This is a genomic window from Burkholderia cenocepacia, assembly GCF_900446215.1.
GTDB classification, from domain to species: domain Bacteria; phylum Pseudomonadota; class Gammaproteobacteria; order Burkholderiales; family Burkholderiaceae; genus Burkholderia; species Burkholderia cenocepacia.
The window spans coordinates 1-57,671 of the sequence record NZ_UAQZ01000018.1 but is presented as its reverse complement, the minus strand read 5'-3'; the positions used below and the strand labels follow the sequence as shown (position 1 = coordinate 57,671).

Here is a 57,671-nt window from a genome sequence, read left to right as displayed (position 1 = left end):
TATGCGCATAATCGAACCGCTTTTTTGCAGGGGCTCAGCAGGAGGGCGGCCGTCCGCGGCGCGCCCGTTCCAGGGCGGCCGGCGCCGAGGCGGTGGGGGTGCCGGTCCGGATCAAGCGGCTCACATAGCAAAACGCCACCATGAATCAGCCAAAAATCAAAAGAGATCCTGAAGGTACGCGCCGCCGCATCCTGATGGCGGCAGCCGAAGAGTTCGCGAATGGAGGGCTGTTCGGCGCGCGCGTCGATCAGATCGCGCGCCGGGCCGAAACCAACGAGCGCATGCTCTATTACTACTTCGGCAGCAAGGAGCAGCTCTTCACGGCGGTGCTCGAACACGCGTTTTCCGCGCTGACCGAGGCCGAGCGCGTGCTCGATCTCGATGGCGTCGCGCCGGTCGAAGCCGTCACGCGGCTCGCGCATTTCGTTTGGGACTACTACCGCGACCATCCGGAACTGCTCCGGCTCATCAACAACGAGAACCTGCACGAAGCCCGCTATCTGCACAAGTCGACGCGGATCCGCGAGATGATGTCGCCGATCGTCGCGAAGCTCGGCAACGTGCTGATGCGCGGCCAGAAGGCCGGGCTGTTTCGCAACGACGTCGATCCGCTGCGCTTCTACGTGACGCTGTCGGGGCTCGGCTACTACATCGTCTCGAACCGCTTCACGCTCGCCGCGACGCTCGGCCGCGACTTCACCGACACCGACGAACGCGCGGAGATGGTCCGGATGAACACCGAGGTGCTGCTCGCGTATCTGCTGCGGCGCTGACGCAACGAACGGACGAGCCGGCGAGCCGCCCGCTCGTCGTCGCCGCATGAAAAAACGCCGCCGTGCGCAAGTGAACTGAACCCACGAAGTTGGACGGTTACCGGCTAGGCCGGATGAGGCTGAGTCCTGTATTGCACAGGACTCAGCCCTTTCAGTTTGAGCTTGATGCGCTCGTGATTGTAGTACCGGATGTAGCGCTTCAAGCCGATGCGTAGCTGTTCAATGCTGCTGAAGTGGTTCAAGTAGAAGAACTCGGATTTCAGCGTGCCGAAGAAGCTTTCCATGGCAGCGTTGTCCAAGCAATTGCCTTTACGCGACATGCTTTGCGCCAACGAGCGTTGCTCGAGCATGAGCCGCCAGCCGGGCATTTGATAATGCCAGCCTTGATCAGAGTGCAACATGGGTCTTTCGTCGGGTTGCAGGCGACGCAAAGCCTTGCGCAACATGTCAGTAACCATCTGGAAGGCTGGCCGAGTATGCGTCTGGTACGCGATGATCTCCCCGTTGTACAGATCCAGCACTGGTGACAGATACAGCTTTTGGCCACCTACGCTGAACTCGGTGATGTCGGTAACCCACTTCTCGTTCGGACGGGCGGCATGGAACTGGCGCTGGAGCAGATGCGGGGCCGTCTTGCACGTGTTGCCCCTATACGCACGGTACTTCTTGACCCGCACGCAGGACTTCAACTGCATCTTGCGCATCAGGCGTGCAACCGTCTTGTGGTTAATCATCTGCCCCAGACGGCGCAGCGCCAGCGTGATGCGTCGATAGCCATAGCGCCCCTTGTGCTGCTCGAACAGTGCTCGAATTTTCGCTTTCACACTCGCATGTCGATCGGGAGCGGCCAGCGCCTTGCACTGGTAATAAAACGTGCTGCGAGCCAGTCCGGCCACCCGGAGCAAGCCAGCCAGCGGGAATTGTTGCCTTAGCTCAAGCACTATTTGCGCTTTTTGCGCGGTACAGCCTGCGCCTGAACCAAGGCCCTCAGCTTTTTTAGATACGCGTTCTCCATGCGCAGGTAGTTCAGTTCCTGAAGCAGGTCCTCGCGGGTACGGGTATCCGTGCCATCGGTAGGGTTCAGAGGCTGAGCAGGCGGTGTTTTTGGCATTGCGGTTGGGCGGCGGCCTTTGGGCCTCGGCGCGAGGGCAGTCAAACCACCATCATCATAGCGGCGAGCCCATTCGAGCACCGCGCTCGGATTGCGAATATTGAACCGCGCCGCCGCTTCCTTGCTCGACACGCCATGCTCGCGCATGTGCTGAACAACTTTGAGCCTGAACGCCACATCGTATGAGTTGTACTTCCTACGCACGCCGTCCTTACCATGAGCCTGGTATGTGGCGTACCACTGGGAAACCGTCGAGTGACTCAAGCCATGCGTTCGCGCCACCGCGCGTATGGCTTCCCCCCCGATGCACCGCTTCACTACCGATAGCTTGAACTGCTCGGTATATCTCGCCATGAAAAAAACCCAAAAGTTGGCGTCCAACTTTTGGGGTTCAGTTCAAAGCAACGGCGGCGTTTTTGCGTCGGAGGGCGGCGTGTCAGGCGGCCTTGCGGGCACGCACGGGTTTTGCGCGCGGGCTGCTTGCCGCGCGTTTCGCGGCGGGCGCGGCCTTTGCGGCGGGTGTCCTCGCGGGCGCGACCGTCACGGCCGGCGCCTTCGCGCGCGTACGCTTCGCGGCGGTGGCGCGCGCCGTCGTCTCCGGCTCCGGTTTGGCGGCCGGCACGACGCCGATCGCGGTCGCATCCTGCGCATCGGCGGGCAACTTCGTCGCGCCGTTCTTCGGCTCCGGCGCATGCTCGCGGATGAAGTCGCGCAGTTGCGGATAGATGATCGTGCGCCAGCGGCGGCCCGAGAAGATCCCGTAGTGACCGCACTTCTCGGCGGTCAGGCTGCGGCGATCGTCTTGCGGAATGCCCGTGCACAGCTCGTGCGCGACGTGGGTCTGGCCGCTGCCCGAGATGTCGTCGAGTTCGCCTTCGATCGTCATCAGCGCGGTGTGCTTGATGTCCTGCGGCCGCACGCGCTCGCCTTCGACGTCCCACGTGCCTTCCGCCAGCCGGAATTCCTGGAACACGACGCGAATGGTTTCGAGGTAATACTCGGCGGCCATGTCGAGCACCGCGTTGTACTCGTCGTAGAAGCGGCGGTGCGCTTCGGCATCGTCCTCGTCGCCGCGCAGCAGGCTCTGGTAGAAATCCCAGTGCGATTGCGCGTGCCGCTCCGGGTTCATCGCGACGAAGCCCGTGTGCTGCAGGAAGCCCGGATACACCTGGCGGCCTTCGCCCGGATAGTTCGCGGGCACCGTGTGGATCACGTTGTTCTCGAACCACGCGGTCGAGTGCTGCGTCGCGAGCGAATTCACGGAAGTCGGGCTGCGGCGCGCATCGATCGGGCCGCCCATCATCGTCATCGTGAGCGGGGTGTCCTCGCCGCGGCTCGCCATCAGCGAAATCGCCGCGAGCACCGGCACCGTCGGCTGGCATACCGAGATCACGTGCAGGTTGCGCGCGCCGATGTGGCGGATGAATTCCTGGATGTACGCGATGTAGTCGTGCAGGTGGAACGGGCCGACCTCGACGGGCACCATGCGCGCGTCGATCCAGTCGGTGATGTAGACCTTGTGATCCTGCAGCAGCGTGCGCACGGTGTCGCGCAGCAGCGTCGAATGGTGGCCCGACAGCGGCGCGCAGACCAGCACGACCGGCTCGTCCTTCAGTTGCGTGACGGCGTCGGCGTCGTCCGAATAGCGCTTGAAGCGCAGCAGCCGGCAGAACGGCTTCTCGATGATCGTCTGCTCGACGATCGGAATGTTGTGGCCGTCCTTGACGATCTGATGAATGTTGAATTCCGGCTTTTCGTAATCCTTGCCGAGCCGATACATCAGCTCATAGGCGGCTGCCATCCGCGGGGCGCCGGGCATCAGCGAGAACGGACTGGACGGATTCGCGAACGACTTCGAGGCGGCCTGGGCCCAGGCCGTGAGGGGGCTCAGCATGGCCCGCTGGAATTCGTGCAGTTGGTAAAGCATGCAGGCTACTCCCGCGTGGGGGACGGTGCGCAAGGGCGGCGTGAGGCGTCGCGGCGTGCCGTGTGGGTCAGCGACCGGCCATGTTGCATTGCAGCCGGACAATCGCGTCGATCATATCGGACAACGATCGGTGGTGCAATGCAACATTTCCCCGGGTTTTCATCAAAGTGTTGCGATTTGACGATCTCTGACCAAGGCCGCGGCGGCAGCGTTCAGCGGCCGGTGGCCACGGCCGGCGCGGGCTGGCCGGCCGCGCGCGCCATCGCGTCTTCGTGGTGCATCAGGTTCATCGCGGTGTGCACGAGCGCCACGTGCGAGAACGCCTGCGGGAAGTTGCCGACGAGCCGCCCGGCGACCGGGTCGTATTCCTCGGCGAGCAGCCCGAGGTCGTTCGACAGCGCGAGCAGGCGGCTGAAGAGCCGATGCGCGTCGTCGATCCGGCCGAGCAGCGCGTAGCTGTCGACCAGCCAGAAGCTGCATGCGAGAAACGTGCCTTCGCCCGGCGGCAGGCCGTCGTCGTATTCGGTCGTGCGGTAGCGCATCACGAGCCCGTCGTGCAGCAATTCCCGTTCGATCGCGTCGACCGTGCCGACGATGCGCGGGTCTTCCGGCGGCAGGAAGCCGAGCTGCGGCAGCAGCAGCACGCTCGCGTCGAGTTCGTCGCTGCCGTAGCTTTGCGCGAACGCCTGCTTGCCTTCGTGCCACGCATTGGCGCAGACGTCCGCATGGATCCGCTCGCGCAGCGCGCGCCAGCGGTCGAGCGAGCCGGGCAGCCGGAACATTTCCGCCGACTTGATCGCGCGGTCGAACGCGACCCACGCCATCACCTTCGAGAACGTGAAATGGCGCCGGCCGCCGCGCGTTTCCCAGATCCCTTCGTCCGGCTCCTGCCAGATCTTTTCCAGATGGTCGAGCAGCGCGCACTGCACGGACCAGACCGTGTCGTCGGCCTGCAGGCCGCCCACGCGCGCGAGGTGCAGCGCGGCCATCACCTCGCCGAACACGTCGAGCTGGAGCTGGTTCGCGGCGCCGTTGCCGACGCGTACCGGCAGCGAGTCCTGGTAGCCGGGCAGCCAGTCGAGCTCCATCTCCGGCAGCCGGCGCTCGCCGGCGATCCCGTACATGATCTGGATCTGCTCCGGCGAGCCGGCCATCACGCGGCCGAGCCACGTGCGCCAGGCCCGCGCCTCGTCGTAGTAGCCGCCGCGCATCAGCGCGAGCAGCGTGATCGTCGCGTCGCGCAGCCAGCAGTAGCGGTAATCCCAGTTGCGGTTGCCGCCGATCTTCTCGGGCAGCGACGTGGTCGGCGCGGCGACGATGCCGCCGGTCGGCTCGTACGCGAGCGCCTTCAGCGTGATCAGCGAGCGGCGCACGGCGGCCGCGTAGCGGCCCTGCACCTGGCAGCGGCCCGCCCATTCGAGCCAGTAGTTCTCGGTGCGCGCGAGCATCGACAGCGGATCGCGCGCGGGCGGCAGCCGCATGTGCGACGCCGCGTAGCCGAGCGAGAACGGCACGCGCTCGTCGGCGCCGACCGTGAATTCCGCGAGCGTATGGAGGTTCTTGCCGGTGAGCGGCACCGGCGTGCGCAGTACGACGGTGTCGGGCCCGGCGATGGCCTTCATGCCGTCCTCGCGGGTCAGTTGCGTGACCCACGGAATCGAGAAACCGTAGTCGAAGCGCAACACGAGCTCCATGCGCATCTTCATCGTGCCGTGGCGGCCGACGACGATCCGCACCAGCTCGGACCAGCCGTTGCCGGGCGGCATGAAGTCGATCACGGTGACGGCGCCGTCCGCGCTTTCGTAATCGGTTTCGAGAATCAGCGTGTCGCCGCGATAGCGGCGGGTCGTGTGCGTGATCGCGGCGTCGGCGGCCGGAGCAAGCAGCCAGCGGCCGTGCTCGGGCGTGCCGAGCAGCGCCGCGAAGCAGGCGCCCGAATCGAAGCGGGGCCAGCACAGCCAGTCGACGGAGCCGTCTTTTGCGATCAGCGCGGCCGTATGGCCATCGCCGACGAGGGCGTAGTCTTCGATCAGGGCGGGCATGGGCAGGCGATCCTTGGGTATTCGAGTTCACAATGCGGACGTCGGCGGCCCGGACTTCACGCCCGGGCGCCGCGCCCCGTATACTCGGCCGGGCGGCGGAGCGCATGAACGGCCGGCGTTTCGTCCTATCTCAACACTTGAAGCGACTCGATGCAAGGAGGATTCAATGCCCAACCGTTTACGCGAGCATGACGCACGCGCTTCGACACGAGGGTTCCCGCTTAGGCTCGCTCACTGGATGAAAGGTTTCGCGATCGTGCTTTCCCTGTCCGCGACCCACGCGTTTGCACAGCAATCGTCCGCCCCGGCCGACGGCGTCTACAACCTGCTCGTCGGCACCTATACGGGCGGCGGCAGCGACGGGATCTACGTTTACCGCTTCGATACCAAGACCGGCGGCGTCGCGCCGGTATCGTCGGCGAAGACCGAAAATCCGTCGTATCTGTTGCCGAGCCGCGACGGTCGCACCGTCTACGCGGTCAACGAACTGCCCGGCGACAACGGCCCGGCGACGCAGCGCGGCGGCGTGAGCGCATTCCGCTTCGACGCGAAGACGGGCGCGCTGAGCTTCATCGACCGCGTATCGTCCGAAGGGAACGATCCTTGCTATCTCGCGCTGTCGCCGGACGGCAAGTACCTCGTGACGGCCAACTACTCGGTCGCGGCCGATCCGGGCGGCAGCTTCGCGGTGTTCCCGCTGCGCGACGACGGCGCGGTCGGCCAGGCCGTGCTGACGGTTCACCACGAAGGCACCGGGCCCGTGAAGGGCCGCCAGGACGGCGCGCACGTGCATTCGACGGTGTTTTCGCCGGACGGCCGCTACCTGTTCGTGCAGGATCTCGGCGCGGACAAGATCTACGGCTACCGCTACACGGTGGACGGCAGCCGCGGGCTGATCAGCCCGACCGAGGCGCGCTACACGCCGGTGAAGGCCGGCTCGGGCCCGCGCCACATGGTGTTCAGCGCCGACGGCCGGTTCGCGTACGTGACGAGCGAGCTGAACGCATCGGTCGAGGTATTCGGCTACCACGACGGCAAGCTGACGCCGATCGAGACGCTGCCGATGACGGCGCCGGGCTTCAAGGGCAAGGTCGGCGGCGGCGCGATCCACCTGTCGCCGGACGGCCGCTTCCTGTACGCGAGCAACCGCGGCGACGCGAACGACCTCGTGATCTACGCGGTGAACAAGGCCGACGGCCGGTTGAAACACGTTGGTCGCCAGTCGAGCCTCGGCAAGACGCCGCGCGAATTCCTGATCGATCCGACCGGCAAGTGGCTGATCGTCGGCAACCAGGACAGCGACACGTTCTACGTGTTCAGCCGCGATGTCGAAACCGGGCAACTCGGCGCGAATCCGCAGAAGGTCGCGGTCGGCAAGCCGGTCGACTTCAAGCTGGTGCCGGTGCAGTAAATGCAAAAGGCGCTGCCGAGGCAGCGCCTTTTTTTGCGGGGCGATCGGTTGTGTGGCACGCCCGGATCGATGATTCGCGGCCGCCGGCCTGCCGGCTTCAGTCGGCCGTGGCCGGCACGAGTACCTCGCGGCTGCCGTTGATGCCCATCGCCGACACGAGGCCGGCCGCTTCCATCTGCTCGACGAGGCGCGCCGCGCGGTTGTAGCCGATGCGCAACTGCCGTTGCACCGACGAGATCGACGCGCGCCGCGTGCGCACGACGAATGCGACCGCTTCGTCGTACAGCGGATCGGCTTCCGCGTCCGGCGCGTCGCCGAACAGGTCCTGCGTCGCGCCGTCGGCGGCCGGGCCGTCGAGGATGCCTTCCTCGTACTGCGGCTCGCCGAACTGCTTCAGGTACTCGACGATCCGGTGCACTTCCTCGTCGGCGACGAACGCGCCGTGCACGCGCTGCGGATAGCCGGTGCCGGGCGGCAGGAACAGCATGTCGCCCATCCCGAGCAGCGACTCCGCACCCATCTGGTCGAGGATCGTGCGCGAGTCGATCTTCGACGATACCTGGAACGCGACGCGCGTCGGGATGTTCGCCTTGATGAGGCCCGTGATCACGTCGACGGACGGCCGCTGGGTCGCGAGGATCAGGTGGATGCCGGCCGCGCGCGCCTTCTGCGCGAGGCGGGCGATCAGCTCCTCGATCTTCTTGCCGGCCACCATCATCAGGTCGGCCAGCTCGTCGATCACGACGACGATCAGCGGCAGCTTCGACAGCGGCTCCGGATCGTCGGGCGTCAGCGAGAACGGGTTGCCGATCTTCTTTTCCTTCGCTTCCGCGTCGCGGATCTTCTGGTTGAAGCCCGCGAGGTTGCGCACGCCGACGGCCGACATCAGCCGGTAGCGCTTCTCCATTTCGCCGACGCACCAGTTCAGCGCGTTGGCCGCGAGCTTCATGTCGGTGACGACCGGCGCGAGCAGGTGCGGGATGCCTTCGTAGACCGACAACTCCAGCATCTTCGGGTCGATCATGATGAGCCGCACGTCTTCCGGCGTCGCCTTGTACAGCAGCGACAGGATCATCGCGTTGATCGCGACCGACTTGCCCGAACCGGTTGTACCGGCAACGAGCATGTGCGGCGCCTTCGCGAGGTCGGTGACGACCGGATGGCCGGTGATGTCCTTGCCCATCGCGATCGTCAGTTGCGACGGCGAATGCTGATATTCGCGTGCGGCAAGAATTTCCGACAGGCGGATCATCTGACGCTTCGCGTTCGGCAGTTCGAGGCCCATGCAGGTCTTGCCGGGAATCGTCTCGACGACGCGGATCGACGTGAGGCCGAGGCCGCGAGACAGATCCTTCATCAGGCCGACGATCTGGCTGCCGCGCACGCCGAGCGCGGGTTCGATCTCGAAGCGCGTGATCACGGGGCCGGCCGATGCACCGACCACCGTCACCGGCACCTTGAATTCCTGCAGCCGCTGCTCGATCACCTGCGCGGTTTGCGCGAGGTGTTCCTCGGTGATCGTTTCGATGTCGTCGGATGCCGGTTCGAGCAGGTCGAGCGTCGGCAGTTCGACGCTGAACGACGCGGGTGCGTGGAATTCGAACGCGTTCGGGCGCGGCTGACGGACGGGGGTGTCGGCCGGGGGCGGTTCGGTTGCGTCGGTGGCCTCGGTTGCATGGGCCGCGGGTGCGCCGATTGGCGGGATCACGGTCGGCGGCGCCGAACTGACGGCTGCCGGCGTGGCCGGGAGGTTCGTGCCGGGGACGATTGCTGCCGGCGGCGCCGCGGTCGGCGTCGCGGTCACGTCATGCGACATGGTCCAGCCTGCCGACGAAGCGGCAGGGGCGGGCGGTGTCGTGAACGTCTGGGTTGCGGCTGCGGTTGTGGTTGCGGCAGGTACGGGCGCGATCGACATCGGCGATCCGGCTGCGGCTGAAGGCGCACCCGCGGGCGGGTGGGCCGGAGTGGCGGCGGCCGTGGTGGCCGGAGCGAGCGCGCTGAAGGACGCCGACGTCGTGGTGGACGTGGTGGGCGACACCGGCAAGCTGATTGGCGGCTGCGGGGTGACTGCGCCGGATGAGCCGGATGTAGCGAAGGTCGTGGTCGTTGTACCGGTCGACGTGGTCGCCGTGCTGGCGGGAAGCGTCGATGCCGGCGCGGAAGACGGTGCAGCGTTCGGCGCGGACGTGAAAGTCGCGGGCGTCGCGATGGCGGGCGCCGATGTGTCCGGCGTCGGCGCGATCGAACCGAACGTCGAACCCGACGCACCGGTCGTCGATGCCGTCACGACGGGCGCAGCGGTCGATGCGGGCGTCGAAGCGCCGGAAAGCGAACCGTAAGTCATGCCCGTAACACCGGCCGGCGATGCCGGCGCGGCGGAAGTAACGGGCGGTGCCGATGCGGCCGGTTGCGTCAGCGAAGCGGACGCGGTGCCGGTTATGCCAACGGGTGAGATGGCGGCGGTAGCGGGGGCGACGCTCGATGCGGGTGTGGATGCTTGTGCAGTCGCGCCATGAGCCGTGCCGGCCAGTGGCGATGCGGCGATGGCCGAAGCCGTCGAAGCTGCGGCGAACGGTTGAGCCGCGGGCGATTTCGGCACTTCCGAAGCGACGGTCGCCGGTGCCGCAGCGGACGGCATCGTCGGGGCTGTCCACTGTGTGGCGGCGGGCGTCGCGCGTTGAGCGCCGGCCGACAGCGGTGCCGCTGGGTCCGCCTCCATTGCCTTGCCAGCTTCCGGTGCAGGCTGTGATCGGGCCGGTGCGGACGTTGCTGCTGTAGTCGACGCGGTCCCGGAAAGCGTGCGGGCAGACGTCTGCGCGATCGACGAAGAGGGCAGCACAGCGAACGGAACGATGCTTTCGGCGGGTTTTACACCGGCGTGCGCATCGGCAGCGCCTTGCGGCACGTGGACCGGTGCGGCGCGGTCGATGGCAGCCGCCGGTTGCGCGTCGTCCTTGTCGTCGATATCGACGGACCCGGCCGGCGTGCTGGTGCCGAGGTCGCGAACCGCTGCATCGCCTGTTTGCGTGGAGGCTGAATGAGCGGATTCCGATCCTGCGGTGTTCGCCAGCGATTCGGCGCTCGGGTTTTCGGTCGACACGTCGAGGGCGGAAACCGGCGCGCTGACAACGTCGTCCCACGGCGCGAGATCGATGGGCGCGTCGAACGACGGCGCGGCTGCGATCCCGAATGCCGGCGCGGCGGGCACATCGTCGACATGACGGATCTCGTCGTCGGCGTGATGCGAAACCACGCGATCGTCGGTGCCGGTTTTCGGCAGCGCGTGCGATGTAGCGTCATCGAGCGCAGGGCCACGCAACTCGCCAGCCGGCGCCTGCGTGATCCGCGATTCTGCCGGCATGAAGGCGTCGAGCACGATCGGCGCGCGATCGTCGTACGCGGGCACGGCATCGTGTTCTTTGTGTGCTGCCGGAACGTTGGTGTCCTGGGCTGCAATGTCATGTGCCGCGGAGGCGAACGCGTTCGACGCGACCGCCGATGCCGCCGTTACCGGCGCGGCCACGCTGTCTGCTGCCGCGGCGACGCCGGCCACGGCGGCGGCCGCGGCCGCCGCGTGCGTTGCATCGGCCGACTGTGCGCCGCCCAGCGACGCCCATTGCGCGGTGCTGGCCTCGATCGAACGCAGCGTGTCGTGAACGCTCGGCGCCGGCGTAATCGGCGCGGCCGGTTTCTCGTTCCACGCATAGAGCGGCGCGCGCGCCGGGGCGGGCGGCGCCGGGCGGCGACGTGCCGCGTCCGGCGACTGGCCGGTGGCCGCCGTGCCCGCGACCGGGCGCACCGGCGGACGTTGCGCTTGCGTGCCGGCCGGTCGCGGCGCGACGGTCGCGCGCGGCGCGGTCTGCGTCAGCGCAGCGGTGGCCGGCCGCGCGGCGGTCGGACGCGGCCGGACGGGTTCGAATCCGACCGGAAGCGGGGCGGGCGCGGGGCGCGGCACTTGCGCGTTCGCGGCGGCGCGCGCGAGGCTGGCGGTGCTGCCGGTGGTCGGCGGCGGCATCGCGCTGGCCGGGATGGGGGCGGGCGGCACCGGCGTGCGCGGGGAGGCGGTCGGCTTCAGCCAGCCCGACGGCGCGACGGGTTCCGCAAGGGGGCGCGGGGGCGTCTTGCTGCGCGGCTTCGGTCGTGCCTGCGGATCGGGTTTCCACAATGTCGGGCGCGAATACCGGCCGTTCTGGCGCGGCGCCATCGAGTTGACGGTGTGCGCGGTGGTCGGTTGCACGACGTCGTCGTCGCGATGCAGCGCGCTGCGCGGCAGGTCGGCGATTCCGCGCGCGTCGTCGTCGCCGCCGTCGCGCGACAGCTTGACGCCGAACGACGTGTCGACCCATGCGGCGAACTGCCGCCAGCCGATGCCGGTCAGCCACGGCAGGCCGGCGAAGAACAGCACGACCATCGCGACCGGCGTGCCGACCGGGCCGAGCACGTGGGCGAAGCCGGCCGAGAACGCATGACCGAGCGCGTTCGTGTCGGGGCCCGACAGCGGGCTCGTCAGCGTGCAGCTTGCGACGAATACCGCGGCGAAGCCGAGCCACAGGCGAATCGAGCCGCGACCGGCGAGCCCGCCGCCGCCGGGCAGCATCGCCTGCACGAGACGCCAGAAGAGAAGGAGGAACCAGACGGCGGAGATGCCGAACCAGCCGAAGACAACCGTGTGCATGCTTTGAAACAGGAGTGGGGCGGGGCGCGCGGGGCGCGACCCGCCGAGTTTAACCGGCCGGCGAACAAGACTCTAACGCGGCGTGATTCCGATTCACGCCGCGCGACGCACGCGGCTGGCGCGTGCGCGTGGCGCGCCACGCGAAGGCGGTCGGTCGGCCTTCGCGCGCGCCGTACATCAGGGGCTCCGGTGCGTGAACGTCAGCGTTGCGCCGGCCTGGGTCACGATCTGCAATTGCTGGGGCGCACGCATCTGCACGCCGGTCTTCTCGACGTGGGCGAGCGCATCGAGGTAGGCGGCTTCGAGCTGGCCGCCGAGCGTGTTCGGGCAGGCCATCCGCGTGCCGGCGAGCGGGCCGAAGCTCAGCACGCCGTTCTTGATCGCGTAGGTGCCCATGTAGCGGTTGCAGCCGGAGAACCCGCTCGCGCGCCGGATGCCCGAATCGGTCGACAGCGCGAGCTTGATCGGTTCGCCGTTGTCGCCGTGCGGGATCGCGCGTGGCGTGCCGTCGGCGTTCACCCAGCTGGTGAGCTCCCAACTGGTGTCGTCGAGCAGCTGGACGGCGGCCGGGTTGTACGGGTCGGGCGCGGGGGCGGCGGAATCGGGATGGGTCGGCATCGCGCAGGCGGCGAGAAGCGTGGCAAGCGTCAGCGCGCAAAGCGGCGCGCGCAACGGGCGAAGCAGGCCGGTGCGTGCGCGTGCGGCCGCGGACAGGTGGGACATGAGCCTCGTTCCTCTTCGGATTCTGATCAAGGCGTAAGAGTAACGCACCCGCCCCGCGGCAGGCGAGCCGACACTTCGCGCGTGAAAACGTTCGCAGCCCGCCCACGGGATCGCGCGGCGCGGCGTGGGCGCGACCAAACCGCCCAAACCGGCCCGGATGCCCGTGTTAACATCGAAGCCGTTTTCGTCCTCCAACAGAACCAGCGGGAAATCACATGCAGATCGGTCAGCGGCTCGGTACGCCGCTTTCACCCTCGGCCACGCGCGTCATGCTGCTCGGCGCCGGCGAACTCGGCAAGGAAGTCATCATCGCGTTGCAGCGCCTCGGCGTCGAAGTCGTCGCGGTCGATCGTTATCAGGATGCGCCAGGCCACCAGGTCGCCCATCGCGCGCACGTGATCGACATGACGGACCCGGCCGCGCTGCGGGCGATCGTCGAGGCCGAGCGCCCGCATTTGATCGTGCCCGAGATCGAGGCGATCGCCACCGACGCGCTCGCGGCGATCGAGGCGGCCGGCCTCGCCGAGGTGATCCCGACCGCGCGCGCGACGCAGCTCACGATGAATCGCGAAGGAATCCGCCGGCTCGCGGCCGAGGAGCTCGGCCTGCCGACGTCGCCGTATGCGTTCGCCGATTCGTTCGAAGCCTTCAGCGCGGCCGTCGCGAAGATCGGCATGCCGTGCGTCGTGAAGCCCGTGATGTCGTCGTCGGGCAAGGGGCAGTCGGTCGTGAAGACCGACGCCGACGTGGAACCCGCGTGGGACCATGCGATGGCGGGCGGGCGCGTGAACCACGGCCGCGTGATCGTCGAGGGCTTCGTCGATTTCGACTACGAGATCACGCAGCTGACCGTGCGCGCGATCGACCCCGCGACGCTCGACACGCGTACCTACTTCTGCGAGCCGGTCGGCCACGTGCAGGTGGCGGGCGACTATGTCGAATCGTGGCAGCCGCAGCCGATGCGCGCGGCAGCGCTCGCGAAGTCGCGCGAGATCGCGCACAAGGTGACCGAGGCGCTCGGCGGGCGCGGGATGTTCGGCGTCGAGCTGTTCGTGCGCGGCGACGACGTCTGGTTCTCCGAGGTGAGCCCGCGGCCGCACGATACGGGCCTCGTCACGCTCGCCTCGCAGCGCCAGTCGGAATTCGAGCTGCACGCGCGGGCGATTCTCGGGCTGCCGGTGGATCCGGCGCTCGGCACGCCGGCTGCGTCGGCGGTGATCTACGGCGGGCTCGACGAGCGCGGGATCGCGTTCGAAGGCGTGCGCGACGCGCTCGCGGTGCCGGGCGCGGACCTGCGCCTGTTCGGCAAGCCGGAAAGTTTTGCGAAGCGACGCATGGGCGTCGCGCTGGCGACCGGCGCGACCGTCGACGAAGCCCGCGAACGCGCGAAGCGCGCGGCCGCGGCCGTCCGGCCCGTGTCGGCGCGCTGACGGAACGAGGAGAGGACGATGGCGTCGAGATGGTTGCGTATCGGAAAGCTGGGCGTCGCGCTGGCGCTCGTCGCGAGTCTCGCGGGCTGCGGCCTCGCGGCCGCGCCGTGCCGGGTGGCGTCGGCCGGGCTCAAGATCGTGCCGCTCGTCGGCCATGTCGCCGCCGCGCCGACCGATGCGTGCGCGGACGTGATCGATCCCTGATTCCGGCAACCGGCGTGCTAACCCGCCACCCCGATAAACAATAACCGCGCGCCCCGCGAGGGCGCGTTTCCACCCGTCTCGTGAGAGGACCTGCATGATTCGCCAAACCTTCGCTGCGCTTGCGCTCGCCGGCACCGCCGTTTCCGTCGCGCATGCCGCGCAACTGACCGTCGAAGAGATCGACGCCGACGCGCGCCAGCAAACCGTCTACCAGTGCGCGAACCACAAGCAGCCGATGCGCGTGTCGTACTGGCTCGCGGGCAACGGCCAGAGCTTCGCGCTCGTGCCGGTCGACGGCAAGCAGATGCTGTTCGTCGATACGGTGTCGGCGTCCGGCGCGCGCTATCAGGCAGGCCGCTATACGTGGTGGACGAAGGGCAAGGAAGCGACGCTGCGCGACGAGATCGCCGACCCGAAGTCGCCGCCGCTGCTGGGCGACTGCGTGCAGGTCGAGAAGAAAAAGAAGAAGGGCTGACCGGCGGGCACGATCGCGGAGCGTATTCGCCACCCGCGTTGACCGGCTGTCGGGCTGACGGCGGACCTGTCGATACGACGCTTAGAGATCGAACCCCTAATATCGTGTGCCGGCCGAGTCGGATAACCCGATCGGCCAGCCGTTCGCCCGCGCGGGCCTTGGGCGGGCCTTGGCGGCCCCGCCGCGCGAACCGCCGCCACGGCCGTTCGCGGCGTTGTCACGGACAGATGCCCGCACGGTGCTACAATACGGCCCTTTCCGCCGGCATTCGCGCCGAACGGAGTCCGCACGGCCTGGCGTCCAGCGTTCGCATTGAACCGGTCCCAAGCGCCAGAGCGGCGCCGCGCGGCGCGCCGCGGCTCCGTCTATTTCCGAATTGTGATGAGCGCAGGCCCGGCTGGCCTGACGCACGATGTCCCCGCCGCGCCTTTTGAGCGAAACGCCACCATGTCCGATTCTGTCGCCAAGCCCGTCGACGCAACCTTCGATCAATTCGGCCTTGCCGCCGATATCCTGAAAGCCATTGCGGAGCAGGGCTATACGACGCCGACGCCGATCCAGGCGCAGGCCATTCCGGTCGTGCTCGCCGGCCGCGACGTCATGGGCGCCGCGCAAACGGGCACCGGCAAGACCGCGAGCTTCTCGCTGCCGATCATCCAGCGTCTGCTGCCGCAGGCCAACACGAGCGCGTCACCGGCGCGCCACCCGGTGCGTGCGCTGATCCTCACGCCGACCCGCGAACTCGCCGACCAGGTCGCCGCGAACGTGCACGCGTATGCGAAGCACACGCCGCTGCGCAGCGCGGTGGTGTTCGGCGGCGTCGACATGAACCCGCAATCGGCCGAACTGCGCCGCGGCGTCGAGATCCTGATCGCGACGCCGGGCCGCCTGCTCGACCACGTGCAGCAGAAGACGGCGAACCTCGGCCAGGTGCAGATCCTCGTGCTCGACGAAGCCGACCGGATGCTCGACATGGGCTTCCTGCCCGATCTGCAGCGCATCCTGAACCTGCTGCCGAAGGAGCGTCAGACGCTGTTGTTCTCGGCCACCTTCTCGGGCGAAATCAAGAAGCTCGCGTCGACCTACCTGCGCAACCCGCAGACGATCGAGGTCGCGCGCAGCAACTCGACGAACGCGAACGTCACGCAGATCGTCTACGACGTCGCCGAAGGCGACAAGCAGGCGGCCGTCGTGCAGTTGCTGCGCGATCGCGGCCTCAAGCAGGTGATCGTGTTCTGCAACAGCAAGATCGGTGCGAGCCGCCTCGCGCGCAATCTCGAGCGCGACGGCGTGGTCGCATCGGCGATCCACGGCGACAAGACGCAGATCGAGCGGATGCAGGCGCTCGACGCGTTCAAGCGCGGCGAGATCGAGGCGCTGGTCGCGACCGACGTGGCCGCGCGCGGTCTCGACATCGCCGAGCTGCCGGCCGTGATCAACTTCGACCTGCCGTTCAGCGCGGAAGACTACGTGCACCGGATCGGCCGTACCGGCCGCGCGGGTGCGACGGGCGACGCGCTGTCGCTGTGCAGCCCGAACGAGCGCAAGCAGCTCGCCGATATCGAGAAGCTGATCAAGCGTCCGCTCGAAATGCAGACGCTCAAGCTCGACAAGCCGGCGCGCCATCGTCACGACGAGCGCGGCGGGGAGCGTGGCGGTGAGCGCGGTGGCGAACGGGGCGGCCGGCGCGATCGCGACGAGCATCGCGGGGCATCGGGCCGTCGGTCGTCGGGCAGCGCCGAGCGCGGTGGCCATCATCGCCGCCACGAAGCGCCGGTCGACGATTTCTTCCTGAAGCCGTACGAGCCGTCGGCGTCGGCGAAGCAGCCGGACGACGCGCAGCCCGCGCAGCAGCCCGAGAAGAAAGGGCCGAAGCGCCAGGTCGCCGCGCTGCTCGGCGGCTTCGGGATGCCGCGCAAGCCGTCGGCATAAGGCGGGCCGAGTGGTTGGGGCGGCGCGTGAGCGCTGCCGGACAAGCGGGTACATGTGACGAGCATGTGCCCGTTTTTCATTGGGCGAGGCGATCGGGGCGGGGCGTGTGCGAGCTATTGCTTGCCGCGTGCGGGAGGAGCTTTCGATGCCGAGTCGTCGGCGGACGTGGCTTTCGCCTTGCTTTCATGCGGCTGGATTCGGTGCTGACCGAGACAGGCGCGTCGTCGGCGTGGGCCGGCGTCGTGCAAGCGATTCAACCGGCACGCGGCCCGAAGCGACGCGCCCATGCATCGGTCGCGGCCGCGTAGAACGCGTCGATCGTATGGACCGGCCGATCGCCATCGGCCGCCAGACCGAGATGCGCGGCCGCGGCCCGCAGCGCCGGCAGCGGATCGTCGCGTTCGAGTGCCGTCGCGCCCGTCTGCTTGCTGAGCTTTTCGCCGTTGGCATCGACGACGACCGGCACGTGCAGGTACGCGGGAGTCGGCACGCCGAGGCAGCGCTGCAGGTAGATCTGGCGCGCGGTCGAATCGAGCAGGTCGGCGCCGCGCACGACGTGCGTGATGCCGGCATCGGCATCGTCGACGACGACCGCGAGCTGATACGCCCATTGGCCGTCCGCGCGTTTCAGCACGAAATCGCCGACTTCGGTCGCGAGGTTCTGCGATTGCGCGTGCTGCCAGCGATCGTCGAACGTGACGACCGCATCGTTGCCGTCCGGCACGCGCAGCCGCCATGCGCGCGCGGGCTTGCCGTGCAGGCCGGTGCGGCAGGTGCCCGGGTACGCGAGCGTCGTATGGCGTTCATGGGCGGCGCGCAGCGAATCGGCGATTTCCTTGCGCGTGCAGCCGCACGGATAGACGAGCCCCGCCGCGACGAGCCGCTCGAGCGCGGCCGTGTAGGCCGCATCGCGCGTACTCTGCCAGATGGGCGGTTCGTCGGGCGTCATGCCGAAATGCGCGAGGGTCGCGAGGATGTCGTCGGCCGCGCCGGGGACCGTGCGCGGGCCGTCGAGATCCTCGATGCGGACGAGCCATGTGCCGCCGTGCGCGCGGGCGTCGAGCCAGCTTGCGAGCGCGCCGACCAGCGAGCCGAAGTGCAGCGGGCCGGTGGGCGACGGCGCGAAGCGGCCGCGATAGCCGGGATTCATCGGCGGGGCGCGGTGCGACGCGCCGTTACGCGGCGCTGGCTGCCTGCGCGCAGGCCGGGCACGACTTGCCGGCCACGTAGCTCGGCGATCGTTGCGCTTCCGGCGTGACGACCGCGCGGCACGCGAAGCACGTGACGTTCTCGGTCGGCTGGAGCTGCGGGTTCAGCGCGGTGCGGTAGTCGAACACGAAGCAGTCGCCGTGATAATGCGCGCCGCCGACTTCCTCGAAGTATTTCAGGATCCCGCCTTCGAGCTGGTACACGTTGTCGATGCCGATTTCCTTCATGTGGATCGCGGCCTTCTCGCAGCGGATGCCGCCGGTGCAGAACGACACGACCGTCTTGCCTTCGAGGTCGGCGCGGTTCGCGTCGATCACTTCCGGGAATTCGCTGAACTTGTCGATCCGGTAGTCGAGCGCGTTGTCGAACGTGCCGACGTCGACCTCGAACGCGTTGCGCGTGTCGAGCATCACGACCGGGCGGCCGGTATCGTCGTGGCCGCGATCGAGCCACGACTTCAGCGTGCGCGCGTCGACGAACGGCGCGCGGCCGAGTTCCGGCTTGATCGCGGGCTTCTTCATCGTGATGATCTCGCGCTTCAGGCGCACGAGCATGCGGCGGAACGGCTGCGAGTCGGACAGGCTTTCCTTGAACTGCAGCGTCGCGAACTTGCCTTCGAACAGCGGATCGTGGCGGATGTACGCGATGAATGCGTCGGTGGCTTCGCGCGTGCCGGCGATGAACAGGTTGATGCCTTCCGGCGCGAGCAGGATCGTGCCGCGCAGGCCGAGTTCGTTGCAGCGGGCGGTGACGAGCGGGCGCCATTGCTCGTTCGCGTCGAGCGATACGAAGTGGTAGGCGGCGAGGTTGACGATGGTCATGATGGTCCGACGGGAAAACGGCTGCCCGGCGGCCCGCAAAAAAGGGTGCGAAGCCGGGGCGCTGATTCGAAAAACCGTATTATCCCGCAAACGGCGCGGGCGTCGGTACCTGGCCGATCGGCCAACCGCGCGACGCGTCGCCGCGTGCATCGGCCGAACGGCCAAAGCGGGCATTTTTTGGGCAGCCTGCGCGGCGGGGCGGCTACAATAGCGCCCATGTCAGATCCTCGCTTCGTCCATCTTCGCGTTCACTCCGAATTCTCGATTGCCGACGGCATCGTGCGCATTGACGACATCGTCAAGGCGGCGGCCGCGGACGGTCAGGGCGCGCTCGCGCTCACCGATCTCGGCAACGCATTCGGCCTCGTCCGTTTCTACCAGGAAGCCCGCGGCAAGGGCATCAAGCCGATCGCCGGCTGCGACGTCTGGATTGCCAATCCGGACGACCGCGACAAGCCGTCGCGGCTGCTGCTGCTGGTCAAGGACAAGGTCGGTTACCTGAATCTCTGCGAGCTGCTGTCGAAGGCGTGGCTCACGAACCAGTACCGCGGCCGCGCGGAACTCGACGCGAGCTGGCTCGACGGCGAGCTCGCGCAGGGGCTGCTCGCGCTGTCGGGCGCGCAACAGGGCGATATCGGGCTCGCGCTGGCCGCGGGCAACGAAGAAGCCGCGCGCCGTCACGCCGAGCGCTGGGCGAGGGTGTTCCCGGGCGGCTTCTACATCGAGCTGCAGCGTTACGGCCAGCCGGGCGCCGAGGCGTACATCCAGCAGGCGGCGACGCTCGCCGCGTCGCTGAAGCTGCCGGTCGTCGCGACGCACCCGACGCAGTTCATGACCGACGACGATTTCACCGCGCACGAGGCGCGCGTGTGCATCTCGGAAGGCGACATCCTCGCGAACCCGCGGCGCCAGAAGCGTTTCACGACCGACCAGTATTTCCGCACGCAGGACGACATGGCCGCGCTGTTCGCCGACCTGCCGTCGGCGATTGCCAATACGGTCGAGATCGCGAAGCGCTGCAACCTGAAGCTCGAGCTCGGCAAGCCGAAACTGCCGCTGTTCCCGACGCCGGACGGCATGTCGCTCGACGACTACCTGGTCCAGCTGTCGAAGGAGGGGCTCGAAACCCGCCTCGCGCAGTTGTATCCGGTCGAAGCCGAGCGCGACGCGCAGCGCGACACGTACTACAAGCGCCTCGAATTCGAGTGCGGGACCATCACGAAGATGGGCTTCCCCGGCTACTTCCTGATCGTCGCGGACTTCATCAACTGGGCGAAGAACAACGGCGTGCCGGTCGGCCCGGGCCGCGGCTCGGGCGCCGGTTCGCTGGTCGCGTACGCGCTCGGCATTACCGACCTCGATCCGCTGCGCTACAACCTGCTGTTCGAGCGCTTCCTGAATCCGGAACGCGTGTCGATGCCCGACTTCGACATCGACTTCTGCCAGCACGGCCGCGATCGCGTGATCCAGTACGTGAAGGAGAAATACGGCGCGGACGCCGTCTCGCAGATCGCCACGTTCGGCACGATGGCCGCGAAGGCGGCCGTGCGCGACATCGGCCGCGTGCTCGACCTCGGCTACATGTTTACCGACGGCGTCGCGAAGCTGATTCCGTTCAAGCCCGGCAAGCACGTGACGATTGCCGACGCGATGAAGGAAGAACCGCAGCTGCAGGAGCGCTACGACCACGAGGACGAAGTCCACCAGCTGCTCGATCTCGCGCAGCGCGTCGAGGGCCTCACGCGTAACGTCGGGATGCACGCGGGCGGCGTGCTGATCGCGCCCGGCAAGCTGACCGATTTCTGCCCGCTGTACACGCAGGGCGACGACGGCGGCGTGGTCAGCCAGTACGACAAGGACGACGTCGAAGCCGTCGGCCTCGTGAAGTTCGACTTTCTGGGTCTCACGACGCTGACGATCCTCGACTGGGCCGAGCGCTACATCCGCCGTCTCGATCCGTCGAAGGCAGACTGGTCGCTCGCGCAGGTGCCGCTCGACGATCCGGCGTCGTTCCAGATCCTGAAGAAGGCCAACACGGTCGCGGTGTTCCAGCTGGAAAGCCGCGGGATGCAGGGCATGCTGAAGGATGCGCAGCCCGACCGCTTCGAGGACATCATCGCGCTCGTGTCGTTGTACCGGCCGGGCCCGATGGACCTGATCCCGAGCTTCTGCGCGCGGAAGCACGGCCGCGAGAAGGTCGAATACCCGGATCCGCGCGTCGAACCCGTCCTGAAAGAGACCTACGGCATCATGGTCTATCAGGAGCAGGTGATGCAGATGGCGCAGATCATCGGCGGCTACTCGCTCGGCGGCGCGGACTTGCTGCGTCGCGCGATGGGCAAGAAGAAGCCCGAGGAGATGGTCAAGCACCGCGAGATCTTCGCCGAGGGGGCCGCGAAGAACGGCCTCACGCGCGAGAAGTCCGACGAGATCTTCGACTTGATGGAGAAGTTCGCGGGCTACGGCTTCAACAAGTCGCACGCGGCCGCGTATGCGCTGCTCGCGTATTACACCGCGTGGCTGAAGGCGCACCATCCGGCCGAATTCATGGCGGCCAACATGACGCTCGCGATGGACGACACCGACAAGGTGAAGATCCTGTTCGACGACTGCGTCGTGAACAACCTCGCCGTGCTGCCGCCGGACATCAACCAGTCGCATTACCGGTTCGAGCCGGTCGCGGAAGCCGACGGCAAGCGCTCGCGCACGATCCGCTACGGCCTCGGCGCGGTGAAGGGCAGCGGCCAGAACGCGATCGAGGAAATCCTGCGCGCCCGCGAGGAAAAGGCGTTCACCGACCTGTTCGACTTCTGCGAACGGATCGACCGGCGCGTCGTCAACCGCCGCACGGTCGAGGCGCTGATCCGCGCCGGCGCGTTCGATTCGCTGAATCCGAACCGTGCGCAACTGATCGCGTCGGTGCCGCTCGCGATGGAAGCGGCCGACCAGGCCGAAGCGAACGCGATGCAGGCCGGCCTGTTCGACATGGGCGCCGAGTCGCCGCACGCGCATGCGCTCGTCGACGAACCCGCGTGGGACGACAAGCGCCGCCTGCAGGAAGAAAAGGCCGCGCTCGGTTTCTATCTGTCCGGCCACCTGTTCGATGCGTATCGCGACGAAGTGCGGCGCTTCGTGCGGCAGAAGGTCGGTGACCTGAAGGAAGGGCGCGACAAGCTCGTCGCCGGCATCATCGCGTCGCTGCGCACGCAGATGACGCAGCGCGGCAAGATGCTGATCGCGCTGCTCGACGACGGCACGGGCCAGTGCGAGATCACGATCTTCAACGAACAGTTCGAGGCGAACAAGGCGCTGTTCAAGGAAGACGAGCTGCTGATCGTGCAGGGGCAGGCGCGCAACGACGCGTTCACCGGCGGCATTCGCTTCACGGCCGATACCGTGATGGATCTCGAACGCGCGCGCAGCCGCTACGCGCAGGCCGTGCGGCTGACGATGAACGGCAACGCCGACGCGCTCGCGCTGCGCCGTGTGCTCGAGCCGCACGTGTCGAAGGACGATCCGGCCGCCGCGAACGTGATCGAAGCGCCCGCGCCGCGCGGCGGCGGGCGCGATGGCGGTCGGCGCCCGCAGGCGCCGCTGCCGAACGGGCTCGCGGTGCAGATCCACTACAGCAACGCGCGCGCGCAAGGCGAAATGCGTCTGGGCGATGCCTGGCGCGTGAAACCGAGCGACGTGCTGCTGGCAGAGCTGCGCGCGGCGTTCGACGGTAGTTCCGCCGAAATCGTCTACTGAATGATTTTCGATTCAAATTCCTTGAGGGCACCTTGAGCGTCAAGCCTACTCTTAGCAAACCCATAGGCGGGGAAGACGCATCGTCGCCCGTGGTCGTCGCGCGCCGCCTTTGGCCGTACCTGAAGCCGCTCCTGTGGGTGATGGTGGCGGGCGTCCTCGCGATGGCCGTCGTCGCGGCAACGGAAGCCGGGATTCCGGCGTTGCTCAAGCCGCTGCTCGACCGCGGCTTCGGCACGAAGGGCGACGTGACCGCGAAGCTCTACGTGCCGATCGCGGTCGTCGGTCTCGCGCTGGTGCGTGCCGCCGCGCAGTACGCGTCCAACTATCTGCTTCAGTATGTCTCGAACCGGATCCTGCTCGACCTGCGGATCGAGATGTTCAACCGGATGATTCACACCGGCGTGTCGTTTTTTCAGCGCGAGACCGCGAGTACGGTGATCAATGCGGTCGTCTTCGAGGTCAACCAGGTCCTGAACGTATTGCTGGGCGTGTTGATTACGCTCGTGCGCGATTCGTTGACGGTGGTCTTTCTGCTGGGTTACCTGTTCTATTTGAACTGGCGACTGACACTGATCGTCGCCGTGTTGCTGCCGTGTATCGGCTGGCTCGTCGGCAAGATCAACCGGCGTTTGCGCCGGTTGAACCGCGAGCACCAGATGCTGACGAACCAGCTCGCGTACATCGTCGAGGAGACCGTCGGCGGCTACAAGGTCGTCAAGATCCACAACGGCGAGCAGTACGAAATCAGCCGCTTCAACGAATTGAGCCGGCGTCTGCGCGGCTATTCGATGCGGATGATCGTGTCGGGTGGGCTTGCGCAGCCGCTCACGCAGTTTCTCGCGTCGATCGCGCTGGCCGTCGTGCTGACGATTGCCGTCGTGCAGTCCGCGAACGACCAGACGACGGTCGGTGGCTTTGTCGCGTTCGTCACCGCGATGCTGCTCATCATTTCGCCGCTCAAGCACCTGATGGACGTGAACCAGCCGCTGCAGCGCGGGATGACGGCGGCCGAGCTGATCTTCGGCCTGATCGACGAGCCGCGTGAGCCCGAAGGCGGCGGCAAGCCGCTCGAGCGGGCCACCGGCCGGATTCGTTTCAACGACGTGTCGTTCGCGTATCACGCCGGCACCGGCAAGCCAACGCTCGACCGCGTGTCGTTCGACGTGGCGCCTGGCGAGATGATCGCGCTCGCAGGGCCGTCAGGCAGCGGCAAGACGACGCTTGTCAACCTGATGCCGCGCTTTTTCGATCCGACGTCCGGAGAGATTCTCGTCGACGGCGTCGCGTTACCCGAGTATCGGCTACGTGACCTGCGCGACCAGATTGCGATGGTGAGTCAGGATGTCGTGCTGTTCAACGACACGATCGCGAGCAACGTCGCGTACGGCCAAAGCCCCGACCGCGAACGCGTGACGGCGGCGCTGCGCGCCGCGAATCTGCTCAGTACGGTCGAGGCGATGCCCGACGGGCTCGACACGCTCGTCGGCGACAACGGCATGCGCCTGTCGGGCGGCCAGCGCCAGCGTCTCGCGATTGCGCGCGCGATCTACAAGGATGCGCCGATCCTGATTCTCGACGAAGCGACGTCGGCGCTCGATTCGGAATCCGAGCGTCACGTTCAGGCGGCGCTCGAGACGCTGATGAAGGGCCGCACGACGCTGGTGATCGCACACCGGCTGTCGACGATCGAGCGTGCAGACCGGATTCTCGTGATGGACGGCGGCAGAATCGTCGAGAGCGGCAGCCACGCGGCGCTGCTCGCATCCGGCGGCCTGTATGCCCATCTGCATCGGATTCAGTTCCAGCAGGAGGCCGGGTGAGCGTCGTGCGGGCCCGTGTCGCGCGTGCGGAGATGAAGATCGGCCTGTCGGCCAATGCGCTGAAGCACGGGGGCGGCCTCGAGCGCTACGCGATCGATATCGCGCGGGGAATGGCGGAGGCGGGCGTGACGCCCGCGTTCTTCGCGCGCTCCGTCGACGCGTCGATTCCGGAGGCGCGGCTCGTCGAGCCGCATCGGATCAACGTCTCGTTCCTGCCCGGCAAGGTGCGCGACGAATGGTTCTCGTGGCGGCTCCGCGGTGCACGCCGCGCGGCCGACGTGGATGTGCTGATCGGCTGTAATCGGGTCGCCTGCTCGGAGATCGCGATTTGCGGCGGCACACATCGAGGGTTCTTGCGCGCGATCGGCCGCGCACCGGGCTATTTCGACCGGCGCCAGATTGCACTCGAGAGCCGGCAGTACGCGAATGCGCGCTATGTGGTCGCGCATTCGCAGATGATGCGCGACGAACTGCGCACGCTGTACGGCGTCGACGACGCCAGGATCCGCATGCTGTATCCCCCCGTCGATGCGCAGCGCTTCACGCCTGTCGGCGACGACGAGCGCACCGCGTTGCGGCGCCGCTTCGGTTTCGGCGAGCGCGACGTCGTGCTGCTGTTTCCGTCGAGCAGCCACGTGCGCAAGGGCTTGCCGCTGATCGAGGCCGCGCTGCAGGGGACGGACGCGTCGATCGTCGTCGCGGTGGCCGGCCGCCCGCCCGAGCGGACCTCGGCGCAACTGCGCTACATCGGCTACGTGAAGGACATCGAGGACGGATACCGCGCGGCGGATTACACGATCCTTGCATCGAAATACGAGCCGTTCGGGCTGGTCGGCATCGAGTCAGTGATGTGCGGGACGCCCGTGATCTTGCCGCCCACGCTCGGCTGCCATGACGTCATTGCGGACCATGCGAAGCTGACGTTCGCGGCCGACGATGTCGAGGCGCTGCGCGCCGTGCTGGCGACGGCCGCACAGCGCGTGCGAGCCGGCGACCGGGCCGCCGTCGCGCGCGACGCGGTAGGCTACGACCCGGGCGTGCGCCATCATGTCGAGCAGTTGCTCGCGCTGGCCCGCGAGGCGTGGGCGCCGGCGTAGCGGTCCGTCCCTGTAAGGGGCAATCTGTCAGACGGCTTCCGGTTCGGGCGCGCGAGGGGGCGATGGTATACTCTGGCGGCCTGTTTGGGTGGTGCGGCTGGCTATTCCGCTCCGGTGATTCGTGCCGGTTGATCGGCGCGATTTGCTCCGTGCAAATACTTATTCAATTCACAATGATCATGGTGATTCGTGTGGCGACTCGGCTGTTCATCGGGCCGATCCGCGTCGCGAATTTTGCCATCGAGACAGCCCGCTGTTAACGATGAGCCGCTTCCCCGGACGTATCCACATCTTCGCGCGGGCTCTGCCGAGATTGCTGTTCAAGCCGCTGCGGCGCAAGCCTCGGCAACCGGCGAGCATTTTCGTCGCGCACCATCTCCTGCTCGGCGATACGCTGTTGCTGACACCGTTGCTGGCGAAGCTGCGCGAACAATATCCGCACGCGCGCATCGCGCTCGCGTGTCCGAAGGCGATCGCACCGTTGTATGCGGGCGAGCCGTTTGGCATCCAGGCGTTGGCTTTCGATCCGCGTGATCCCGTGTCGGTGCGCCGCTTGCTGGCGTCGGGGCCGTACGATCTCGGCTTCGTCGCGGCGGATAACCGTCACAGCTGGCTGGCGCTCGCGGCCGGCTGTCGCTGGATCGTCGCGCACGACGGCGATGCCCCGGCGTGGAAGAACTGGCCGGTCGACGAACGCCGTCCGTATCCCGATGCGCCGGCCGCGTGGGGCGACCTGATCGCGGACCTGGTCGACGGCGGCCCTCCGCGCGCATACCGGCCGGGCGACTGGCCGGCGCCGCCGCCGAGCGTCGCGTTGCCAGCGGCGCTTCGGGAGCGGCCCTACGTGGTGCTGCATCCGGGTGCCAGCACGATGGTCAAGCGCTGGCCGATCGAGCGCTGGCGAGCGCTGGCGGCCGACATGGAGGCGGGTGGCTATCGGGTGGTGTGGAGCGGCGGCAAGAGCGAAGCCGACCTGATCGAGCAGATCGGGCCGCACGCCGGGCAGCCGAACTTTGCCGGGAAACTCGGTCTCGCCGATCTTTGGCATCTCTATGCAGGCGCTCGGGCAGTTGTCTGTCCCGACACGGGCGTCGCGCATCTCGCGCGCCTCATCGGCGTACCGACCGTCGCGCTGTTCGGGCCCGGCAGCGCGCTGGTTCACGGTGCCGGACGTTACTGGCGCGACGTTCCGTTCGTCGCCGTAACGATCGCGGACATGCCATGCCGCGATCAACCGTATATTTTCCGGCGTCACGTCCAGTGGGTCAGGCGATGCGATCGCGACGCCACGACATGCGTCGCGTGGCACGACGGCTCCGCGGGCTGCATGAGCGGGCTGTCGGTGGACGCGGTACGTGGCGCACTGAAACACGTTCTGGTGCAAGTTCGATGACGGCTATTGCGGCGCGTATGGAGCGTCTTCTGTGGATTGGCTGCCCCGTTCTGATGTTCGCCATCATGTTCGGGCACATGGCGGCGTTCGTGAATTGCAGCATGGTGCTGGTCGGGATTGCGCTGATCGGCGCCGCGTGCGGGCGCGACCGGCCGGCGGTGTTCCGGTGGCCGTTGTTCGTCCCGATCGTCGGCTGGGCGGCGTGGAGTTTCGCGGCCACCCGCTGGTCGGTGTTCCCGGACGTCAGCCGGCATGCGTGGCTCGACGAGGTCGTGTATCCGCTGCTGTCGTTCTGGGGCTTCTGGCTGTTCGGCACGCGGGTCGAGCGGCCCGAACGCGTCACGCTGACCGTCTGGCTCGCGTGCGCGTTGCTCGCCGCGGTCAGCGTGATCTACTGGGGCAAGCTGCAGCCGCCGACACCCGAAACGTTCCCGTTGCGGTTCTATGCGCGGGTGGGGCATACGAGTACGCTCGTTGCGTTCGCCATGGCGTTGTTCTGTGCGTTCTTCGTGCCCAGGCGCGGCTGGCGCTGGTTCGGCGTGTCGGGACTCGTGCTGTGCGGGATGGTCGGGCTTGCCAGCCTCAACCGCTTCTTCTGGCCTGCTGCCGCGGTGGTGTTGCTGATCGGCCTTTATCCGCTGTACCGGCATCATCTGCTGCTGGCGGGGCTGGCAGTGGTCGTCGTCGGCGCCGGTGCGATCGGCACGCTCGAAATGAGCGCGCGGCTGCGCTATCACGATTCACCGCCGCCGCTGGCCGCATCGCGCGACGTCTCGATCGCCGGCGTGCGTCTGTATGTGCCGCCCGGCATGACGGCAGTCGGCGACACGCTGTCGTCGGACACGCGGCCCAAGCTGTGGCGGTTCTATGACGAGCAAGGTAGCCGTCACAAATGGCTGGGTATCGGTTTCGGCAAACCGGTGCCGGGAATGGCCTACCGCAGCGAGATGCCGCCCGAATTGCTGGCACTCGAGCCGCAGGCGCTGACGCACGCGCACAATCTTTTCCTGAATACGTGGCTACAGACCGGGCGCATCGGCCTGGCAATGCAGGCACTGTTGCTGGCGGCGCTCGTATTCGCGTTCTGGCGACTGCGGAAGGCTGACCCGTGGATTGCGGCGGGCGGCATCGCGCTCGTGGTCGGGATGGTCACGAAGAACCTGGTGGACGATTTCATGTGGCAGACGACGATCCTGGCATTCTGGGCATTTGCCGGGCTGGTGCTCGGGCATGGCGAGCGACGCGCACGCGTGCGTCGCGCGCAACCGGGGAGCGGATCGTGAACGCCGTCGCGAGCCGCGCGGAAGCCGGCCCGTCGATCGCGAACGGCAAGCCCGTGCGATTGCTGTTCCATATCGACGACTTCGGGCGGGGTGGTACCGAAACCGCGCTGGTCGCGTGGCTGAACGCGCTGGATCGCCGCCAGTTTGCTCCCGCGTTGTCGGTTGCCTTCCCGACCGACGATCTCGATGCGCTGCGCCGCAGCGGCGCGATTCCGGCCGACGTGCCGGTTCACGTGCTCGCGACGGCGCGCTGGTCGCATGCATTGCACCAGATCGAGCGCCGCCGCCGGTTGCGCTTCGGCGAAAAGCTGCTGCACAAGCTGACGACCCATGCGGCGATTCGCCGGCTGGTTGCGCGACGCTTCCTGCAGGTCGCCTCCGGCTACGACCTCGTCTGCGATTACGATTTCTCGCTGCGGCGGATTGCCGGCCGCGGTACCGCGCCGTGGTTGGGCGTCAGCCACTACAGCTTCGTCGCACGCTTCGGCAAAAAAGGCGACGCTTACATGGCACGGCGCACGCGCCAGTACGCGCGCTACGCGGCGATCGCGGTATTGACGCCTGCGATGCAGCACGAAGCCGAGAAGATGTTCGCCGGCTCCGGCGTGCGGGTCGTCGAACTCCCGAACGTGATCGACATCGCTGTGATCCGGCAGCAAGCAACGGCGTCGGTCGAGTGGCCGGCCGAACGGTTCGTCGTGTCGGTCGCGCGGCTCGACGAAGGGCAGAAGGATCACCGGACACTGCTGCGCGCCTATGCGCAATGGCGTGCTCGCCGGCCGGACGCGGTAGATCTCGTCCTGCTTGGCGACGGGCCGGATCGCGCGGCACTCGAGCAGCTTGCGGACGAACTGCGGATTCGCGATACCGTGCATTTCATGGGCTATTGCGCGAATCCGTTTCCGTACGTTCGCGCCGCCGAAGCGCTCGTGCTGAGCAGCCGCTACGAAGGGTTCGGCATGGTGCTCGGCGAAGCGATGGCGCTCGGCACGCCGGTGCTCGCGGCCGACTGCCCGACCGGCCCGCGCGACATGCTCGACGACGGCCGCGCAGGCCTGCTCGTGCCGGTCGGCGACGTCGATGCGATGTCGGCGGCGCTGGAACGCCTCGTGACCGACGCGGACGTGCGCGCGGCGCTCGCGCCTTGTGCCGCGGCACGGATCGCGACGTTCGACGTGCCGGCGGCGAACCGGCGTTTCGCCGCGCTCGCCGCCGACCTGCTCGCGGCGGCGCGCTGAGCCTGCAGCATGGTTCGCGCCGCGCGATTTCGCTAAAATGGCCCGCTTCCGTCAGTCGATACCCGCCGTGACCGCTTCCCTTACGTTCGATACGCCGCCGCGCAGCATTCTCGTCACCTGCACCCGCAGGATCGGCGACGTGCTGCTGGCGACGCCGCTGGTCCGCTCCCTGAAGCGGCGCTGGCCTGACGCGCAGATCGACATGGTCGTGTTTCGCGGCACCGAGGGCGTGCTCGAGCACAATCCCGACATTCGTCGGGTGATCGTCGTCGCGCAGCGCGCGAAGCCGCGCGAGCGGTTCGCCGACGCGGCCAGGCTGTGGCGGCGCTACGATCTCGCATGCGCGGCGATCAGCTCCGATCGTGCCCGTTTCTATACGTGGTTCGGTGGGCGTCGGCGCGTCGGGCTCGTCGATCCGGAGCGGATCACGCGGCTGACGCGTTTCATGCTGGACGGCATTGCGCTCAATCGCCACGGCGATGTCCATACGGTGACGAGCAGTCTCGCGATTGCAGAAGTGCTCGGCGTGACGCCTTGCGCTGAAGTGGTCGCGCCCGGCATCGGCACCGATCCGGCGCGCGTCGCGCAATTCGACGCACTGCTGTATGGGCCGGCCGCGCTGTCGCGTACTCGAGCGCACATCGTGCTGCACCCATCCCCGATGTTTCGTTACAAGCAGTGGCGCGAGGACGGCTGGGTCGAACTGATCCGCTGGGCCCGCGCAAGCGGCTTCGACGTCGCGCTGAGCGGTGGGCCAGGCGCGGCGGAGGTCGACTATGCGCAGCGGATCGTGGCAGCCGCGGGCGAGCCGGTCGCGAATTTCGTCGGGCGCCTGACGTTCGGCGAGACCGCTGAACTGATTCGCCGCGCACGGCTGTTCGTCGGGCCGGACACCGGCGCGACGCACGTCGCCGCCGCGTGCGGGACGCCGACGCTCGCGCTGTTCGGGCCGTCCAACCCGGTGCGCTGGGGGCCGTGGCCCGCCAACTGGCCCGCTCACGACGAGCCGTGGGCGCTGCGCGGTTCGGCGCAGCGCGGCAACGTTTACCTGATGCAGGGTGACGGTGACTGCGTGCCTTGCAAACTCGAAGGCTGCGACCGTCATCTGGAAAGCTGGAGCCGCTGCCTGACGGAGCTTTCCGCGCAGCGCGTGATTGCCGCCGCGGCGGCGCTCGTCGAAGGCCGTCCGGTGGTGGAGGCGCCGCGCGAGTCGATCATCGACGTGTCGGCCTTGCCGCGCGGCGGCGTATAACCGGTGCGCCATCGGCGCACCTTTCGGCCGCTGCCTAGCGGCGCGATGCGGGTTCGGCCGCGCCGTCGTGCGCGAGCTTCAGGAAGCGGTAGTACACCGTCTCCGCATTGAACACCGCGATCATGAATCCGGCCCGCCCGTCGAGGAACCCGCGACGCAGCACGTAGGTCCGCACGAACGCCCACACCCCCCGCCGGATGGCCTTGCCGACCGTCGCCCGCTCGCCGGCCGCGCGGCGTTGCCGCGCACCGGCGCTCGAATACGCGTCGAGCTTGCGCAGCACCGCGTCGATGTCGTCGTACGAGTAGTGGTGCAGCTTCCCGTCGAGCCGCGCGACGCGGCCGTCGAACACCAGCCGCTCGTGGACGAGGTCGTCCGAGAAGCGGGCGGTGTCCCGCCGGAACAGGCGCGGGATCCAGTCCGGATACCAGCCGCTGTGATGCACCCAGCTGCCGCAAAACGCCGACAACCGGTCGATGGCGTACACATCGGCCTGCGGGGCGCGCAACGCCGCACGGATCGATGCGGCGAGCTCGTCCGACACGACTTCGTCGGTGTCGATCGACAGCACCCAGTCCGTCGACAGCGCTGCGAGCGCGCGATTCTTCTGCGGGCCGAAGCCCGGCCAGTCGGCGGCGACGATCACCCGGGCGCCGTGTGCGCGGGCGATCTCGACGGTGTCGTCGGTGCTGCCGCCGTCGACGACCACGATGTCGTCCGCAAAGGCGAGCGCGTCGAGGCACTGCGCGAGCCGGCGGGCCGCGTTGTGGGCGATGATGGCGACGCCGAGCGTAGGTTCAGCCATGAAAAATCGTACGGATCGAAGGTGAGCGAGAGTATACCCGCTGCCTCGTGCGTGGCGCCGCGCAACCGGCGGGCCCCGCGAGGTGTGCTAGCCTTGTGTGCGGCCGGCGTCATCCCGGCGCCGGCGGTTCGACGGGAGGTGGATGATGGTAACAAGGCACCCGATTCTTGCCGTTTTGTTCGTGGCCGCCGCGTTGGCGGCGCCGACGTTATCCAGCGCGCAACAGGACGACCACGGGCATGGGCATGGCAATGGCCATGCGTATGGTCACGGCAAGCACGACATGCGCAAAGGGCCCGGCCGCGTTGAAGACGTACCGCCGCGCTGGGCCGACCAGCCGCGCCGCGAGTGGCACAAGGGTGACCGGCTTCCTCCCGAGTTCCGCGACCGCCAATACGTGATCGACGACTGGCGCGGCTATCACCTGAGTCCGCCGCCGCGCGGCTATCAATGGGTCGGCGTCGGCGGGGATCACCTGCTGGTGCAGATCGGTTCCGGCATCGTGCTGCGAATCGGCGACTGACCTAGCCCGCGGCCCGGCATGGATCGCGACGCCGCGATGCGCGCCGGGCCGCCGGATTAGCGCGTCACTTTGCCGCCGTGCGGCGGAACCAGCGCCGTTCGATTCTCGACATCACCCAGCACACGCCCAGCGCGCACACCGTGCCGAGCGTCACTTCGCCGAGCCGGATCAGCGGAACGTCCCACAGCGGTCCGTTGCCCGGGAACAGCAGCACGATCGTCGCGGTCACGCCGCCGAGCCGCGCCGCGCTGCCGACGTTCAGGCACCAGCAGCAGACGATCACGACCGCGACCGTGAGCGCATACGCGACGAGGCGATCGCCGCCCAGCGCCGCGCCGGCGAAACCGAGTACGCCGCCGACCATCGCGCCGATGAACTGGTCGCGCGACAGCGACATCGTGTCCGAGTAGTTGTGCTGCGTGACGGCGATCGCGGTGATCGCCGCCCACACGGCCTGCTCGGTATGCATCGCGCGGCCGATCGCATACGCGAGGCACGCGCCGCAGACGGCCTGCAGCGCCATCAGCGCGCCTTGTGCGAGCCGCTCGCTGAATGACAGCCCCTTGAACAGATCGAAGATCGACTGCTGGATCTGCTGGCGGGCTTCGTTGAGTGTCCTGATCGTATCCATCGTGCGTCGGCCAAGAAGCGGGTGGCGGCGGGCCGCCGTCAATGCGCCTGTTCGGGCGAGGCGGCGGCCGGTTCGTCGGCCGTCGCATCGCCATTCTCGACGCGGGTTTCGGGCATCACGAGCCAGACCAGCAGCACTGCGAGCGCGCCCGCGGCCGCGAGTCCGAAGAAGCTGACCGCATTGCCGAAGTGATCGGCGACGTAGCCGGCCACGGCCGTGCTGAGCGTCGCGCCGATCCCGGCCGCGAGCCCGAACAGCCCGATACACAGGTTGTAGCGGCCCTTGCCGCCCGCGACGTCGGCCGCGATCAGCGGCAGCATCACGCCGAACACGGCCGCGCTGATGCCGTCGAGCATCTGCACCGGCACGAGCAGGTACGGGCTGCTGACGCCCGCGAACAGCAGCGCGCGCACCGGCAGCGCGGAGAAGCCGAGCAGCAGGATCGGCCGGCGCCCCCAGCGCTGCGCGGAGCGGCCGACCCACGGCGACAGCATCGCGACGATCGCCTGCGGCACGATGATGCACGCGGCGATCACGAGCTGCACGTTCTCGCCCATCCCGGCCGTGACTTCGCCGGCCGCGAGGTTCAGCATCGCGGCGTTCGACAGGTGGAACAGCACGACGCAGGCCGCGAAGATCAGCATCCGGCGGTCGCGCAGCAGTTCGAGCAGCGTTTCGCGCTCGCCGGCTTCGTCGAGGTCGTCCGGCTTCGACGACTGCGGGATCACCTGGTGCGTCGGCTGGATCATCGCGAGCGCGAACAGCGCGGGCAGCGCCAGCACGGCGGTCAGCCAGAACACCGCGCGCGCGGAGAAGTATTCGCCGGTCAGCCCCATCAGCCCGGCCGCGACTGCACTGCCGATCGACGCCCAGCGCGCGTTGCGGCCGAGCCGGTCGCCGAGGTCGGCGCGGCCGACGAGCGAGAACGAGATCGCGGCCATCGCCGGCACCAGCATGCAGCTCGCGAAGCCGTGGAATACCTCCGCGGCGATCACCGGCACGATCGTCGGGCTCGACGCGAGCAGGACCGCGGACAGGATGATGGCCGCGATCGCCCACGCGGCCGCGCCTTTCTTGTTCTTCAGCGCATCGACGGCGGCGCCGCCCGGCACCTGGCTGACCATCGCGCTGATCGTGCCGATCGACAGCACCATGCCGATCTCGCCCTGCGTCCATTTGTGCGACGCGAGGTAGGACGCGATGAACGGACCGAACCCGGTTTGAACGTTTGCAACGAAAAAGTTGAGCCAGTCGAGGGCCCGGAGACTGCGAACGCTGACGGAATGCTTGATCGTCATCGGGTGGCACTCGCAGACGAAGCCGGCGCGGCCGGGACAACGGGCGGGAAGACCGCGACGATCGGCTTGTCGGCCGCGTAGGGCGGCGATGCCTTGATCTGGGCGTCGTTCAGGTCGAGCTGCGGGTGCAGCGCCTTGTCGCGCGTGACGAAGCGCAGCGCGCCCCAGCTCGCGGCGATCGAACGGCGGTCGGTATTGACGAGCCCGCCGAGGTCGAGCACGACGGCCTGCGGCTGTGCACCGCGGTCGATCAGCACGTCGACGATGCGGCCGATCTTCGTGCCGTTCGGGCGCTCGACATCGCTGTCGAGCATCGGCAGCCGCGTCGTCGGCGACGCCGCGGCCGAACCCGACAGCGGCACCGCCTTCGGTCGCGCGGCCGGCGGCAGGTCGCCCGACGGGACGTCGAGCACGATCGGCTCCTGCTTGCCGCCCGGCGTGAAGCGGAACACGTTCCACGGGAAGATGACCTTGCGGTCGCCGATGCCCATGAAGCCTTGCAGGTTGACGATCATCTCGCGCGGCTTGCCGCTCGCGTCGACCACCATGTCGACCGCGCGGCCGACCACCTTGCCGTTGCGGCGCGCGACTTCGCTGTCGAGCAGCGCGTGGATCTGGGTACGGTCGAGCGGGCGCGTCGCGACGATCGGCGGGGGCGGAGGGGGTGGCGGGGTCGGCGATTCGGGGCGCTGCACGGGTTTCGACCGCGTCACCTCGCGGTGCGGCTTCTTCGGCGCTTCCGGCGTTTCCGGTTGCGTCGGCGCCGGCACGGGCGGCATCGTCAGCGGCTCGCCGGCGGTCTCCTCGACCGACTCGACGAGCGCCTCGCTGATCGGGGCGGGCGGGTTCTGGACCGGCAGCAGCCCGCAGCCGGACAGCAGCGCGGCGGCGGCGAGAATCAGGAAGACCGTCGACGACGGCAACGACTTGCGGGATGCGGGAAACGGGAGTCCGCCGCTCATTGACACTCACTCCATGGGTCGGGGGCGGCCCGAGGGCACGCGGCTGGCGATGGATGGCGGGTGCGGGCGGCGCACCACGCGAGGTGAGAGTTTAACGTGTCTTGCTTTCAGGACCGATTTCGATGGCCGGTTGCAGGCGGACCGTCGGGAAAAGGAAGGGATCGGACGCGGGCGGACGACCGCGGAAACCGTCGGAGATGCGGTTGCGGCGCCCGAGCGTCGACGACGCGACGGGCGCCGCATGGCGTGTTGCTTATTTGACCAGCGAGCCGAGCGTCGTCGTCACCGGGGCGAGCACGCCACCCGTCTTCGACAGCGCGCCGGTGCCGCTGCCGCCCGTCAGCCCCGCGACCGGCGCGCCGCCGGTCGCGCCCGACACGGCGGCCGTCACGGTGCCGGCCGCCGACGTGAGCGCGCCTGCCGGGTTGCCGCCGCCCGTTGCACCGCCGAGTGCACCCGTCGACAGCAACCCCGTCACCGGTGCGAGCGGGCTCGTCGCGGCGGCGCCGCCGCCGAGCAGCGCCGTGCCGGCGGTGGCGACCGTGTTGCCGGTTGCCGTCACCACGTTGCCGACGCCGGTCGTCACCGGGTTGCCGCCGGTTTTCGCGATCGTCGTGCCGACGTTCGCGACACCGTTGCCGACCGTCGTCACGAGGTTCGTGAGCGGCGCGCCGAGCGGCGTGCTCGACGCGACCGTCTGCGTGATCGAGCCGACCTGCGTCGTGATCGGCGTGATCGCCGAACTGGCGGCGCCCGTGACCTGCGCGACGGGGCCGGTCGACAACTGCGTGCCGAGCGTGGCGCCGCCGCCGGCGATCGTGTTGCCGAGCGTCGTGATCGCGCCGCCGACGGGCGACGTGACCGGCGCGAGGGGCGCCAGCGCCGACCCGCTGGCGCCGAGGCTGGACACCACGCCGCCGGTCGCCGCGACCGCGTCGCCGAGGTTCGTGACCACGCCGCCCGTGCTCGCGACCGTCGTGCCGACCGGATTCGACGACGCGCCGAGCTGGCCGAGCCCGGCGCCGAGACCGGTACCGAGCGTGGTGACGGCCGCGCCGACGTCCTGCACGACGGTGCCGAGCCCCTGCATGGTCGCCGCGTTGGTGCCGGGCACCGACTGGCTCGCGATCACCGCGCCGCCGCCCGACACGGTGCCGCCCGCGGCGGTCACGATGTTGCTCGACGCCGCGGTCGTCTGGCCGACGCCGTTGGCGGACGCGCCGCCGGAGCCGTTGCCCGTGCCGCCGGTCGTGGCCGTCGTGTCGCCCGATCCCGACCCGCTGCCGCCGGTGCCCTGGCTCAGCGAGCCGGAGCCGCCGCACGCGGACAGCGACATCAGCGCCGCGGCGCCGGCCGCGATCATGATCATTCGGGGTCCTGCTTGATGAAGGGTGGGCGTGTTCATGTCGTCCTCGTCTCGATTATGGAAATGGATCTCAGGCAGCCTTCGTGTGCGTCGACGTATCGTCGCGACGGAAGCAAGGCGTCGGGCGCATCGTTGTTGTCTCCCTGATTGACCTGTCGCCGTGTCGCGTTTTCGCCTGAGTCGGAACCCGGAGCGCCTGCAGGACGAATCGTTTGAATTCTTTCGTCTTGCTTGCCGATCGTGCCGAAAACCACCGGATTCGTGCGATCAGAGTAGGTCCGTCGACACGAGCCGTCTTTTAACGATCGTTAAATTGAAGTAAGCGTCCGATTCACTGCGGAAATCGGGGTAATCACGGTCGACGCGGCGCGAATCGTGTGAGCCGGTGCCGGGGAGGAGAGGGGCGGCGGAAGGGGAAACACGCGACGCCGGCCTGGCCCGCCGTGATGGCGGGCAGGCGCGGGCGCCGTTTGAAGCAGCGTGAAGCCGGGCAATCAGGCGTCCGGATACCACGCGTCGGTGAATTCGCTGACCTTGACGTCCGTCAGTTCCGGACGGGCGGCCAGCCATCCGCGCACGAGTTCGCGGTCCGCGTCGGTCGTCGTGCCGCGCGGCGCGCCGGAGATCACGTACGCGCCGATGCCTTCGTCCGCGGACGCGACGGTCAGCAGCCCGTTCGCTTCGACGAAGTCGATGAACGCATCGATCAACTGGCCGCGCTCGAGGTCGGTCATGTCGTTGCGGTAGTGCGCGGTGGCGTTGAACGCGAGTTCCTGGAATTCGCCGATGTGGAGTTTCTTGCGCTGGCGGCGGTTGTGGCCTTGGCTCATGGTGTGGGGTGAATGCGAAAAGGGTCAATGAAAGGGCGGCGGCAGGTGCCGGCGCGGCATGCGCGAACAGCCCGGCCACCGCAGCGGGGCGCCGCGCGGTGCTGCCGGCGGCGGATGGGCGGAAGGTTACATCAGCACGATATCGTACTGCTCCTGGCTCAGATTCGACTCGACCTGCAGCGACACCGGCTTGCCGATGAAGTCGATCAGCATCGCCAGATGCTGCGACTCTTCATCGAGGAACAGGTCGATCACCTGCTGCGCGGCGATCACGCGGAACTCGCGCGGGTTGAACTGCCGCGATTCGCGCAGGATCTCGCGCAGGATGTCGTAGCACACGGTGCGCGACGTTTTCACCTGGCCCTTGCCCTGGCAGGTCGGGCACGGTTCGCACAGCACGTGCGCGAGCGATTCGCGCGTGCGCTTGCGCGTCATCTCGACGAGCCCGAGTTGCGAGAAGCCGTTCACCGTCACGCGCGTGCGGTCGCGCGAGAGCGCCTTCTTCAGCTCGGACAGCACCGCGTCGCGATGCTCGGCGTTCTCCATGTCGATGAAGTCGATGATGATGATCCCGCCGAGGTTGCGCAGCCGCAGTTGCCGCGCGATCGTGTGCGCGGCCTCGAGGTTGGTCTTGAAGATCGTGTCGTCGAAGTTGCGCGCACCGACATAGCCGCCCGTGTTCACGTCAATCGTCGTCATCGCCTCGGTCTGGTCGATCATCAGGTAACCGCCCGATTTGAGGTCGACGCGGCGCGACAGCGCGCGCTGGATCTCCGTCTCGATGTTGTACAGGTCGAACAGCGGCCGCTCGCCCGTGTAGTGATGCAGCTTCGGGCTCACGGCCGGCGTGAACTCGCCCGCGAACTCCGCGAGACGTGTGTACGTCTCGCGCGAATCGACCTGGATGCGCGTCGTGTCGTCGTTCGCGAAATCGCGCAGCACGCGCTGCGCGAGATCGAGATCCTGGTACAGCAGGCTTGTCGCCGGCAGCCGCTGCGCCTGCGCGACGATCGTCGCCCACGTCTTGCGCAGGTACGTGACGTCGCCGGCCAACTCGTCGGAGGTGGCGTCCTCGGCGATCGTCCGCACGATGTAGCCGCCTTTCTCGTCCGGCGGGATCACGGCGGTCAGCCGCGCGCGCACGGCCTCGCGCTCGGCCTCGCTTTCGATCTTCTGCGAGATGCCGATATGCGGTTCCTGCGGCAGGTAGACGAGCGTGCGGCCCGCGATACTGACCTGCGTCGACAGCCGCGCGCCTTTCGTGCCGATCGGATCCTTGATCACCTGGACCATCAGCGTCTGGCCTTCGAACACGATCTTCTCGATCGGCTGGTGCGGCGCGCCCGACTGCGGCTCGCCCGCGAGGCGCGGATGCCAGATGTCGGCGACGTGCAGGAACGCCGCGCGCTCGAGGCCGATGTCGATGAACGCCGACTGCATGCCGGGCAGCACGCGCACGACCTTGCCGAGATAGATGTTGCCGACCCGCCCGCGCGACAGCGTGCGCTCGACGTGAAGCTCCTGCACCGCGCCTTGCTGGACGAGTGCGACGCGCGTTTCCTGCGGCGTGAGGTTGATCAGGATTTCTTCGTTCATGGTGCGGTTCAGAAGGCGACGCGTGCGGTACGCAGCAGCGCGGCAGTCTCAAAAAGGGGCAGACCCATGATACCTGAATGGGATCCGTCGATTCGCTCGATGAATTCGGCCGCGCGGCCCTGGATCGCGTACGCGCCGGCCTTGCCGAACGGCTCGCCGGTTTCGACGTAGCGCACGTATGCGTCGCGCGACGCGGCCGCGAAGCGCACCGACGAGCGCGACAGCGCGGGCGGCAGCAGCTCGCCGCTGGCGTCGATCACGGCGACGGCGGTCAGCACCGCGTGTTCGCGGCCGGCGAGGCGGGTGAGCATCGCGAGCGCATCGTCGGCGTCGGTCGGCTTGCCGAGGATCGCGCCGTCGATCGTCACGGTCGTATCGGCCACCAGCACCGGCGCGGCCGGCTTGCCGCTCGCGACGAGGCGGGCACGCGCGGCCTCGGCCTTCGCGACGGTGACGCGCCGCACGTACGCGTCGGCGGCTTCGCCGGGCAGTTCGGCCTCGAGCGCCTCGGCGTCCTCGTCGGGGCGCGGCAGCAGCAGCTCGAAGCGTACGCCGATCTGCTGCAGCAGCTCCTGGCGGCGCGGGCTTTGCGAAGCGAGGTAAAGCGTCTGGAAAAGCGGGGTCGGAAAAAGCGCGGGGGACGTGCTGGACGGCATGGTGTCGTTATCTCGTTGAGCGCGCGCGGCGCGCGTCTCGAGGACGACACGTCATGCGCGGTGGTAGGGGTGATTCTGCGTGATGCTCCACGCCCGGTAAAGCTGTTCGGCGAGCAGCACGCGCACCATGCCATGCGGCAGCGTCATGCTCGAGATGCGCAGCAGCACGTCGGCGCGCGCTTTCAGTTCCGGATCGAGCCCGTCGGCGCCGCCGATCACGAACGCGACGTCGCGGCCGTCCTGCTGCCAGCCGGGCAGCGCCTGCGCGAGCTGCATCGTGGTCCAGTCGCGGCCGCGCTCGTCGAGCGCGACGAGGCGCGCGCCCTTCGGCAGCGCGGCCTCGATCTTCTGCCGCTCGGCCGCCATCACGCTTTCGGCGCTGCGACCGCCCGAACGCAGTTCGGGCTTGATTTCGCGCAACTCGATGCGCAGCTCGGGCGGCATCCGCTTCGTGTATTCGTCGAAGCCGGAGGCGATCCAGCCCGGCATCTTGTGGCCGACCGCGAGGATGAAAAGCTTCATCGGGACACGCGTGGCGGCTTAACGGCGGCGGGCGGCCGTCTTGCGCGCCGGGCGTGCGGGCGCTTCTTCCTCTTCCTCGTCGTCTTCGCTCGCCGTCGCGAAGCCGTTGCCCTTGCCGCCGCCGAGCTTCATCCGCACGGGCTTGTCGCCCCAGATTTCCTCGAGGTTGTAGTACTGGCGCAGCGCCGGTTGCAGGATGTGCACGACCGCGTCGCCGCAGTCGACCAGCACCCATTCGCCGGTGTCCTCGCCTTCGGAGCTGACGACGTCGCCGCCGGCTTCCTTGACCTTGTCGCGCACGTTCGACGCGAGCGCCTTGGTCTGGCGGTTGGAGGTGCCCGATGCGACGACCACGCGGTCGAACAGTTCGGTCAGGTGGCTGGTGTTGAACACCTTGATGTCTTGCGCCTTGACGTCTTCGAGGGCGTCGACGATCACGCGCTGCAGTTTGCGAATATCCATGGATTCAGGAATGGTAGAGGCGATGTTGAAGAATATAGGCCCATACGGCGGCCGGCACATGTTCGGCCGACGCGTCGGGCATTTGCGCATGGCGTGCGATGCATTCGCGCAGGTGCGCGCGGATGTCGGTCGCGGCGATGTCGAACGAAAGGGTCGTATCGATCAGCAGGCGGCCTGCCGGCGTGGCCTTCAGCACGTCGGCGCGGGCCTGCCGCGCGGCGATTTCCCGCGCGACGTCCGGCGGCGCCGCGCCGAGCTCGAAGCCCGGGCGCGTCGACACGCCGATGTGCGCGTAGTCGAACAGCGTGCGCCAGTCGCGCCACGTATCGAGGCGCACGAGCTGGTCCGCGCCGATCAGCAGCGACAGCGACGCATCCGGGCCGATCCGCTCGCGCCAGCGCGCGAGCGTCTCGACCGTGTAGGTCGGGCCGGTGTGCTCGATCTCGTCGGTGGCGACCGTTACGGTCACGCCCGGCACGGACAGCGTGCCGGCGGCCGCGCGCGTCATCGCGAGCCGGTGCTCGGCGGCCGACACGTCGCGCTTCTGGTACGGCTGCCCGGCGGGCAGCAATACGAGTTCGGTCAGGTCGAGCAGCTCGGCGAACCGGCGCGCGAGCGCGAGATGGCCATCGTGGATCGGGTCGAAGGTGCCGCCCAGCAAGCCGATACGGCGCGGCAGCGGGGCGGGGCGGGCGGTGGTGTCCAGAAACGCGTCCTTTCGTTGGGGCAGCGGGGGGCGCGGGCTCAGACCCAGTCGCGCGGCACGAGGAAGTCGCTATACAGCCGCGCTTCCGCCGAACCCGGCTCGGGTTGCCAGTTGTAGCGCCAGTTCGCGACCGGCGGCATCGACATCAGGATCGACTCGGTCCGGCCGCCGCTTTGCAGGCCGAACAGCGTACCGCGGTCGAACACCAGGTTGAATTCGACGTAGCGGCCGCGGCGGTAGGCCTGGAAGTCGCGCTCGCGCTCGCCGTACGGCAGCTCGGCGCGGCGCTCGACGATCGGCAGGTAAGCGTGCAGGAACGCATCGCCGACGCTTTGCATCAGGTCAAACGAGCGTTCGAAACCGGGCTCCGAGAAATCGTCGAAGAAGATCCCGCCGATGCCGCGCGTCTCGTTGCGGTGCTTCAGGAAGAAGTATTCGTCGCACCACTGCTTGAAGCGCGGATAGAGCTCGATGCCGAACGGATCGAGCGCATCCTTGCAGGTCTGGTGGAAATGCCGCGCGTCGTCCTCGAAACCGTAAACCGGGGTCAGGTCCATGCCGCCGCCGAACCAGAACACGGGCGCTTCGCCCGGTTTCGTCGCGATCAGCATCCGCACGTTCATGTGCACGGTCGGGCAGTACGGATTGCGCGGGTGCAAAACGAGCGACACGCCGAGCGCCTCGAAGCCGCGGCCCGCGAGCTGCGGGCGCGCTGCGCTCGCCGACGGCGGCAGCGCATCGCCCGCCACGTCGGAAAAGCCGATTCCCGCGCGTTCGAACACGCGGCCGCCTTCGAGAATCCGCGTGCAGCCGCCGCCGCGCAGGCGTTCGGCCGGCCCGCGCTGCCACGTGTCGGTCGCGAGCGGCGTGCCGTCGAGCGCGCCGAGCGCGTCGGCGATCCGTGTCTGCAGGCCCTGGAGGTACGTGCGCACACGCGCCACGTCGTAGGTCGAATCGGTCATGTCTGGACTGGCTGCCCCCGCCTGACGCGGGGGCCGTAAAAAAAGCGTCTGCCGGGCATTCTATCGAACCCCGGCAGAGGGGCCGCCGCCGCGCGGGCGCGGGGCGGCGATGGCGACGTCACGCGCTCTTGCGGTTGAGCGCGCGGAAGCCGATGTCGCGGCGGTACTGCATGCCTTCGAAGTTGATCTGGTTGATCGTGTCGTACGCATGCTGCTGCGCTTCGCGCACCGAATCGGCGAGGCCGACCACGCACAGCACGCGGCCGCCGGACGTCACGAGCTTGTCGCCGTCGGCGAGCGTCGTGCCCGCATGGAACGTCACGGCCTGTTCGGTTTCGGCCGGGATCCCGTTGATGCGGTCGCCCTTGCGCGGCGCGTCCGGGTACCCGTGCGCGGCCAGCACGACGCCGAGCGCGGTGCGGCGATCCCAGTCGAGCTCGACCGTGTCGAGCGTGCCCGCAATCGCCTGTTCGACGACCTTCGAGAAATCGCTCTTCAGGCGCGCCATGATCGGCTGCGTTTCCGGGTCGCCCATCCGGCAGTTGAACTCGAGCGTGCGCGGATTGCCGTCCTTGTCGATCATCAGGCCCGCGTACAGGAAGCCGGTGAAGCGGATGCCGTCCTTCTCCATCCCGCGCACGGTCGGCATGATGATCTCGCGCATCACGCGTGCGTGCATCTGCGGCGTGACGATCGGCGCGGGCGAATACGCGCCCATGCCGCCGGTGTTCGGGCCGCGATCCTCGTCGAGCAGGCGCTTGTGGTCCTGGCTGGAAGCCAGTGCCAGCGCGTGCTTGCCGTCGACCATCACGATGAAGCTGGCTTCCTCGCCATCGAGGAATTCCTCGATCACGACGCGCGCGCCGGCATCGCCGAGCTTGTTGCCCGACAGCATCATGTCGACGGCCGCATGCGCCTCTTCGAGCGTCATCGCGACGACGACGCCCTTGCCGGCCGCGAGGCCGTCGGCCTTCACGACGATCGGCGCGCCCTTCGCGTCGAGGTACGCGTGGGCGGCGGCCGCATCGGAGAAGGTTTCGTAGTCGGCGGTCGGAATGTTGTGGCGCTTCATGAACGCCTTCGCGAAATCCTTCGAGCTTTCGAGCTGCGCGGCTTCGCGGGTCGGGCCGAACACCTTCAGGCCGCGTGCGCGGAACAGGTTGACGATGCCGGCCGCGAGCGGCGCTTCCGGCCCGACGAGCGTGAACGCGACGCCTTCGCGTTCCGCGAAATCGGCGAGTTCGTCGAGCGACGTGATGTCGACGTTCTTCAGACGCTCGTCCTGCGCCGTGCCGCCATTGCCGGGCGCGACGTAGACCATCTGGACGCGCGGCGACTGCGCGAGCTTCCACGCCAGTGCATGTTCGCGGCCGCCGGAACCGACGACGAGTAGTTTCATGGGATTCCCCGCAGACTAGAAAACAGGGCGGCCGGCACGCTCAGGCGCGCCGGCCGCGGAATCGGTCGGGCCGCCGCCGCGACAGGTGCGCGGCGGCCGGCATCTCATTCCTCGACGATGACGGCGTTCGTATACACGTCCTGCACGTCGTCGAGGTTCTCGAGCGCGTCCAGGAGCTTCTGCATCTTCGCCGCGTCGTCGCCGGTGAATTCGACTTCGTTCTGCGGCTTCATCGTCACTTCGGCGAGTTCGGCCTTGAAACCGGCGGCTTCGAGCGCGTCCTTCACCGCCGAGAATGCCTGCCAGTCGCACAGCACCTCGATCGAACCGTCGTCGTTCGTGTTCACGTCGTTCGCACCGGCTTCGAGCGCGGCTTCCATCAGCGCGTCTTCCGACGTGCCGGGCGCGAACAGGAACTGGCCGACGTGATCGAACATGAACGCGACCGAGCCGTCGGTGCCCATGTTGCCGCCGAACTTCGAGAACGCGTGGCGCACTTCCGCGACCGTGCGGGTGCGGTTGTCGGTCAGCGTGTCGACGATGATCGCCGCGCCGCTGATGCCGTAGCCTTCGTACCGGATTTCTTCGTAGTTCGCGCCGTCCGCGCCGCCGACGCCGCGATCGATCGCGCGCTTGACGTTGTCCTTCGGCATGTTCGCGTCGGCTGCCTTGTCGACCGCGAGACGCAGGCGCGGGTTCGAGTTGACGTCGCCGCCGCCGAGGCGCGCCGCGACCTGGATTTCCTTGATCAGGCGGGTCCAGATTTTGCCGCGCTTCGCGTCGGCCGCAGCCTTCTTATGCTTGATGTTGGCCCATTTCGAATGACCAGCCATACCTTTCTCCGTGCCCGGGCGCGCAGCGCGGGCGATTGTTTCAGTGTGTCGTTGAATCGGCGGCCGTTTCGGCGGGCATGAAGCCGCGGGGCCGCGCGTGTCGAGTGGATCGTGATTTTATCACGCGGCGACCGCCGGTTCGGGGCCGCCGCGCATGGCCGAACGGCCGGGGCGGCCGTCGCGGCGCGCCGGGCCGCGCGGCAGGCGGCGCCGGCGAGTCAGTTCTTGGTGCCGAACAGGCGGTCGCCCGCGTCGCCCAGGCCCGGCACGATGTACGCGTGCTCGTTCAGGTGCGAGTCGAGCGACGCGACGAACAGCTTCACGTCCGGGTGCGCGTCCTGGAACACCTGCACGCCCTCGGGCGCGGCGACCAGCGCGACGAACATGATGTTCGCGGCCGGCACGTTGCGGCGCTTGAGCACGTCGACCGCGTGCACGGCCGAATAGCCGGTCGCGACCATCGGGTCGCACAGGATGAAGATGCGGTCTTCCAGGTCAGGCAGGCGCACCAGGTATTCGACCGGGCGGTGGTCGTCGGCGCGGTACACGCCGATGTGGCCGACGCGCGCGGACGGCACCAGGTCGAGCAGGCCGTCCGACATCCCGATGCCCGCGCGCAGCACGGGCACGATCGCGAGCTTCTTGCCCGCGATCACCGGCGCGTCGACCGCCACCAGCGGGGTTTCGACCCGCTTGGTCGTGATCGGCAGGTTGCGGGTGATCTCGTAGCCCATCAGCAGCGTGATCTCGCGCAGCAGTTCGCGGAACGTGCGCGTGGACGTGTCCTTGTCGCGCATGTGCGTGAGCTTGTGCTGGATCAGCGGGTGATCGGTGATGAAGAGGTTCGGGAAACGGCTGTCCTGTTTCATGACGGGGTGCCTTGGCGGCAAAAGGGGATCGGGGCGGCGGCGGGCACGGGCCGGCCGTCGCTTATGGCCGCAATTTTACCAAGGCGCGCCGCGCGATCCGGATATTATCGACGTCTCACGACAATCCGCGTGCCGCGCACGCCCGTTCGCCCGCCCGTCGGCGGCCACACGGGGCCGCGCCGGCACGCGCGCCACCAGGGAAGCGACGATGGATCTCGGCATTGAAGGAAAGACCGCGCTCGTATGCGCGGCCAGCAAGGGCCTCGGGCGCGGCTGCGCGGAAGCGCTGGCCGCGGAGGGCGTGAACCTCGTGATCGTCGCGCGTACGCGCGACACGCTGGAGGAAACCGCGGAAGAGATCCGGGCCGGCGCGAACGTGTCGGTCACGGCGGTCGCCTGCGACATCACGACGCCGGACGGCCGCGCGGCCGCGCTCGCCGCGTGCCCGCAGCCGGACATTCTGGTGACGAATGCCGGCGGCCCGCCGCCCGGCGACTTCCGCGACTTCTCGCACGACGACTGGATCCGTGCGCTCGAGTCGAACATGCTGACGCCGATCGAGCTGATCCGCGCGACCGTCGACGGGATGATCGGCCGCGGCTTCGGCCGGATCGTCAACATCACGAGTTCGGCCGTGAAGGCGCCGATCGACGTGCTGGCGCTGTCGAACGGTGCGCGCTCGGGGCTGACCGGCTTCGTCGCGGGGCTGTCGCGCAAGGTCGCGGGGCAGGGCGTGACGATCAACAACCTGCTGCCGGGGCTGTTCGACACCGACCGGATCGCGACGACGCTCGCCGCGTCGGCGCAGGCGCAGGGCGTGACGGTCGACGAGATGCGTGCGCGTCGCACCAGGGACATTCCGGCCGGGCGCCTCGGCACCCGCGCCGAGTTCGGCGCGGCCTGCGCGTTCCTCTGCAGCGTCCATGCGGGCTACATCACCGGGCAGAACTGGCTGCTCGACGGCGGCGCATATCCGGGTACGTTCTGACCCGCGCTTTTCGATTCACGACGACAACGACAACCGAACGACGAAGGAACTGGAGATGAGCAAACCCCGCATCGCACTGATTGCGCACGACGCGAAGAAGGACGAGATCGTCGCGCTCGCGGGCCAGTATCGCGAGACGCTCGCGCAATGCCGGCTGGTCGCCACCGGCACGACGGGTGGCCGCATCGCGGCCGCGCACGGGCTCGAGGTCGAGCGCAAGCTGTCGGGGCCGCTCGGCGGCGACCTGCAGATCGGCGCGGAACTCGCCGACGGCCGCGTCGACATCGTCGTGTTCCTGCGCGACCCGATGACCGCGCAGCCGCACGATCCCGACATCACCGCGCTGGTGCGCGCGTGCGACGTGCACGACGTGCCGGTGGCGACCAACGTCGCGACCGCGCGGATGCTGCTCGACGATCTGGCGCGGAACATGCAGGACGTTTGCTAGGCGCGGGCCGCGTCCGATTGTCCCTGCCGGTGGCAGGGCCATGCACGGACGGCGGCGACGCGCGAGAATCGTGCGTCGCCACGCGCGCCTGCCGGCTCCTGCACGAATCGGTGCGACGCGCGCATCGGCGCCCCGGGTTTTCCTGACTGACAGACAGAAGAGGAGCAAAACGATGCCGAAAGCAATCCGATACGACCAGCCGGGCGGCCCGGACGTGATGAAGTGGGTCGATGTCGAGGTCGGCGCGCCGAAGGCGGGCGAAGTCCGCATCCGGCAACACGCCGTTGGGCTCAACTACATCGACGTGTATTTCCGCACGGGCCTGTATCCGCAGCCGCTGCCCGGCGGCCTCGGGATGGAGGCGGCGGGCGAGGTGACGGCCGTCGGCGACGGCGTGACCGCGTTCAAGGCCGGCGACCGTGTCGCCTATGTCGGCCAGCCGCCCGGCGCGTATGCGCAAGAGCGCGTGATGCCGGCCGAGCGCATCGTGAAGCTGCCGGACGGCATCGGCTACGACGACGCGGCGTCGGTGATGCTGCAGGGCCTGACCGCGCATTACCTGCTACGCCGCACGTACCCGGTGAAGGCCGGCGACACGATCCTGATCCATGCGGCGGCCGGCGGCGTCGGCTTGCTCGTATGCCAGTGGGCGAAGGCGCTCGGCGCGACCGTAATCGGCACGGTCGGCTCCGACGAGAAGGCCGAACTCGCGAAGGCGCACGGCTGCGACCACCCGATCGTCTACACGCGCGAGAATTTCACGCAGCGCGTGAAGGCAATCACGAACGGCGCGGGCGTGCCGGTCGTCTACGATTCGATCGGCAAGGACACCTACATCGGCTCGCTCGACTGCCTTGCGCCGCTCGGCTACTTCGTCAGCTTCGGCAATGCGTCGGGCCCGCTGCCGCCGATCGACTCGAAGGAATTCTCGTCGCGCGGCTCGCTGTTCTTCACGCGGCCGACGCTGTTCTCGTACATCGCGAAGCGCGCCGATCTCGAGGCCGCGGCCGCCGAGCTGTTCGACGTGATCCTGTCGGGGAAGGTGAAGACCAGCATCAACCAGCGCTACCCGCTCGCCGAAGTCGGCCGCGCGCATGCCGATCTGGAAGCACGCAAGACCACCGGCTCGACGATCCTCGTTCCCTGACCCGTCCCCGCATGCCGGCGCGACGCCGGCATGCGCCTGTTGCGGGCGGCGCCCCGGCGCCGTCCGTCCCGCCTCGATTCGCATCCGTCCCGCCCCGCGCGTTTACGCGTTTTTTACACCCGCCCCGATACCTTTGACCCGCCCTTTACGCGCGTTCCCATAAGGTTCTAGTCGTCCGATTTCGACGACGGAGAACATAAAAATGGATGGGGTTTTCATCGGCGCACTGGTGCTCTTCACCGCGCTGACCCTCGGTTTGCTTGCCGGTTGCGACACGCTCGCGCAATACGGTCGCGGGGGGCGGGCATGACCTGGATGCTTTGGCTGGCTGGTGCGTCGACCGCGCTGCTGTTCGCGTATCTCGTCTTTGCGCTGCTGCGCGCGGAGGACATCGAATGAACGCGAACAACCTGTTGCAGACGCTGCTGTTCATCGTCGTGCTGCTGGCGGCGGCCGTGCCGGTCGCGCGCTACCTGAGCGCGGTGATGGACGGCAGTTCGCGCGTCGTGCGCGTGTTCGGGCCGCTCGAACGCGCGCTGTACCGCGTGGCCGGCGTCGACGCCGGCACCGAGATGAACTGGAAGCAGTATGCGGTCGCGACGATCGCGTTCAACGCGCTCGGCGTGCTGTTCCTTTACGGGCTGCTGCGCCTGCAGGGCTTCCTGCCGGGCAACCCGCAGCAGTTCGGCGCGATGACGCCCGACGGCGCGTTCAACACGGCCGTCAGTTTCGTCGCCAACACGAACTGGCAGGACTACGCGCCCGAGCAGACCGTCAGCTATCTGTCGCAGATGCTCGGCCTGACGGTGCAGAACTTCCTGTCGGCGGCGACCGGCATCGTCGTCGTGATCGCGCTGATCCGCGGCTTCGCGCGCCACACCGCGCAGACGATCGGCAACTTCTGGGTCGACCTCACGCGCGTGACGCTGTACGTGCTCGTGCCGATGGCGGCGCTCGTCGCCGCGCTGCTGATGAGCCAGGGCGTGCTGCAGAACATGAAGGCGTACCAGGACGTGCCGGTGTTGCAGGCGAGCACCTACGCGGCGCCGAAGCTCGATGCGCAGGGCAACCCGGTGAAGGACGACAAGGGCAACGCGGTCACGGTGCCGACCCCGCTCACGAAGCAGACGCTCGCGATGGGCCCGGTTGCGTCGCAGGAAGCGATCAAGATGCTCGGCACCAACGGCGGCGGTTTCTTCAATGCGAACTCCGCGCACCCGTACGAGAACCCGACGCCGTTCGCGAACTTCATCGAGATCTTCGCGATCCTGATCATCCCGGCCGCGCTGTGCCTGGTGTTCGGCCGCATGATCGGCGACCGCCGGCAGGGCGTCGCGGTGCTCGCGGCGATGACAGTCGCGTTCACGATCGCGATCGGCGTCGAGGTGAGTGCCGAGCAGGCCGGCAACCCGACGCTCGCCGCGCTGCACGTCGACCAGTCGGCGGGCGCGCTGCAGTCGGGCGGCAACATGGAAGGCAAGGAAACGCGCTTCGGGATCGCGCAGACCGGCATCTTCACGGTCGCGACCACGGCCGCGTCGTGCGGCGCGGTCGACGCGATGCACGATTCGCTGACGCCGGTCGGCGGTCTCGTGCCAATGCTGCTGATGCAACTCGGCGAAGTGGTCTACGGCGGCGTTGGCTCGGGTCTCTACGGGATGCTCGTGTTCGCGCTGCTCGCGGTGTTCGTCGCCGGCCTGATGATCGGCCGCACGCCGGAATACGTCGGCAAGAAGATCGAGTCGTACGAGATGAAGATGGTGTCGATCGTCGTGCTGCTCACGCCGCTGCTCGTGCTGGTCGGCACGTCGATCGCCGTGCTCGCCGATGCGGGCAAGGCCGGCATTGCGAACCCCGGCCCGCACGGCTTCTCGGAAATCCTCTATGCGTTCAGCTCGGCCGCGAACAACAACGGCAGCGCGTTCGCGGGCCTGACGGTCAGCACGCCGTTCTACAACTGGATGACCGCGATCGCGATGTGGTTCGGCCGCTTCGGCACGATCGTGCCGGTGCTGGCGATCGCCGGTTCCCTCGCCGCGAAGAAGCGCATCGCGGTGACGAGCGGCACGCTGCCGACCCACGGGCCGCTGTTCGTCGTGCTGCTGCTCGGCACCGTGCTGCTGGTGGGCGCGCTGACCTACGTGCCGGCGCTCGCGCTCGGGCCGGGCGTCGAGCACCTGATGATGTGGCTGGGCGCGTGATGCGCGCCCGCATGGCGACACGTTGAAAAGACTGAAGAGCTTGAAGAGATCGCAATGACTCAACATTCCGCAACACGGTCCATGTTCGACCCGGCGCTGCTGCGCCCGGCGATCGTGGACTCGTTCAAGAAACTCACGCCGCGCACGCAGTTCCGCAACCCGGTGATGTTCTGCGTGTACGTCGGCAGCATCCTGACCACGATCCTGTGGATCGCGGCGCTCGCCGGCCAGGCCGAGGCGCCCGCGGGCTTCATCCTCGCGGTCACGCTGTGGCTGTGGTTCACGGTGCTGTTCGCGAACTTCGCCGAAGCGCTCGCCGAAGGACGTTCGAAGGCGCAGGCCGCATCGCTGCGCAGCGCGAAGAAGGACGTGATGGCGAAGAAGCTCAACGAGCCGCATCCGAAGTCGCCGATCCGCATCACGACCGCGTCCGACCTGCGCAAGGGCGACGTCGTGCTCGTCGAGACCGGCGACGTGATCCCGGCCGACGGCGAGGTCGTCGACGGCGTCGCGTCGGTCGACGAATCGGCGATCACCGGCGAATCCGCACCGGTGATCCGCGAATCGGGCGGCGACTTCTCGTCGGTGACGGGCGGCACGCGCGTGCTGTCCGACTGGATCGTCGTCAAGGTCACCGCGAACCCCGGCGAGGCGTTCCTCGACCGGATGATCGCGATGGTCGAAGGCGCGAAGCGCAAGAAAACGCCGAACGAGATCGCGCTGACGATCCTGCTCGTCGCGCTGACGATCGTGATGCTGCTCGCGACCGCGACGCTGCTGCCGTTCTCGATGTTCTCGGTCGACGCGATGAAGGCCGGCCACGTGGTGACGATCACCGCGCTGGTCGCGCTGCTCGTGTGCCTGATCCCGACGACGATCGGCGGGCTGCTGTCCGCGATCGGCGTGGCCGGGATGAGCCGGATGATGCAGGCGAACGTGATCGCGACGTCGGGCCGCGCGGTGGAAGCGGCCGGCGACGTCGACGTGCTGCTGCTCGACAAGACCGGCACGATCACGCTCGGCAATCGTCAGGCGTCGACGTTCGTGCCGGCGCCGGGCGTGACCGAGGAAGCGCTGGCCGATGCCGCGCAACTGTCGTCGCTCGCGGACGAAACGCCGGAAGGGCGCAGCATCGTCGTGCTCGCGAAGGAGCGCTTCAACATCCGCCAGCGCGACATGGCGCAACTGCACGCGACGTTCCTCGGCTTTTCCGCGCAGACGCGGATGAGCGGCGTCGACCTGCCCGGTCGCGAGATCCGCAAGGGCGCGGCCGACGCGATCCGCCGCTACGTCGAAACCCACGGCAGCCGCTTCCCCGAGGAAGTGCGCCGCGCGGTGGACGACGTCGCGCGCCGCGGCAGCACGCCGCTCGTCGTCGCCGACCTGCAGGACGGGGCGGCGCGCGTGCTCGGCGTGATCGAGTTGAAGGACATCGTGAAGGGCGGCATCAAGGAGCGCTTCGCGGAACTGCGCAAGATGGGCATCAAGACCGTGATGGTGACGGGCGACAACCGGCTGACGGCCGCGGCGATCGCGGCGGAAGCGGGCGTCGACGATTTCCTCGCGGAAGCGACGCCGGAAACCAAGCTCGCGACGATTCGCGAGCATCAGGCGGCCGGGCGCCTCGTCGCGATGACGGGCGACGGCACCAACGACGCGCCGGCGCTCGCGCAGGCCGACGTCGCGGTGGCGATGAACACCGGCACGCAGGCGGCGAAGGAAGCCGGCAACATGGTCGACCTCGATTCGAACCCGACCAAGCTGATCGAGATCGTCGAGATCGGCAAGCAGATGCTGATGACGGGCGGGTCGCTGACGACGTTCTCGATCGCGAACGACATCGCGAAATATTTCGCGATCATCCCGGCCGCGTTCGTGACGACCTACCCGCAACTGCGCGTGCTCGACATCATGCACCTGACGTCGCCGGCGTCCGCGATCCTGTCTGCCGTGATCTTCAATGCGCTGATCATCGTCGCGCTGATTCCGCTCGCGCTGAAGGGCGTGACCTATCGGCCGCTCGGCGCCGCGTCGCTGCTGCGCCGCAACCTGCTGGTCTACGGCCTCGGCGGCGTGCTGCTGCCGTTCCCGTTCATCAAGCTGATCGACATGACGCTCGCCGCGCTCGGCTGGGCCTGAGCCGGCCGCACTGGAAGGAACCATCATGAAATCGTTGATTCGCCCGCTCGTCGTGCTGTTCGTGATCCTGACCGCCGTGACGGGGCTCGCTTACCCGGCCGTGATGACCGTGTTCGGTCAGGCGGTGTTTCCGTCGCAGGCCAACGGCAGCCTGATCGAGCAGGACGGCAAGGTCGTCGGCTCCGCGCTGATCGGCCAGCCGTTCGATGCGCCGAAGTATTTCTGGGGCCGGCTGTCGGCCACCGCGCCGATGCCGTACAACGCGGCCGGCTCGGGCGGCTCGAACTTCGGGCCGCTGAACCCGTCGCTTCCCGACCAGGTGAAGGCGCGCATCGCCGCGTTGCGCGACGCCGGGACCGACCTGTCGAAACCGGTGCCGGTCGACCTCGTGACCGCGTCGGCGAGCGGCCTCGATCCGGAAATCACGCCGGCGGCGGCCGCGTACCAGGTCGAGCGCGTCGCGAAGGCGCGCCATCTGGCGCCGGACGCGGTCGCGCAACTCGTCGCCGCGAACACGACGGGCCGCCAGTTCGGCGTGCTCGGCGAGCCGCGCGTGAACGTGCTGAAGCTGAATCTCGCGCTCGACGCCGCGCAGGCCGCGCACTGACCGATCGCGCGTGCCGACCGGCGTCCGGCGCGGCCTGAGCCGCGCCGGACGCGCTTTTCCCGACGGCGCTTGCGCCGTCTTTGCCTTTTGCGGCGATTTGGAACCACAATGCTCGTACTCGCGCGCATCCGGGCGCTCCGCTTTCCTCACGCATGAACCGTCCCGATCCAGACCAACTTCTCGACAAGCTGCAGCGAGATGAAGAAAAGCAGCGGCGCGGCCAGCTCAAGATCTTCTTCGGCGCGTCCGCCGGCGTCGGCAAGACCTACGCGATGCTGCAGGCCGCGCGCCAGCGCCGGCAGGATGGCGTCGACGTCGTCGTCGGCATCGTCGAGACCCACGGCCGCAGCGAGACCGCCGCGCTGCTCGACGGCCTCGACGTGCTGCCGCCCGCCCGCATCGACTATCGCGGCCGCACGCTCGCCGAATTCGATCTGGACGGCGCGCTCGCGCGGGCGCCGCAACTGATCCTCGTCGACGAGCTTGCGCATTCGAACGTGCAGGGCGCACGCCACCTGAAGCGCTGGCAGGACGTCTACGAGCTGCTCGACGCGGGCATCGACGTCTATACGACCGTCAACGTCCAGCATCTCGAAAGCCTGAACGACGTGGTCGGCGCGATCACCGGCATCCGCGTGTGGGAGACCGTGCCCGATCGCGTGTTCGACGCGGCCGACGAAGTCACGCTCGTCGACCTGCCGGCCGAGGAACTGCTCGAGCGGATGCGCGACGGCAAGGTCTATCTCGCGCAGCAGGCCGAGCGCGCGGTGCGCAACTTCTTCCGCAAGGGCAACCTGATCGCGCTGCGCGAACTCGCGCTGCGGCGCACGGCCGATCGCGTCGACGCGCAGATGCGCGAGTACCGCGCCGACCGTTCGATCCAGCGCATCTGGCAGGCGCGCGAGCGGTTGCTGGTGTGCGTCGGGCCCGGCCCCGAAGCGCCGACGCTGGTGCGCGCGGCCGCGCGGCTCGCGGCGAGCCTGAAGGCCGACTGGATCGCCGTGTACGTCGAGACGCCGCGCCTGCAGCGGCTGCCCGACGCGCGGCGGCAGCGCACCCTCGACGCGCTGAAGCTCGCGGCCGAGCTCGGCGCGGAGACGGCCACGCTCGCCGGCGCCGACGCGGTCGCCGCGCTGATCGGCTATGCGAAGGTGCGCAACGTGTCGAAACTGGTCGCGGGCGGCTCGCCGAAGGTGGGGCTCGCGCGCCGCTTTGCGCGGCCGTTCGGCGAACAACTGGCGGAACGCGCGGGCGACGTCGACCTGATGCTGATTCGCGCATCCGCGAGCGACGAGGCGCGCGCCGCGCCGCTCGACGCGCGGGCGCGCGACTGGCGCGATGCGTTCGCGCAGTTCGGCACGCACCGCTCGCCGCCGCGCCATTACGCGTATGCGGCCGCGATCTGCGCGGCGATCACCGTCGTCGCGAGCGTCGTGTCCGGGCGGCTCGACCTCACGAATCTCGTGATGCTGTACCTGCTCGGCGTGGTGTTCTCGGCCGTGCGGCTCGGGCGCGGCCCGGGCGTGCTGCAGTCGTTCCTCTCGGTGGCCGCGTTCGATTTCTTCTTCGTGCCGCCGCGCATGTCGTTCTCGGTCAGCGACACGCAATACCTGCTGACCTTCTTCGGGATGCTGCTGACGTCGCTCGTGATCAGCCACCTGACATCGACGCTGACGCGCCAGGCGAGCGTCGCGCAGCGCCGCGAGCGCCGCACCGGCGCGATCTACGCGATGGCGCGCGAACTCGGCGCGGCGCTGACGACCGAGCAGATCGTCGAGATCGGCAGCCGCCACGTCGGCGAGGTGTTCCGCGCGCGTGTCGCGTTCCTGCTGCCCGACAGCGCGGACCAGGTGCGGCAGAAGATCGAGGAGCCCGACGCGGCCGTCACGCTGACGGGCGCGGAGCTCGACAGCGACGTCGGCCAGTGGGTGTACGACCAGCAGAAGCCGGCCGGCCGCGGCACCGATACGCTGCCGGCGACGGCCGCGCTGTACCTGCCGCTGAAGGCGCCGATGCGCACGCGCGGCGTGCTCGCGGTCGCGTCGCGCGAGCCGCGCGAACTCGAGGTGCCCGAGCAGCAGCGGATGCTCGACGCATTCGCCGCGCAGATCGCGCTCGCGCTGGAGCGCGTGCACTACGTCGAGATCGCGCGCGACGCGCTCGTCAACATGGAATCCGAACGGCTGCGCAACTCGCTGCTGTCGGCGATCTCGCACGACCTGCGCACGCCGCTCACGACGATCGTCGGCTTCTCGTCGATGCTCGCGAACGGGCGCGCGGCCGCACAGGCGGGCGACGCCGCGGCGGCCGCGCGGCTCGCGCAGCGCGAGGGCGAACTCGTCGACGCGATCCACGACGAGGCGCTGCGCATGACGGGCATCGTCACGAACCTGCTCGACATGGCGCGGCTGCAGGCCGGCAGCCTGCAGCTCAAGCGCCAGTGGTCGTTGCTCGAGGAAACCGTCGGCGCCGCGCTCGCCGCCTGCCGGCGGGTGCTCGCGCGCCATCCGGCGCGCGTCGCGCTGCCGGCCGACCTGCCGCTGCTGCAGATGGACGCGGTGCTGATGGAGCGGCTGTTCACCAACCTGTTCGAGAACGCGGCGAAGTACACGCCGCCCGATACGTCGCTCGACATCGGCGCCGAGCGCGTGACCGACGACGGGCAGCCATTCGTGCGCGTGCACGTCGACGATCACGGCCCGGGCCTGCCGGCCGGCATGGAAACGCGGATCTTCGACAAGTTCACGCGCGGCGAGAAGGAATCGGCGACGCCGGGCATCGGGCTCGGCCTCGCGATCTGCCGCGCGATCGTCGAGGCGCACGGCGGTAAAATCGGCGCGCTGAACCGCACCGCGCCCGACGGCCACGTGACGGGCGCGCGCTTCTGGTTCACGCTGCCGGTCGACACGCCGCCGGCCGCGCCGGCCGTGTCCGACGACGAACCCGACCTGCCGGGCGCATCGCCCCCATCCGAGTCATTGCCAGACCATGAGTGAACCCAGCCTGACCGTCGTCCTGATCGAGGACGAAAAGCAGATCCGCCGCTTCGTGCGCGCCGCGCTCGAAGAGGAGGACATCGCGGTGTTCGAGGCCGAGACGGGCAAGCAGGGGCTGATCGACGCGGCGACGCGCAAGCCCGACCTCGTGATCGTCGACCTCGGGCTGCCCGATACCGACGGCCTCGACGTGATCCGCGAACTGCGCGGCTGGTCCGAGGTGCCGGTGATCGTGCTGTCCGCCCGCACGCAGGAAGAGGAGAAGGTCGCGGCGCTCGATGCGGGCGCCGACGACTACCTGACCAAGCCGTTCGGCGTGTCCGAACTGCGCGCGCGGATGCGCGCGCAACTGCGCCGGCGCAACCAGGGCGGCGCGAACGAGTCGCCGAAGGTGACCTTCGGCAGCGTGACCGTCGATCTCGCGCTGCGCCAGGTATGGCGCGACGATGCGATCGTGCACCTGACGCCGCTCGAATACCGGCTGCTCGCGACGCTCGTGCGTCACGCGGGGCGCGTGCTCACGCACCGCCAGCTGCTGCGTGACGTGTGGGGGCCGTCGCACGTCGAGAGCCATCACTACCTGCGCATCTACATGGCGCACCTGCGCCAGAAGCTCGAGGCCGATCCCGCGCAGCCCGAGCACATCGTCACCGAGACGGGCGTCGGCTACCGGCTCGTCGGCGCCGTGTGACGGGCGGTGCGCGGCGGCGCATGCGGCCGTGACGCCGCGCATCGGCGGGGTTGCGCCGGCGCGACAGCCTCGCGATGAGCGCCGGCCTTGCACACCGGCTGCGCAATCCCCGCTATCCTGACCATTCCGCGAACGAAAACGAGGAGCGTGCAATGTCCGTCCGTCTGGTCGTCCTCTGTGCGCTGGCGCTGGTCGCGCCCGGCGCGTTCGCCCAACCGTTGCCGCCCGGGCAGCAGCCGCCCGCGCAGGTGGCGCTGGCCAATCCCGCGTCGGTCAACTGCGAGAAGCTCGGCGGTCGCCACGTGATCCGCAACCTGTCGAGCGGGCAGGTCGGGATGTGCGTGTTCAAGGATGGCCGCGTGTGCGAGGAGTGGGCGCTATACCGCGACGATCGCTGCGTCGGCGGCGGTGCGCCGAAGCGCGTGGCGAACTGAGTAACCGTCTTCCGAGTCAAGCCCGATGAAGTGAATCGTCCCAAGGCGTGTTGGTTTTGACCATGGCATTGAGCATGGTTAGGAGCTTGCGCATGCAGGCAACAAGCGCGACCTTGGACAGTTTGCCGGCGGCCTTCAGGCGTTGATAGAAGGCTCTGATGGCGGGGTTGTAGCGTGTGGCAGTCAATGTAGCCATGTACAGCACGCGACGGATCGCGAAGCGGCCACCTTGAACCCGTCGTCGCCCATTACGTAAGCCGGAATCGCAAGCAATGGGAGCGACGCCAACGAGGGCTGCAATCTGACGGCGATTGAGCCGGCCCAATTCGGGCAGTTCTGCGATCAGGCAGGCGCTGGATACCGGGCCAATTCCATGTGTGGACTGCAACAGGCGGTCGAGTTCACCGAAGTGCTGGCGTACATGAGCGACCATCTGAGCGTCAATGTCATCGAGTTGTGCCTGGATGGCGGCAATGATAGCCAGCAGACTTGAATGCAGACCAACCGGCGTGATCTGGAGCCGCTGTCGCTCCGAAAGGAGCATGGTGAGTAGTTGGCGCCGTCGGGTCACCAGTGCAGCCAGCCACTGCTGCCGCTCGTCGGGAACGGGACGTAGCAAGCGGGACAGATCGTCCCGACGCAGTAGCACGGAAGCCAGTTCGGCAAGCATACGTGCGTCGATGGCATCGGTTTTCGCCAGACGTCCCATCGAGCGGGCAAAATCGCGTGCTTGCCGAGGGTTGACGACAGCGACCGGCAAACCCGCACCTTGCAAGGCGCACGCCAGCTCGGTCTCGTAGCCACCGGTCGCCTCCATCACGACCAACTGCACGTTCAGCGGCTGAAGGGCAACAGCCAGGGCCGAGTGGCCCTCGGCATCGTTGTTGAATCGACGGATGTCCAGATTGGCACCCAGTACGGAAACATCGACGTGAGCTTTTGCGACGTCAATGCCGACCGTTACGGCAGAAGGAGCAGACATGATCTTCGGATCCCATGCTTGTACATGCGCACTCGATGTAAATGGCGCGCGT

Annotated in this window: 47 protein-coding genes; 24 read left to right on the top strand and 23 right to left on the bottom strand. The window is 68.2% G+C overall.

All coding sequences use genetic code 11. From position 1 onward, the window contains the following. The first annotated feature begins 140 nt into the window (after positions 1–140). The gene (locus tag DTA15_RS36750; RefSeq protein WP_006485466.1) at positions 141–773 is read left to right on the top strand and encodes a TetR/AcrR family transcriptional regulator; all 633 of its coding nucleotides are present in this window, start codon (positions 141–143) and stop codon (positions 771–773) included. Between the two features lie 104 nt (positions 774–877). On the opposite strand, the gene DTA15_RS36745 is transcribed toward DTA15_RS36750, so the two are convergent. From DTA15_RS36745 to DTA15_RS36735, 3 genes are all read right to left on the bottom strand, one after another. After that, a protein-coding gene (locus tag DTA15_RS36745) for an IS3-like element ISBcen9 family transposase (RefSeq protein WP_085964362.1) occupies positions 878–2,238 on the bottom strand; the annotation gives its coding sequence in 2 pieces (ribosomal slippage) (positions 878–1,773 and positions 1,773–2,238; 1,362 coding nt in all). Positions 2,239–2,320: 82 nt separating this feature from the next. After that, entirely contained in the window at positions 2,321–3,811 is a 1,491-nt protein-coding gene (locus DTA15_RS36740; RefSeq protein WP_006493406.1) for a polyhydroxyalkanoate depolymerase, read from the bottom strand. A 212-nt stretch (positions 3,812–4,023) separates the two neighbouring features. Then, positions 4,024–5,853, bottom strand: a complete 1,830-nt coding sequence (locus DTA15_RS36735) for a glycoside hydrolase family 15 protein (protein WP_006486779.1) — start codon at positions 5,851–5,853, stop codon at positions 4,024–4,026. Positions 5,854–6,019: 166 nt separating this feature from the next. Between DTA15_RS36735 and DTA15_RS36725 the strand changes: the two genes are divergently transcribed. Next, positions 6,020–7,264, top strand: coding sequence for a lactonase family protein (locus DTA15_RS36725; RefSeq protein WP_085964353.1), 1,245 nt, complete (start codon positions 6,020–6,022; stop codon positions 7,262–7,264). Positions 7,265–7,361: 97 nt separating this feature from the next. On the opposite strand, the gene DTA15_RS36720 is transcribed toward DTA15_RS36725, so the two are convergent. Both DTA15_RS36720 and DTA15_RS36715 read right to left on the bottom strand, forming a co-directional pair. Beyond that, positions 7,362–11,939, bottom strand: coding sequence for a DNA translocase FtsK (locus DTA15_RS36720; protein ID WP_012492748.1), 4,578 nt, complete (start codon positions 11,937–11,939; stop codon positions 7,362–7,364). Positions 11,940–12,116: 177 nt separating this feature from the next. Then, entirely contained in the window at positions 12,117–12,662 is a 546-nt protein-coding gene (locus tag DTA15_RS36715; protein WP_006489608.1) for an META domain-containing protein, read from the bottom strand. A 215-nt stretch (positions 12,663–12,877) separates the two neighbouring features. Between DTA15_RS36715 and purT the strand changes: the two genes are divergently transcribed. The 4 genes from purT to DTA15_RS36690 all read left to right on the top strand — a co-directional run bounded on the left by purT (position 12,878) and on the right by DTA15_RS36690 (position 16,703). Beyond that, the gene (gene purT / locus DTA15_RS36710; protein ID WP_006489597.1) at positions 12,878–14,092 is read left to right on the top strand and encodes a formate-dependent phosphoribosylglycinamide formyltransferase; all 1,215 of its coding nucleotides are present in this window, start codon (positions 12,878–12,880) and stop codon (positions 14,090–14,092) included. 18 nt (positions 14,093–14,110) lie between these two features. Then, entirely contained in the window at positions 14,111–14,296 is a 186-nt protein-coding gene (locus DTA15_RS36705; protein ID WP_006489604.1) for a DUF6726 family protein, read from the top strand. A 94-nt stretch (positions 14,297–14,390) separates the two neighbouring features. Continuing rightward, a complete protein-coding gene (locus DTA15_RS36700; protein ID WP_006489598.1) occupies positions 14,391–14,771 on the top strand; it encodes an MliC family protein in 381 nt (126 codons plus the stop codon). A 447-nt stretch (positions 14,772–15,218) separates the two neighbouring features. Further along, positions 15,219–16,703 (top strand): DEAD/DEAH box helicase, encoded by a 1,485-nt coding sequence (locus tag DTA15_RS36690; protein WP_006489595.1) that lies wholly within the window; start codon positions 15,219–15,221, stop codon positions 16,701–16,703. Positions 16,704–16,956: 253 nt separating this feature from the next. Here DTA15_RS36690 and gluQRS read toward each other — a convergent pair whose 3' ends face one another. After that, complete coding sequence (gene gluQRS / locus DTA15_RS36685; protein WP_006489612.1) at positions 16,957–17,853, bottom strand: tRNA glutamyl-Q(34) synthetase GluQRS; 897 nt, start codon at positions 17,851–17,853, stop codon at positions 16,957–16,959. A gap of 25 nt (positions 17,854–17,878) precedes the next feature. Further along, the gene (locus DTA15_RS36680; RefSeq protein ID WP_006489627.1) at positions 17,879–18,733 is read right to left on the bottom strand and encodes a sulfurtransferase; all 855 of its coding nucleotides are present in this window, start codon (positions 18,731–18,733) and stop codon (positions 17,879–17,881) included. A gap of 216 nt (positions 18,734–18,949) precedes the next feature. On the opposite strand from DTA15_RS36680, the gene dnaE reads away from it, so the two are divergent. The 7 genes from dnaE to DTA15_RS36645 all read left to right on the top strand — a co-directional run bounded on the left by dnaE (position 18,950) and on the right by DTA15_RS36645 (position 30,566). After that, positions 18,950–22,483, top strand: coding sequence for a DNA polymerase III subunit alpha (gene dnaE / locus DTA15_RS36675; protein ID WP_006489624.1), 3,534 nt, complete (start codon positions 18,950–18,952; stop codon positions 22,481–22,483). 32 nt (positions 22,484–22,515) lie between these two features. Further along, positions 22,516–24,303: a lipid A export permease/ATP-binding protein MsbA gene (gene msbA, locus DTA15_RS36670; protein ID WP_012492746.1), complete on the top strand. Its 1,788-nt coding sequence runs from the start codon at positions 22,516–22,518 to the stop codon at positions 24,301–24,303. 32 nt (positions 24,304–24,335) lie between these two features. Then, the gene (locus DTA15_RS36665; RefSeq protein ID WP_012492745.1) at positions 24,336–25,400 is read left to right on the top strand and encodes a glycosyltransferase family 4 protein; all 1,065 of its coding nucleotides are present in this window, start codon (positions 24,336–24,338) and stop codon (positions 25,398–25,400) included. A gap of 262 nt (positions 25,401–25,662) precedes the next feature. Further along, positions 25,663–26,793: a glycosyltransferase family 9 protein gene (locus DTA15_RS36660; protein WP_012492744.1), complete on the top strand. Its 1,131-nt coding sequence runs from the start codon at positions 25,663–25,665 to the stop codon at positions 26,791–26,793. Positions 26,794–26,846: 53 nt separating this feature from the next. Then, the gene (locus DTA15_RS36655) at positions 26,847–28,076 is read left to right on the top strand and encodes an O-antigen ligase family protein (protein WP_006489626.1); all 1,230 of its coding nucleotides are present in this window, start codon (positions 26,847–26,849) and stop codon (positions 28,074–28,076) included. After that, positions 28,073–29,314, top strand: coding sequence for a glycosyltransferase (locus tag DTA15_RS36650; protein WP_006489588.1), 1,242 nt, complete (start codon positions 28,073–28,075; stop codon positions 29,312–29,314). The genes DTA15_RS36655 and DTA15_RS36650 overlap by 4 nt, the downstream gene beginning before the upstream one ends. A gap of 37 nt (positions 29,315–29,351) precedes the next feature. Further along, positions 29,352–30,566 (top strand): glycosyltransferase family 9 protein, encoded by a 1,215-nt coding sequence (locus tag DTA15_RS36645; RefSeq protein ID WP_006493018.1) that lies wholly within the window; start codon positions 29,352–29,354, stop codon positions 30,564–30,566. 34 nt (positions 30,567–30,600) lie between these two features. Here the strand turns inward: DTA15_RS36645 and DTA15_RS36640 are convergent, their stop codons facing one another. Then, on the bottom strand, positions 30,601–31,371 hold the full coding sequence (locus DTA15_RS36640; RefSeq protein WP_006489606.1) for a glycosyltransferase family 2 protein: 771 nt from the start codon (positions 31,369–31,371) through the stop codon (positions 30,601–30,603). A gap of 145 nt (positions 31,372–31,516) precedes the next feature. Between DTA15_RS36640 and DTA15_RS36635 the strand changes: the two genes are divergently transcribed. Continuing rightward, positions 31,517–31,894 carry an RcnB family protein gene (locus DTA15_RS36635; RefSeq protein WP_034178286.1) on the top strand — a complete coding sequence of 126 codons (378 nt, stop codon included), beginning with the start codon at positions 31,517–31,519 and terminating at the stop codon, positions 31,892–31,894. Between the two features lie 64 nt (positions 31,895–31,958). Here DTA15_RS36635 and DTA15_RS36630 read toward each other — a convergent pair whose 3' ends face one another. The 14 genes from DTA15_RS36630 to upp form a co-directional block, all read right to left on the bottom strand. Next, the gene (locus DTA15_RS36630) at positions 31,959–32,525 is read right to left on the bottom strand and encodes an FUSC family protein (RefSeq protein ID WP_006489621.1); all 567 of its coding nucleotides are present in this window, start codon (positions 32,523–32,525) and stop codon (positions 31,959–31,961) included. A 38-nt stretch (positions 32,526–32,563) separates the two neighbouring features. Further along, a complete protein-coding gene (locus tag DTA15_RS36625) occupies positions 32,564–33,823 on the bottom strand; it encodes an MFS transporter (protein ID WP_006489615.1) in 1,260 nt (419 codons plus the stop codon). Then, positions 33,820–34,785, bottom strand: a complete 966-nt coding sequence (locus DTA15_RS36620; protein WP_006489610.1) for a PRC-barrel domain-containing protein — start codon at positions 34,783–34,785, stop codon at positions 33,820–33,822. Before DTA15_RS36620 ends, DTA15_RS36625 begins: the two co-directional genes overlap by 4 nt. Positions 34,786–35,038: 253 nt before the next feature. Further along, the gene (locus DTA15_RS36615) at positions 35,039–36,190 is read right to left on the bottom strand and encodes a collagen-like triple helix repeat-containing protein (protein ID WP_012492742.1); all 1,152 of its coding nucleotides are present in this window, start codon (positions 36,188–36,190) and stop codon (positions 35,039–35,041) included. 455 nt (positions 36,191–36,645) lie between these two features. Further along, a complete protein-coding gene (locus DTA15_RS36610; RefSeq protein ID WP_006490771.1) occupies positions 36,646–36,981 on the bottom strand; it encodes a YggL 50S ribosome-binding family protein in 336 nt (111 codons plus the stop codon). Positions 36,982–37,107: 126 nt separating this feature from the next. Next, positions 37,108–38,577: a ribonuclease G gene (gene rng / locus DTA15_RS36605; protein WP_006490773.1), complete on the bottom strand. Its 1,470-nt coding sequence runs from the start codon at positions 38,575–38,577 to the stop codon at positions 37,108–37,110. 8 nt (positions 38,578–38,585) lie between these two features. After that, the gene (locus DTA15_RS36600) at positions 38,586–39,233 is read right to left on the bottom strand and encodes a Maf family protein (protein WP_006492981.1); all 648 of its coding nucleotides are present in this window, start codon (positions 39,231–39,233) and stop codon (positions 38,586–38,588) included. Positions 39,234–39,284: 51 nt separating this feature from the next. Beyond that, positions 39,285–39,755 carry a 23S rRNA (pseudouridine(1915)-N(3))-methyltransferase RlmH gene (rlmH, locus tag DTA15_RS36595; protein ID WP_006484265.1) on the bottom strand — a complete coding sequence of 157 codons (471 nt, stop codon included), beginning with the start codon at positions 39,753–39,755 and terminating at the stop codon, positions 39,285–39,287. Between the two features lie 18 nt (positions 39,756–39,773). Next, positions 39,774–40,217: a ribosome silencing factor gene (gene rsfS / locus DTA15_RS36590; protein ID WP_006484266.1), complete on the bottom strand. Its 444-nt coding sequence runs from the start codon at positions 40,215–40,217 to the stop codon at positions 39,774–39,776. A 4-nt stretch (positions 40,218–40,221) separates the two neighbouring features. Further along, entirely contained in the window at positions 40,222–40,947 is a 726-nt protein-coding gene (locus DTA15_RS36585) for a nicotinate-nucleotide adenylyltransferase (protein WP_077184383.1), read from the bottom strand. A 14-nt stretch (positions 40,948–40,961) separates the two neighbouring features. Beyond that, positions 40,962–41,885 carry an oxygen-dependent coproporphyrinogen oxidase gene (gene hemF / locus DTA15_RS36580; RefSeq protein ID WP_006484264.1) on the bottom strand — a complete coding sequence of 308 codons (924 nt, stop codon included), beginning with the start codon at positions 41,883–41,885 and terminating at the stop codon, positions 40,962–40,964. A 118-nt stretch (positions 41,886–42,003) separates the two neighbouring features. Then, positions 42,004–43,284 carry a phosphoribosylamine--glycine ligase gene (purD, locus tag DTA15_RS36575; protein ID WP_006484263.1) on the bottom strand — a complete coding sequence of 427 codons (1,281 nt, stop codon included), beginning with the start codon at positions 43,282–43,284 and terminating at the stop codon, positions 42,004–42,006. Between the two features lie 104 nt (positions 43,285–43,388). Next, positions 43,389–44,117, bottom strand: coding sequence for a YebC/PmpR family DNA-binding transcriptional regulator (locus DTA15_RS36570; protein ID WP_006478227.1), 729 nt, complete (start codon positions 44,115–44,117; stop codon positions 43,389–43,391). Between the two features lie 218 nt (positions 44,118–44,335). Continuing rightward, positions 44,336–44,986 carry a uracil phosphoribosyltransferase gene (gene upp, locus DTA15_RS36565; RefSeq protein WP_006481871.1) on the bottom strand — a complete coding sequence of 217 codons (651 nt, stop codon included), beginning with the start codon at positions 44,984–44,986 and terminating at the stop codon, positions 44,336–44,338. A gap of 208 nt (positions 44,987–45,194) precedes the next feature. Here upp and DTA15_RS36560 point away from each other — a divergent pair, with 208 nt between their 5' ends. The 10 genes from DTA15_RS36560 (at position 45,195) to DTA15_RS36515 (ending at position 56,637) form a co-directional block, all read left to right on the top strand. Next, entirely contained in the window at positions 45,195–45,974 is a 780-nt protein-coding gene (locus tag DTA15_RS36560) for an SDR family oxidoreductase (RefSeq protein WP_006481870.1), read from the top strand. A gap of 55 nt (positions 45,975–46,029) precedes the next feature. Then, positions 46,030–46,422 (top strand): methylglyoxal synthase, encoded by a 393-nt coding sequence (locus tag DTA15_RS36555; protein ID WP_006478230.1) that lies wholly within the window; start codon positions 46,030–46,032, stop codon positions 46,420–46,422. 172 nt (positions 46,423–46,594) lie between these two features. After that, the gene (locus DTA15_RS36550; protein ID WP_006481869.1) at positions 46,595–47,569 is read left to right on the top strand and encodes a quinone oxidoreductase family protein; all 975 of its coding nucleotides are present in this window, start codon (positions 46,595–46,597) and stop codon (positions 47,567–47,569) included. A gap of 306 nt (positions 47,570–47,875) precedes the next feature. After that, positions 47,876–47,968 (top strand): K(+)-transporting ATPase subunit F, encoded by a 93-nt coding sequence (gene kdpF, locus DTA15_RS36545; RefSeq protein WP_006752209.1) that lies wholly within the window; start codon positions 47,876–47,878, stop codon positions 47,966–47,968. Next, positions 47,965–49,770 (top strand): potassium-transporting ATPase subunit KdpA, encoded by a 1,806-nt coding sequence (kdpA, locus tag DTA15_RS36540; protein WP_006481875.1) that lies wholly within the window; start codon positions 47,965–47,967, stop codon positions 49,768–49,770. The genes kdpF and kdpA overlap by 4 nt, the downstream gene beginning before the upstream one ends. 54 nt (positions 49,771–49,824) lie before the next feature. Further along, positions 49,825–51,909 (top strand): potassium-transporting ATPase subunit KdpB, encoded by a 2,085-nt coding sequence (gene kdpB / locus DTA15_RS36535; RefSeq protein ID WP_006481873.1) that lies wholly within the window; start codon positions 49,825–49,827, stop codon positions 51,907–51,909. A 25-nt stretch (positions 51,910–51,934) separates the two neighbouring features. Beyond that, positions 51,935–52,516, top strand: a complete 582-nt coding sequence (kdpC, locus tag DTA15_RS36530) for a potassium-transporting ATPase subunit KdpC (protein ID WP_006481872.1) — start codon at positions 51,935–51,937, stop codon at positions 52,514–52,516. Positions 52,517–52,668: 152 nt separating this feature from the next. Then, complete coding sequence (locus tag DTA15_RS36525) at positions 52,669–55,512, top strand: DUF4118 domain-containing protein (protein WP_012492741.1); 2,844 nt, start codon at positions 52,669–52,671, stop codon at positions 55,510–55,512. Next, a complete protein-coding gene (gene kdpE, locus DTA15_RS36520) occupies positions 55,505–56,203 on the top strand; it encodes a two-component system response regulator KdpE (RefSeq protein ID WP_006483513.1) in 699 nt (232 codons plus the stop codon). The genes DTA15_RS36525 and kdpE overlap by 8 nt, the downstream gene beginning before the upstream one ends. Before the next feature lie 152 nt (positions 56,204–56,355). Continuing rightward, positions 56,356–56,637, top strand: a complete 282-nt coding sequence (locus DTA15_RS36515) for a DUF333 domain-containing protein (RefSeq protein ID WP_006483516.1) — start codon at positions 56,356–56,358, stop codon at positions 56,635–56,637. Positions 56,638–56,653: 16 nt separating this feature from the next. On the opposite strand, the gene DTA15_RS36510 is transcribed toward DTA15_RS36515, so the two are convergent. After that, entirely contained in the window at positions 56,654–57,619 is a 966-nt protein-coding gene (locus tag DTA15_RS36510) for an IS110-like element ISBcen8 family transposase (RefSeq protein ID WP_006476181.1), read from the bottom strand. Between the last annotated feature and the right edge of the window lie 52 nt (positions 57,620–57,671).

Excerpts from the sequence above, each read along its gene's own strand:
- DTA15_RS36750 (WP_006485466.1), top strand. The coding sequence starts at position 141 with ATGAATCAGCCAAAAATCAAAAGAGATCCTGAAGGTACGCGCCGCCGC.
- DTA15_RS36740 (WP_006493406.1), bottom strand. The coding sequence starts at position 3,811 with ATGCTTTACCAACTGCACGAATTCCAGCGGGCCATGCTGAGCCCCCTC.
- DTA15_RS36735 (WP_006486779.1), bottom strand. The coding sequence starts at position 5,853 with ATGCCCGCCCTGATCGAAGACTACGCCCTCGTCGGCGATGGCCATACG.
- DTA15_RS36725 (WP_085964353.1), top strand. The coding sequence starts at position 6,020 with ATGCCCAACCGTTTACGCGAGCATGACGCACGCGCTTCGACACGAGGG.
- DTA15_RS36720 (WP_012492748.1), bottom strand. The coding sequence starts at position 11,939 with ATGCACACGGTTGTCTTCGGCTGGTTCGGCATCTCCGCCGTCTGGTTC.
- DTA15_RS36715 (WP_006489608.1), bottom strand. The coding sequence starts at position 12,662 with ATGTCCCACCTGTCCGCGGCCGCACGCGCACGCACCGGCCTGCTTCGC.
- purT (WP_006489597.1), top strand. The coding sequence starts at position 12,878 with ATGCAGATCGGTCAGCGGCTCGGTACGCCGCTTTCACCCTCGGCCACG.
- DTA15_RS36705 (WP_006489604.1), top strand. The coding sequence starts at position 14,111 with ATGGCGTCGAGATGGTTGCGTATCGGAAAGCTGGGCGTCGCGCTGGCG.
- DTA15_RS36700 (WP_006489598.1), top strand. The coding sequence starts at position 14,391 with ATGATTCGCCAAACCTTCGCTGCGCTTGCGCTCGCCGGCACCGCCGTT.
- DTA15_RS36690 (WP_006489595.1), top strand. The coding sequence starts at position 15,219 with ATGTCCGATTCTGTCGCCAAGCCCGTCGACGCAACCTTCGATCAATTC.
- gluQRS (WP_006489612.1), bottom strand. The coding sequence starts at position 17,853 with ATGAATCCCGGCTATCGCGGCCGCTTCGCGCCGTCGCCCACCGGCCCG.
- DTA15_RS36680 (WP_006489627.1), bottom strand. The coding sequence starts at position 18,733 with ATGACCATCGTCAACCTCGCCGCCTACCACTTCGTATCGCTCGACGCG.
- dnaE (WP_006489624.1), top strand. The coding sequence starts at position 18,950 with ATGTCAGATCCTCGCTTCGTCCATCTTCGCGTTCACTCCGAATTCTCG.
- DTA15_RS36665 (WP_012492745.1), top strand. The coding sequence starts at position 24,336 with ATGAAGATCGGCCTGTCGGCCAATGCGCTGAAGCACGGGGGCGGCCTC.
- DTA15_RS36660 (WP_012492744.1), top strand. The coding sequence starts at position 25,663 with ATGAGCCGCTTCCCCGGACGTATCCACATCTTCGCGCGGGCTCTGCCG.
- DTA15_RS36655 (WP_006489626.1), top strand. The coding sequence starts at position 26,847 with ATGTTCGCCATCATGTTCGGGCACATGGCGGCGTTCGTGAATTGCAGC.
- DTA15_RS36645 (WP_006493018.1), top strand. The coding sequence starts at position 29,352 with ATGGCCCGCTTCCGTCAGTCGATACCCGCCGTGACCGCTTCCCTTACG.
- DTA15_RS36640 (WP_006489606.1), bottom strand. The coding sequence starts at position 31,371 with ATGGCTGAACCTACGCTCGGCGTCGCCATCATCGCCCACAACGCGGCC.
- DTA15_RS36635 (WP_034178286.1), top strand. The coding sequence starts at position 31,517 with ATGGTAACAAGGCACCCGATTCTTGCCGTTTTGTTCGTGGCCGCCGCG.
- DTA15_RS36630 (WP_006489621.1), bottom strand. The coding sequence starts at position 32,525 with ATGGATACGATCAGGACACTCAACGAAGCCCGCCAGCAGATCCAGCAG.
- DTA15_RS36625 (WP_006489615.1), bottom strand. The coding sequence starts at position 33,823 with ATGACGATCAAGCATTCCGTCAGCGTTCGCAGTCTCCGGGCCCTCGAC.
- DTA15_RS36620 (WP_006489610.1), bottom strand. The coding sequence starts at position 34,785 with ATGAGCGGCGGACTCCCGTTTCCCGCATCCCGCAAGTCGTTGCCGTCG.
- DTA15_RS36615 (WP_012492742.1), bottom strand. The coding sequence starts at position 36,190 with ATGAACACGCCCACCCTTCATCAAGCAGGACCCCGAATGATCATGATC.
- DTA15_RS36610 (WP_006490771.1), bottom strand. The coding sequence starts at position 36,981 with ATGAGCCAAGGCCACAACCGCCGCCAGCGCAAGAAACTCCACATCGGC.
- rng (WP_006490773.1), bottom strand. The coding sequence starts at position 38,577 with ATGAACGAAGAAATCCTGATCAACCTCACGCCGCAGGAAACGCGCGTC.
- DTA15_RS36600 (WP_006492981.1), bottom strand. The coding sequence starts at position 39,233 with ATGCCGTCCAGCACGTCCCCCGCGCTTTTTCCGACCCCGCTTTTCCAG.
- rlmH (WP_006484265.1), bottom strand. The coding sequence starts at position 39,755 with ATGAAGCTTTTCATCCTCGCGGTCGGCCACAAGATGCCGGGCTGGATC.
- rsfS (WP_006484266.1), bottom strand. The coding sequence starts at position 40,217 with ATGGATATTCGCAAACTGCAGCGCGTGATCGTCGACGCCCTCGAAGAC.
- hemF (WP_006484264.1), bottom strand. The coding sequence starts at position 41,885 with ATGACCGATTCGACCTACGACGTGGCGCGTGTGCGCACGTACCTCCAG.
- purD (WP_006484263.1), bottom strand. The coding sequence starts at position 43,284 with ATGAAACTACTCGTCGTCGGTTCCGGCGGCCGCGAACATGCACTGGCG.
- DTA15_RS36570 (WP_006478227.1), bottom strand. The coding sequence starts at position 44,117 with ATGGCTGGTCATTCGAAATGGGCCAACATCAAGCATAAGAAGGCTGCG.
- upp (WP_006481871.1), bottom strand. The coding sequence starts at position 44,986 with ATGAAACAGGACAGCCGTTTCCCGAACCTCTTCATCACCGATCACCCG.
- DTA15_RS36560 (WP_006481870.1), top strand. The coding sequence starts at position 45,195 with ATGGATCTCGGCATTGAAGGAAAGACCGCGCTCGTATGCGCGGCCAGC.
- DTA15_RS36555 (WP_006478230.1), top strand. The coding sequence starts at position 46,030 with ATGAGCAAACCCCGCATCGCACTGATTGCGCACGACGCGAAGAAGGAC.
- DTA15_RS36550 (WP_006481869.1), top strand. The coding sequence starts at position 46,595 with ATGCCGAAAGCAATCCGATACGACCAGCCGGGCGGCCCGGACGTGATG.
- kdpF (WP_006752209.1), top strand. The coding sequence starts at position 47,876 with ATGACCTGGATGCTTTGGCTGGCTGGTGCGTCGACCGCGCTGCTGTTC.
- kdpA (WP_006481875.1), top strand. The coding sequence starts at position 47,965 with ATGAACGCGAACAACCTGTTGCAGACGCTGCTGTTCATCGTCGTGCTG.
- kdpB (WP_006481873.1), top strand. The coding sequence starts at position 49,825 with ATGACTCAACATTCCGCAACACGGTCCATGTTCGACCCGGCGCTGCTG.
- kdpC (WP_006481872.1), top strand. The coding sequence starts at position 51,935 with ATGAAATCGTTGATTCGCCCGCTCGTCGTGCTGTTCGTGATCCTGACC.
- DTA15_RS36525 (WP_012492741.1), top strand. The coding sequence starts at position 52,669 with ATGAACCGTCCCGATCCAGACCAACTTCTCGACAAGCTGCAGCGAGAT.
- kdpE (WP_006483513.1), top strand. The coding sequence starts at position 55,505 with ATGAGTGAACCCAGCCTGACCGTCGTCCTGATCGAGGACGAAAAGCAG.
- DTA15_RS36515 (WP_006483516.1), top strand. The coding sequence starts at position 56,356 with ATGTCCGTCCGTCTGGTCGTCCTCTGTGCGCTGGCGCTGGTCGCGCCC.
- DTA15_RS36510 (WP_006476181.1), bottom strand. The coding sequence starts at position 57,619 with ATGTCTGCTCCTTCTGCCGTAACGGTCGGCATTGACGTCGCAAAAGCT.